At 67.7% G+C, this 55,763-nt stretch carries 54 protein-coding genes (2 of these 54 cut by a window edge); 33 read left to right on the top strand and 21 right to left on the bottom strand.

Features of this window, described 5'->3' with window-relative positions; all coding sequences use genetic code 11:
- Window positions 1-2,746, top strand: the 3' portion of a protein-coding gene (locus ABL312_RS07465) for a sarcosine oxidase subunit alpha family protein (protein ID WP_349360757.1). It extends 284 nt beyond the left edge of the window; the window shows 2,746 of its 3,030 coding nt (coding positions 285-3,030); its start codon lies beyond the left edge, outside the window; its stop codon occupies window positions 2,744-2,746.
- A complete protein-coding gene (locus ABL312_RS07460) occupies window positions 2,739-3,341 on the top strand; it encodes a sarcosine oxidase subunit gamma family protein (protein WP_349360756.1) in 603 nt (200 codons plus the stop codon). Before ABL312_RS07465 ends, ABL312_RS07460 begins: the two co-directional genes overlap by 8 nt.
- A gap of 23 nt (window positions 3,342-3,364) precedes the next feature.
- Here ABL312_RS07460 and ABL312_RS07455 read toward each other — a convergent pair whose 3' ends face one another.
- From ABL312_RS07455 to ABL312_RS07445, 3 genes are all read right to left on the bottom strand, one after another.
- On the bottom strand, window positions 3,365-5,590 hold the full coding sequence (locus ABL312_RS07455) for an EAL domain-containing protein (protein ID WP_349360755.1): 2,226 nt from the start codon (window positions 5,588-5,590) through the stop codon (window positions 3,365-3,367).
- A 315-nt stretch (window positions 5,591-5,905) separates the two neighbouring features.
- A complete protein-coding gene (locus tag ABL312_RS07450; RefSeq protein ID WP_374730185.1) occupies window positions 5,906-7,984 on the bottom strand; it encodes a M3 family metallopeptidase in 2,079 nt (692 codons plus the stop codon).
- Window positions 7,985-8,090: 106 nt separating this feature from the next.
- Window positions 8,091-9,020 (bottom strand): AEC family transporter, encoded by a 930-nt coding sequence (locus ABL312_RS07445; protein ID WP_349360754.1) that lies wholly within the window; start codon window positions 9,018-9,020, stop codon window positions 8,091-8,093.
- A 148-nt stretch (window positions 9,021-9,168) separates the two neighbouring features.
- Between ABL312_RS07445 and ABL312_RS07440 the strand changes: the two genes are divergently transcribed.
- Window positions 9,169-9,492 carry a hypothetical protein gene (locus ABL312_RS07440; RefSeq protein WP_349360753.1) on the top strand — a complete coding sequence of 108 codons (324 nt, stop codon included), beginning with the start codon at window positions 9,169-9,171 and terminating at the stop codon, window positions 9,490-9,492.
- Window positions 9,493-10,050: 558 nt separating this feature from the next.
- On the opposite strand, the gene ABL312_RS07435 is transcribed toward ABL312_RS07440, so the two are convergent.
- From ABL312_RS07435 to uvrA, 3 genes are all read right to left on the bottom strand, one after another.
- Window positions 10,051-10,200, bottom strand: a complete 150-nt coding sequence (locus tag ABL312_RS07435; protein ID WP_349360752.1) for a DUF1127 domain-containing protein — start codon at window positions 10,198-10,200, stop codon at window positions 10,051-10,053.
- A 347-nt stretch (window positions 10,201-10,547) separates the two neighbouring features.
- Window positions 10,548-10,697 (bottom strand): DUF1127 domain-containing protein, encoded by a 150-nt coding sequence (locus ABL312_RS07430; RefSeq protein WP_349360751.1) that lies wholly within the window; start codon window positions 10,695-10,697, stop codon window positions 10,548-10,550.
- 330 nt (window positions 10,698-11,027) lie between these two features.
- Window positions 11,028-13,994, bottom strand: coding sequence for an excinuclease ABC subunit UvrA (gene uvrA, locus ABL312_RS07425; protein WP_349360750.1), 2,967 nt, complete (start codon window positions 13,992-13,994; stop codon window positions 11,028-11,030).
- A gap of 707 nt (window positions 13,995-14,701) precedes the next feature.
- On the opposite strand from uvrA, the gene ssb reads away from it, so the two are divergent.
- The 3 genes from ssb (at window position 14,702) to ABL312_RS07410 (ending at window position 16,367) form a co-directional block, all read left to right on the top strand.
- Window positions 14,702-15,286 (top strand): single-stranded DNA-binding protein, encoded by a 585-nt coding sequence (gene ssb / locus ABL312_RS07420; protein ID WP_349360749.1) that lies wholly within the window; start codon window positions 14,702-14,704, stop codon window positions 15,284-15,286.
- A 131-nt stretch (window positions 15,287-15,417) separates the two neighbouring features.
- Window positions 15,418-15,972 carry a mismatch-specific DNA-glycosylase gene (locus ABL312_RS07415; protein ID WP_349360748.1) on the top strand — a complete coding sequence of 185 codons (555 nt, stop codon included), beginning with the start codon at window positions 15,418-15,420 and terminating at the stop codon, window positions 15,970-15,972.
- The gene (locus tag ABL312_RS07410) at window positions 15,969-16,367 is read left to right on the top strand and encodes a DUF2306 domain-containing protein (RefSeq protein ID WP_349360747.1); all 399 of its coding nucleotides are present in this window, start codon (window positions 15,969-15,971) and stop codon (window positions 16,365-16,367) included. The genes ABL312_RS07415 and ABL312_RS07410 overlap by 4 nt, the downstream gene beginning before the upstream one ends.
- A 50-nt stretch (window positions 16,368-16,417) precedes the next feature.
- Here ABL312_RS07410 and ABL312_RS07405 read toward each other — a convergent pair whose 3' ends face one another.
- Window positions 16,418-17,374 carry a cation diffusion facilitator family transporter gene (locus ABL312_RS07405; RefSeq protein WP_349360746.1) on the bottom strand — a complete coding sequence of 319 codons (957 nt, stop codon included), beginning with the start codon at window positions 17,372-17,374 and terminating at the stop codon, window positions 16,418-16,420.
- Between the two features lie 342 nt (window positions 17,375-17,716).
- Here ABL312_RS07405 and ABL312_RS07400 point away from each other — a divergent pair, with 342 nt between their 5' ends.
- Together ABL312_RS07400 and ABL312_RS07395 are read left to right on the top strand one after the other, a co-directional pair.
- Window positions 17,717-17,875 (top strand): DUF5993 family protein, encoded by a 159-nt coding sequence (locus ABL312_RS07400; protein ID WP_349360745.1) that lies wholly within the window; start codon window positions 17,717-17,719, stop codon window positions 17,873-17,875.
- Between the two features lie 13 nt (window positions 17,876-17,888).
- Window positions 17,889-18,443 (top strand): disulfide bond formation protein B, encoded by a 555-nt coding sequence (locus ABL312_RS07395; protein ID WP_349360744.1) that lies wholly within the window; start codon window positions 17,889-17,891, stop codon window positions 18,441-18,443.
- 32 nt (window positions 18,444-18,475) lie between these two features.
- On the opposite strand, the gene ABL312_RS07390 is transcribed toward ABL312_RS07395, so the two are convergent.
- A complete protein-coding gene (locus ABL312_RS07390) occupies window positions 18,476-19,111 on the bottom strand; it encodes a MarC family protein (RefSeq protein WP_349360743.1) in 636 nt (211 codons plus the stop codon).
- Between the two features lie 296 nt (window positions 19,112-19,407).
- On the opposite strand from ABL312_RS07390, the gene gyrA reads away from it, so the two are divergent.
- Complete coding sequence (gyrA, locus tag ABL312_RS07385) at window positions 19,408-22,104, top strand: DNA gyrase subunit A (protein ID WP_349361361.1); 2,697 nt, start codon at window positions 19,408-19,410, stop codon at window positions 22,102-22,104.
- Window positions 22,105-22,282: 178 nt separating this feature from the next.
- Here the strand turns inward: gyrA and ABL312_RS07380 are convergent, their stop codons facing one another.
- The 3 genes from ABL312_RS07380 to ABL312_RS07370 all read right to left on the bottom strand — a co-directional run bounded on the left by ABL312_RS07380 (window position 22,283) and on the right by ABL312_RS07370 (window position 23,706).
- Complete coding sequence (locus tag ABL312_RS07380) at window positions 22,283-22,639, bottom strand: hypothetical protein (protein ID WP_349360742.1); 357 nt, start codon at window positions 22,637-22,639, stop codon at window positions 22,283-22,285.
- Between the two features lie 75 nt (window positions 22,640-22,714).
- On the bottom strand, window positions 22,715-23,044 hold the full coding sequence (locus ABL312_RS07375; protein WP_349360741.1) for a hypothetical protein: 330 nt from the start codon (window positions 23,042-23,044) through the stop codon (window positions 22,715-22,717).
- Between the two features lie 347 nt (window positions 23,045-23,391).
- A complete protein-coding gene (locus ABL312_RS07370) occupies window positions 23,392-23,706 on the bottom strand; it encodes a hypothetical protein (protein WP_349360740.1) in 315 nt (104 codons plus the stop codon).
- A gap of 169 nt (window positions 23,707-23,875) precedes the next feature.
- Here ABL312_RS07370 and coaD point away from each other — a divergent pair, with 169 nt between their 5' ends.
- From coaD to tgt, 6 genes are all read left to right on the top strand, one after another.
- Window positions 23,876-24,382: a pantetheine-phosphate adenylyltransferase gene (gene coaD, locus ABL312_RS07365; RefSeq protein ID WP_349360739.1), complete on the top strand. Its 507-nt coding sequence runs from the start codon at window positions 23,876-23,878 to the stop codon at window positions 24,380-24,382.
- Window positions 24,383-24,429: 47 nt separating this feature from the next.
- Complete coding sequence (locus ABL312_RS07360; RefSeq protein WP_349361360.1) at window positions 24,430-24,969, top strand: peptidylprolyl isomerase; 540 nt, start codon at window positions 24,430-24,432, stop codon at window positions 24,967-24,969.
- 93 nt (window positions 24,970-25,062) lie between these two features.
- Window positions 25,063-25,497, top strand: a complete 435-nt coding sequence (locus ABL312_RS07355; RefSeq protein WP_374730201.1) for a peptidylprolyl isomerase — start codon at window positions 25,063-25,065, stop codon at window positions 25,495-25,497.
- Window positions 25,494-25,922 (top strand): VOC family protein, encoded by a 429-nt coding sequence (locus tag ABL312_RS07350; RefSeq protein WP_349360737.1) that lies wholly within the window; start codon window positions 25,494-25,496, stop codon window positions 25,920-25,922. The genes ABL312_RS07355 and ABL312_RS07350 overlap by 4 nt, the downstream gene beginning before the upstream one ends.
- A 36-nt stretch (window positions 25,923-25,958) precedes the next feature.
- Window positions 25,959-27,050, top strand: coding sequence for a tRNA preQ1(34) S-adenosylmethionine ribosyltransferase-isomerase QueA (gene queA / locus ABL312_RS07345; RefSeq protein WP_349360736.1), 1,092 nt, complete (start codon window positions 25,959-25,961; stop codon window positions 27,048-27,050).
- On the top strand, window positions 27,047-28,198 hold the full coding sequence (tgt, locus tag ABL312_RS07340) for a tRNA guanosine(34) transglycosylase Tgt (protein WP_349360735.1): 1,152 nt from the start codon (window positions 27,047-27,049) through the stop codon (window positions 28,196-28,198). The genes queA and tgt overlap by 4 nt, the downstream gene beginning before the upstream one ends.
- Before the next feature lie 19 nt (window positions 28,199-28,217).
- Here the strand turns inward: tgt and ABL312_RS07335 are convergent, their stop codons facing one another.
- Entirely contained in the window at window positions 28,218-28,646 is a 429-nt protein-coding gene (locus ABL312_RS07335; protein ID WP_349360734.1) for a DUF4864 domain-containing protein, read from the bottom strand.
- 196 nt (window positions 28,647-28,842) lie between these two features.
- On the opposite strand from ABL312_RS07335, the gene ABL312_RS07330 reads away from it, so the two are divergent.
- Window positions 28,843-29,154, top strand: coding sequence for a PilZ domain-containing protein (locus ABL312_RS07330; protein WP_349360733.1), 312 nt, complete (start codon window positions 28,843-28,845; stop codon window positions 29,152-29,154).
- A 76-nt stretch (window positions 29,155-29,230) separates the two neighbouring features.
- On the opposite strand, the gene ABL312_RS07325 is transcribed toward ABL312_RS07330, so the two are convergent.
- The 3 genes from ABL312_RS07325 to ABL312_RS07315 form a co-directional block, all read right to left on the bottom strand.
- Window positions 29,231-30,481 (bottom strand): lytic murein transglycosylase, encoded by a 1,251-nt coding sequence (locus tag ABL312_RS07325; RefSeq protein WP_349360732.1) that lies wholly within the window; start codon window positions 30,479-30,481, stop codon window positions 29,231-29,233.
- A 118-nt stretch (window positions 30,482-30,599) separates the two neighbouring features.
- A complete protein-coding gene (locus ABL312_RS07320; protein WP_349360731.1) occupies window positions 30,600-32,756 on the bottom strand; it encodes an EAL domain-containing protein in 2,157 nt (718 codons plus the stop codon).
- The gene (locus ABL312_RS07315; RefSeq protein WP_349360730.1) at window positions 32,743-33,300 is read right to left on the bottom strand and encodes a hypothetical protein; all 558 of its coding nucleotides are present in this window, start codon (window positions 33,298-33,300) and stop codon (window positions 32,743-32,745) included. The genes ABL312_RS07320 and ABL312_RS07315 overlap by 14 nt, the downstream gene beginning before the upstream one ends.
- A gap of 286 nt (window positions 33,301-33,586) precedes the next feature.
- Between ABL312_RS07315 and ABL312_RS07310 the strand changes: the two genes are divergently transcribed.
- The 3 genes from ABL312_RS07310 to ABL312_RS07300 all read left to right on the top strand — a co-directional run bounded on the left by ABL312_RS07310 (window position 33,587) and on the right by ABL312_RS07300 (window position 36,145).
- A complete protein-coding gene (locus tag ABL312_RS07310) occupies window positions 33,587-34,723 on the top strand; it encodes a fatty acid desaturase (protein ID WP_349360729.1) in 1,137 nt (378 codons plus the stop codon).
- 115 nt (window positions 34,724-34,838) lie between these two features.
- The gene (locus ABL312_RS07305; RefSeq protein ID WP_349360728.1) at window positions 34,839-35,492 is read left to right on the top strand and encodes a 3-oxoacid CoA-transferase subunit A; all 654 of its coding nucleotides are present in this window, start codon (window positions 34,839-34,841) and stop codon (window positions 35,490-35,492) included.
- Window positions 35,492-36,145: a 3-oxoacid CoA-transferase subunit B gene (locus tag ABL312_RS07300; RefSeq protein ID WP_349361359.1), complete on the top strand. Its 654-nt coding sequence runs from the start codon at window positions 35,492-35,494 to the stop codon at window positions 36,143-36,145. The genes ABL312_RS07305 and ABL312_RS07300 overlap by 1 nt, the downstream gene beginning before the upstream one ends.
- 16 nt (window positions 36,146-36,161) lie before the next feature.
- Here ABL312_RS07300 and ABL312_RS07295 read toward each other — a convergent pair whose 3' ends face one another.
- Window positions 36,162-36,599: a hypothetical protein gene (locus ABL312_RS07295; RefSeq protein ID WP_349360727.1), complete on the bottom strand. Its 438-nt coding sequence runs from the start codon at window positions 36,597-36,599 to the stop codon at window positions 36,162-36,164.
- 127 nt (window positions 36,600-36,726) lie between these two features.
- On the opposite strand from ABL312_RS07295, the gene ABL312_RS07290 reads away from it, so the two are divergent.
- Window positions 36,727-37,578, top strand: coding sequence for a helix-turn-helix transcriptional regulator (locus ABL312_RS07290; protein ID WP_349360726.1), 852 nt, complete (start codon window positions 36,727-36,729; stop codon window positions 37,576-37,578).
- A 166-nt stretch (window positions 37,579-37,744) separates the two neighbouring features.
- The gene (locus tag ABL312_RS07285) at window positions 37,745-40,516 is read left to right on the top strand and encodes an HAD-IC family P-type ATPase (protein WP_349360725.1); all 2,772 of its coding nucleotides are present in this window, start codon (window positions 37,745-37,747) and stop codon (window positions 40,514-40,516) included.
- A gap of 398 nt (window positions 40,517-40,914) precedes the next feature.
- Here ABL312_RS07285 and ABL312_RS07280 read toward each other — a convergent pair whose 3' ends face one another.
- The 4 genes from ABL312_RS07280 to ABL312_RS07265 form a co-directional block, all read right to left on the bottom strand.
- Entirely contained in the window at window positions 40,915-41,136 is a 222-nt protein-coding gene (locus ABL312_RS07280; RefSeq protein ID WP_349360724.1) for a hypothetical protein, read from the bottom strand.
- Window position 41,137: 1 nt separating this feature from the next.
- Window positions 41,138-41,800, bottom strand: a complete 663-nt coding sequence (locus ABL312_RS07275) for a CDP-alcohol phosphatidyltransferase family protein (protein ID WP_349360723.1) — start codon at window positions 41,798-41,800, stop codon at window positions 41,138-41,140.
- An 83-nt stretch (window positions 41,801-41,883) separates the two neighbouring features.
- Window positions 41,884-42,501 (bottom strand): LysE family transporter, encoded by a 618-nt coding sequence (locus ABL312_RS07270; RefSeq protein ID WP_349360722.1) that lies wholly within the window; start codon window positions 42,499-42,501, stop codon window positions 41,884-41,886.
- The gene (locus ABL312_RS07265; protein WP_349360721.1) at window positions 42,482-43,237 is read right to left on the bottom strand and encodes a phytanoyl-CoA dioxygenase family protein; all 756 of its coding nucleotides are present in this window, start codon (window positions 43,235-43,237) and stop codon (window positions 42,482-42,484) included. The genes ABL312_RS07270 and ABL312_RS07265 overlap by 20 nt, the downstream gene beginning before the upstream one ends.
- A gap of 175 nt (window positions 43,238-43,412) precedes the next feature.
- Here ABL312_RS07265 and ABL312_RS07260 point away from each other — a divergent pair, with 175 nt between their 5' ends.
- The 10 genes from ABL312_RS07260 to ABL312_RS07215 all read left to right on the top strand — a co-directional run bounded on the left by ABL312_RS07260 (window position 43,413) and on the right by ABL312_RS07215 (window position 54,149).
- Window positions 43,413-44,012 carry a CDP-alcohol phosphatidyltransferase family protein gene (locus tag ABL312_RS07260; protein WP_349360720.1) on the top strand — a complete coding sequence of 200 codons (600 nt, stop codon included), beginning with the start codon at window positions 43,413-43,415 and terminating at the stop codon, window positions 44,010-44,012.
- A complete protein-coding gene (locus ABL312_RS07255) occupies window positions 44,012-45,628 on the top strand; it encodes a B12-binding domain-containing radical SAM protein (RefSeq protein WP_349360719.1) in 1,617 nt (538 codons plus the stop codon). The genes ABL312_RS07260 and ABL312_RS07255 overlap by 1 nt, the downstream gene beginning before the upstream one ends.
- A gap of 60 nt (window positions 45,629-45,688) precedes the next feature.
- Entirely contained in the window at window positions 45,689-46,990 is a 1,302-nt protein-coding gene (locus ABL312_RS07250) for an isocitrate lyase/phosphoenolpyruvate mutase family protein (protein WP_349360718.1), read from the top strand.
- Entirely contained in the window at window positions 46,990-48,126 is a 1,137-nt protein-coding gene (locus ABL312_RS07245) for an iron-containing alcohol dehydrogenase (RefSeq protein ID WP_349360717.1), read from the top strand. The genes ABL312_RS07250 and ABL312_RS07245 overlap by 1 nt, the downstream gene beginning before the upstream one ends.
- A 152-nt stretch (window positions 48,127-48,278) precedes the next feature.
- Window positions 48,279-49,556, top strand: a complete 1,278-nt coding sequence (locus ABL312_RS07240; protein ID WP_349360716.1) for a hypothetical protein — start codon at window positions 48,279-48,281, stop codon at window positions 49,554-49,556.
- Window positions 49,553-50,584, top strand: a complete 1,032-nt coding sequence (locus ABL312_RS07235; protein WP_349360715.1) for a DegT/DnrJ/EryC1/StrS family aminotransferase — start codon at window positions 49,553-49,555, stop codon at window positions 50,582-50,584. Before ABL312_RS07240 ends, ABL312_RS07235 begins: the two co-directional genes overlap by 4 nt.
- A gap of 107 nt (window positions 50,585-50,691) precedes the next feature.
- A complete protein-coding gene (locus ABL312_RS07230; protein WP_349360714.1) occupies window positions 50,692-51,672 on the top strand; it encodes a radical SAM/SPASM domain-containing protein in 981 nt (326 codons plus the stop codon).
- A gap of 26 nt (window positions 51,673-51,698) precedes the next feature.
- Window positions 51,699-52,826: an anhydro-N-acetylmuramic acid kinase gene (locus ABL312_RS07225; protein WP_349360713.1), complete on the top strand. Its 1,128-nt coding sequence runs from the start codon at window positions 51,699-51,701 to the stop codon at window positions 52,824-52,826.
- A gap of 43 nt (window positions 52,827-52,869) precedes the next feature.
- Entirely contained in the window at window positions 52,870-53,319 is a 450-nt protein-coding gene (locus ABL312_RS07220) for a SufE family protein (protein WP_349360712.1), read from the top strand.
- Window positions 53,316-54,149: a HesA/MoeB/ThiF family protein gene (locus tag ABL312_RS07215; protein WP_349360711.1), complete on the top strand. Its 834-nt coding sequence runs from the start codon at window positions 53,316-53,318 to the stop codon at window positions 54,147-54,149. Before ABL312_RS07220 ends, ABL312_RS07215 begins: the two co-directional genes overlap by 4 nt.
- Here the strand turns inward: ABL312_RS07215 and ABL312_RS07210 are convergent.
- A complete protein-coding gene (locus ABL312_RS07210) occupies window positions 54,125-54,376 on the bottom strand; it encodes a MoaD/ThiS family protein (protein ID WP_349360710.1) in 252 nt (83 codons plus the stop codon). The two genes, ABL312_RS07215 and ABL312_RS07210, sit on opposite strands and share 25 nt — an antisense overlap.
- Window positions 54,377-54,436: 60 nt before the next feature.
- On the opposite strand from ABL312_RS07210, the gene ABL312_RS07205 reads away from it, so the two are divergent.
- Window positions 54,437-55,630 carry a CoA transferase gene (locus tag ABL312_RS07205; RefSeq protein WP_349360709.1) on the top strand — a complete coding sequence of 398 codons (1,194 nt, stop codon included), beginning with the start codon at window positions 54,437-54,439 and terminating at the stop codon, window positions 55,628-55,630.
- Between the two features lie 57 nt (window positions 55,631-55,687).
- Window positions 55,688-55,763: the start of a hypothetical protein gene (locus tag ABL312_RS07200; protein WP_349360708.1), read on the top strand. Its footprint extends 932 nt past the window's final position; the window shows 76 of its 1,008 coding nt (coding positions 1-76); its start codon is at window positions 55,688-55,690; its stop codon lies beyond the right edge, outside the window.

Genomic DNA, 55,763 nt, shown 5'->3' with positions numbered 1-55,763 from the left:
GACCCAGGTCGAGGTCTACGAAGGGCTGAAGGCGGAAAGCCAGAACCGCTGGCCGTCGCTTTCCTTCGACATCGGCGCGATCAACGACAAGCTCGCGCCGCTCTTCGTTGCCGGCTTCTACTACAAGACCTTCATGTGGCCGAAAGGCTTCTGGGATGCGGTCTACGAGCCTGTCATCCGCGCGGCGGCCGGGCTCGGCACCGCGCCGAAGGAGCCCGACACGGACCGCTACGCCAACCGCTACGCCCATTGCGACGTGCTGGTGGCCGGCGCCGGTCCGGCGGGGCTCGCCGCCGCGCTGGCCGCCGCGCGCTCGGGCGCGCGGGTCATTGTGGCCGACGAACAGGCGGAACCGGGCGGCTCGCTGCTGCATGACGGCGCGGCTGCCATCGACGGCACGCCGGGCGCCGAGTGGGTGGCCGCCGTTCTCGCCGAACTGGCGGAGAACGACCGGGTGACGGTGCTGCCGCGCACCACCGTCTTCGGCTATTTCAACCACAATTATCTCGCGCTCGCCGAGCGGGTGACGGATCATCTCGCCACGCCCGACGCCGACAGTCCGCGCGAGCGGATGTGGCAGGTGCGCGCGCGGCAGGTGGTGATCGCCACCGGCGCCATCGAGCGGCCGCTGGTTTTTCCCGACAACGACCGTCCGGGCATCCTGCTGGCCGAGGCCGGGCGCATCTACGCCAACCGCTACGGCGTGCTCCCCGGTCGCGACATCGCCGTCGCCACCGCCTGCGATACCGCCTGGCGCGCCGCGCTGGACTGCGCGGCCGCCGGCGCGCGGATCGTCGTCATCGCCGACATGCGGAGCGATCCGGACCCGGATCTGGTGGCGCAGGCCAAGGCCGCCGGCATTCGCGTGGAAACGAATTGCGTCGTCACCGGCGCGCTCGGCAAGACCCGCGTCAAGGGGATCCTCCTGGGGCGCCCGACCGGCTCGGGCGTGATGGCCGCCGGCGAGGTCGCCTGCGACTGCGTGCTGATGTCGGGCGGCTGGACGCCGAATGTGAGCCTGTATTCGCAGTCGCGCGGCAAGGTCGTGTGGGACGCCGACAAGGGCGCCTTCCTGCCCGGAGCGCCGGTCCAGGCGGAACGTTCGGCCGGGAGCTGTCGCGGTGTCGACGGTCTGGGCGAGGTGCTCGCCGATGGCGCGCGCGCCGGGCTGGAGGCGGCGCAGGCGGCGACCGGCGCGTCGGGCGAGACCTTGAGCTTTTCCGTGCGCGGCGGCGCGGCGGGGGCCGGGGGGACGCTCGGAGCCGTGCCGCACGACCGCGACGCGGCCCGCGTGCGCGCCTTCGTCGATTTCCAGAACGACGTGACGGCCAAGGACGTGAAGCTCGCCGTGCGCGAGGGCATGCATTCCATCGAGCACATCAAGCGCTACACGACCACCGGCATGGCGACCGATCAGGGCCGGCTCTCCAACATGAACGCGCTCGGCATCGCCGCCGACGCGCTGGGGCGCGAGATCCCGCAGGTCGGGCTCACGACCTTCCGTCAGCCCTATACGCCGGTCACCTTCGGCACGCTGGCCACCACCTCGCGCGGCGATGTCTTCGACCCCGTGCGCCGGACGCCGATCCACGAGTGGGCGCATGGCAAGGGCGCGGCCTTCGAGGATGTGGGCCTGTGGAAGCGGGCCTGGTACTTTCCCCAGGCGGGCGAGACCATGCATGACGCGGTCGAGCGCGAATGCCGGACGGTGCGCGAGAGCGTCGGCCTGTTCGATGCCTCGACGCTCGGCAAGATCGAGGTCGTCGGGCCCGATGCGGCGGAGTTCCTGAACCGCATCTACACCAATCCCTGGATAAAGCTCGGGGTGGGGCGTCTGCGCTACGGCCTGATGCTCAACGAGGCCGGCTTCATCATGGACGACGGCGTCGTCGGCCGGCTCGCCGAGGACCGCTTCCATGTCACGACGACAACCGGCGGCGCGCCGCGCGTGCTGGCGCATATGGAAGACTATCTCCAGACGGAGTGGAGCGATCTGAACGTCTGGCTGACCTCCACCACCGAGCAATGGGCGGTGATCGCCGTGCAGGGGCCGAAGGCGCGCGAGGTGATCGCGCCGCTCGTCGACGACATCGACCTGTCGGCCGACGCGATGCCGCATATGTCGGTGCGCGAGGGGCACGTGATGGGCGGGATCCCGACGCGGCTCTTCCGCATGAGCTTCACCGGTGAGGCCGGGTTCGAGATCAACGTGCCGCCGTCCTGCGCGCGCCGGGTGTGGGAGGCCCTTTGGGCGAATGTCGAGGCGGCCGGCGGCTGCGCCTACGGCACGGAGACGATGCACGTGTTGCGGGCCGAAAAGGGCTACATCATCGTCGGTCAGGAAACCGACGGCACCGCGACGCCGGATGACGTCGGCATGTCCTGGGCGATCGGCAAGAAGAAGGCCGATTTCGTCGGCATGCGGTCGCTGGCCCGTCCCGATCTGGTGGCGGAAGGGCGCAAGCAGCTCGTCGGTCTGCTGACACGCGATGCGAAGACCGTTCTGGAGGAGGGCGCGCAGATCACGCGCGCGGCGAAGCCGGCGCTGAAGACCCCGGCGCTCGGCCATGTGACCTCCTCCTATCGCTCGCCGGCCGTGGGCCGCCCCATCGCGCTTGCCATGGTGGCCGACGGTCGCGCCCTGATCGGCGAAACGCTCCATGTGCCCATGCCCGACGGCGCGGTGGCCGTCGAGGTCGTCTCGCCCGTTTTCGTCGATCCCGAAGGAGCCCGGCTGAATGTCTGAGACCCTGCTCCATCGACCGGCGTCGCAGGACGCCGAGGTTCTTTCGTCGCCCGACGTCGCCGTGCATCGCGCGGCTCCGCTCGCCCGGCTCGCCTTTCGCGGAGACGCGGTCGCCGCCGGCAAGGCGGGCGCGGCCTTCGGCGCGTCGCTGCCGATGACACCGCTGGCGTCCAATGCCGTGGGCGAGCGGGCGGCCCTGTGGCTGGGCCCCGACGAATGGCTGCTTCTGGCGGCCGCCGACTGCGCCGGCGATGACGCCGCGACTGTCGACGCGGCTGCCCGTACCCGTGCGGCAAGCCTCGCCGGGGATCTTTCTGCTGCGCTCGACCGCGTGCCGCATGCGCTTGTCGACGTGAGCGAGCGCAATCTGGCGCTCATCGTCGAGGGGCCACGGGCGGCGGATCTGTTGAACACGCAGGTGTTTCTCGACCTCGATCCGGCGGCTTTCCCGGTGGGGCAGGTCACGCGCACGCTCTTCACCAAGGCGGAAATCGTCCTGTGGCGGACGGCGCCCGAGCGTTTCGTGATCGAGGTCTGGCGGTCGTTCGTGCCCTATGTGGACGAGTTGCTGCGCGAAAGCGCGAGAGGGCTGTAGTCCGCGCCCGGTCTCGGCGCGCCTCAGGCGCTTTCGGCGTCGCTGTCGCGCAGGGGCATGGGCTGGGGGCGGCCGAGCAGATAGCCCTGAACCGTGTCGCATCCGATGCTGCGCACGAACTCGAGCTGCTCCGGGGTCTCGACACCTTCGGCCGTGATGGCGATCCCCAGTGCCCGCGCCATGGCGACGATCGCCTTGACGATCGTGTTGCACTCGCGCGACGTAAGACTGTCGCCGATGAAGGTGCGGTCGATCTTCACCGTCGAGATGCGGAAGCGCAGCAGATAAGAGAGCTGCGAATAGCCCGTGCCGAAATCGTCGAGCGCAAGGCGGACGCCCGTCTTGCCAAGTTCGGTGAGTGCCTGAACGATGCTGGGATCGCTGTCGAACAGGCTCGACTCGGTGAGTTCCAGCTGAAGCCTGTGCGGCGGCAATCCCGTGTCCGACAGGATCTTGCGCACCCGCTCGGCAAGGTTGCCCGCAGCTGCCTGTGCCGGCGACAGGTTCACGGAGACAATCGTGTCCTCGTCCCAGCCGGTCGCCGTGCGCGCGGCCCGCGTCAGGATCCAGTCTCCGAGAGCGTCGATCAGCCCGGTTTCCTCCGCCGCCGCGATGATCCTTGGCGGTGGCACCCAGCGCCGCTGCGGATCGTGCCAGCGCAACAGCGTTTCATAGGCCTTGACCCGGTTCGAGGCGAGGGAAACGATCGGCTGAAAGTGCAGCGTGAGTTCGTTGCGCTCGAAGGCCGCGCGCAGGTCGACGGCGAGGCGGTGGCGTTCGCGGGCCACGCGTCCCAGATCGTCGTCGTACACATGGTAGCGATTGCGGCCGAGGTCCTTGGCCCGATAGAGGGCGAGATCCGCATTGCGGACCAGATCGGGCCGTGTGGTGCCGTGATCCGGGGCGAAGGCCACGCCGACGCTGGCGCTGAGCGAATGCACCATGCGCCCGCCCGGACCGAGCTGAAAGGGCGCGTCCAGGCACGACAGGATGCGGGCGACCAGATCGAGCGATCGGGCGCGCTCCTCGCCCCGGAGCGTCCAGTAGATGGAAAACTCGTCGCCGCCCGTGCGCGCGATCAGCACGCGGGGGTCACCGGCGAAGGCCTCGCGGAAGCGGGTCGCGAGCTGGCGGAGCAACTCGTCACCGGTGGGATGACCGTGCAGATCGTTGATCTGCTTGAAGTTGTCCAGATCGACCAGCGCCATGCACAGGCCGTCGTAGTCCGATGACGGCAAGGCAAGGAGAAGGCTCTCGACGTTTTCGTGAAAGGCGGCGCGGCTCAGAACACCGGTCAGATAGTCCTCGTTGGCGACCCGGCGCAATTGGTCCTGCGCATGCTTGAGGTGCGTGATGTCCGATCCCACCCCCTGAAGACCGAGAATGACGCCGGTCTCGCTCACGGCGGGGCGGGCCCGCAGCGACAGCCAGCGCCGGTCCGCTCCGTCCGGCACGCGCAAAGGCACCGTCAGGTCGCGGAAGGCGGTTCGCTGGCGTATCGCCCCGGCGAGGGTCTCGACGTCGCGCGGAGCCGCGTCCTGGTCGAACAGCGAGACGAAATCCTGGCCGCGCAGGCGGGCGGCGGTCTGTCCGAAGACCTCCGCCATGCGCGGCGGCACGGAGACGAGCACACCGTCGGCGTCGATCTCCCAAAGGAAGTCGCTCGCGTTCTCCTCATAGTCCTTGAGCAGCAGGTGAATGACGCCATTGGTGCGCGACAGGCTGGCGACGGTCTGGAAATGCTCCCGAAACCAGTCGGAGGCCTTCAAGATTACGAAGATCTGGATCGCGCAGAAAATCGCCAGCGCAATCGTGCCATAGAGGACCAGGGGCCAGCCGGCGATCGCCAGAGCGAGCGCTGCGCCCGTTCCAAGGGTCGCGACGTAGCAGATGGCCGCGCGCGGCATCGGCGCCAGAACGAAGGCGCCACCGCTGATCATGCCGACGCAGATCGCGGCGATCAGCACCTGCATCGCACCGTCGACGGCGTTGAAGGCAAGGAGCGGCAGCACGCCCCAGCCGATGCCGAGCAGGGCGCTGTGGATCACCAGGGCCGCCTCCACGCGGCCGTGAGCGGTGAGCGGATAGCGTTTGCCGCGCCGCCGCAGCGCGGCGACGAGACCGTAGAGCGCGACGCCGCCGAGAGCGGTGGCCCAGAGCGCAAGAGATGTCAGGTCCAGACGCGACGATCCCGCGCTCCGCGAAAGCGCGGTGACGACAATGGCCAGACAGGCAAGGTTGGCGCCCATGGCGAGCGCCGACACGCGCTGGATGGCCGAAAGTTGTGCCGCACGCAGACGTTTCCCGGCGTCGTCGCAGAGGCGCCCGGGCGCGGTCTCGGCCAAGTCATCTGATGTCTGCGGACCGACCACCTGGCCTCCGGCTTTGAAAGTTCCCTAGCGGTGCCTTGTCATCATCTTATTTCGATTCCCGAAAAAGGATAGTTAAAACGTAAATGTTTCGAATGATTAGGAATCCTGTCAATTTTTACATGGCATACTCTCGGTTTTACTGATGAGTCAATTTCGCCTTCAGGTCGAGTTCCGCGCGCGGCGGCGGCGGTGTCAGGCGGCGAAGCCGCGTTTTTTCAGCAGCGGCCCGGTGTCCGGCAGGGCGCCACGAAAGGCGATATAGGCGGCTTCCGGATCCTGGCGGCCGCCGCTCGCATAGATGTGGCGATGCAGCTTTGCGGCCGTTTCGGGATGGAAGACGTCGCCCGTTTCCTCGAAAGCGGTGAAGGCGTCGGCGTCCATCACCTCCGACCACATGTAGCTGTAGTAGCCCGCGGCATATCCGTCGCCGGAAAAGACATGCGCGAAGTGGGTGGGGCGATGGCGCATCACGATCTCCTGCGGCATGCCGAGCCGGCTCAACACGCCGCGCTCGAGCTCCCGCGCGTCGCGCGTGGCGGCCTGCGGGTCATGGTGGATGTCCAGATCGAACAGCGCGGAGGCCAGATACTCCACGGTCTCGAAGCCCTGGTTGAATGTGCGCGCCGCCAGCAGGCGCTTGGTGAGATCGTCGGGCAGCGGCGCGCCGGTTGTCGCATGAACGGCGAAGGTCGACAGCAGGTCCGGTTGTTCCAGCCAGTGCTCGAAGAGTTGCGAGGGCAGTTCGACGAAGTCGCGGGCGACGGAGGTGCCGGAAATCAGCGGATAGGTCACATCCGACAGGAGCCCGTGCAGGGCATGGCCGAACTCGTGGAAGAGCGTGCGTGCGTCGTCGAAGGTGAGCAGCGTCGGCTCGCCGGCCGGTGCCTTGGCGAAGTTCATGACGTTGACGATGATCGGCCGGATATCGCCTGCCAGCCGTTGCTGCTTGCGGAATGCGCTCATCCAGGCGCCGCTGCGTTTCGAGGCGCGGGCGAAATAGTCGCCGAGGAACAGGCCGATCTCGGAGCCGTCATTGTCGGTGACCGCGAAGGCGCGCACATCCGGATGATAGAGGTCGAGCCCCTTGACCTCCTTGAAGCGCAGGCCGAACAGACGGGACGCGGTGTGGAAGGCCGCCTCGATGATGCGGTCGAGCTGGAAGTAGGGCTTGATCTCGGCATCGTCGAGCGCATGATCGCGCTGGCGCAGCTTCTCCGCATAATAACGCCAGTCCCAGGCCGCGAGCGTGACATTGTCGCCGAGCTCGGCTGCGAGCCCCTGCAACGCCTCGGCCTCCTGCCTTGCGGTCGCGACCGCCGGCTGCCACACGGCCTCGAGCAGGTCGCGCACCCGTTCGGGCGTCTTGGCCATGCTGTCCTCGAGCTTGTAGGCGGCAAAGCTGTCGTAGCCCAGAAGGGCCGCACGCTCCGCCCGCAGCGCCAGCGTTTCGGCAATCAGCGCCCGATTGTCCGTCGGCCCGCCGTTCTCGCCGCGCCGGGTCCAGGCGGTGAACGCCTGTTCGCGCAGGTCGCGACGGGTGGAAAACTGCAGGAACGGCTCGATCAGCGAGCGCGACAGGGTGATGACGTGCTTGCCGGGAAGGCCGCGTTCGCTCGCGGCTTCCGCCGCCGCATGGCGCAGGAACCCCGGCAGGCCGGCGAGATCCGCTTCGGTCTCGAGAACGAGCTGATAGGACGCCTCGTCCGCCAGCATGTTCTGCGCGAATTGCGTGCCCACGACCGCAAGCCGCTCGCCGATCTCGCCGATGCGTTCGCGTCCCGCGTCGTCGAGGGCGGCCCCCGCGCGGCGGAACATCGTGTGATAGCGCTCCAGCACCCGCGCCTGCTCGGCGTCGAGACCGAGCGCGTCGCGCCGCGCCCACAGAGATTCGATGCGCGCGAAGAGGGCCTGATCGAGCAGGATCTCGCTCGACCGGCGGGCGAGCTTCGGCGCGATGTCGCGTTCGATGGCCTGCAACTCCGGCGAGGTATGCGCGCCCGTGAGGTTGAAGAACACGGAGGCGACGCGGGTCAGCGTCTCGCCGGCCCGCTCCAGCGCCACGATGGTATTGGCGAAGTCGGGCTCTTGCCGATTGTCGGCGATTGCCGCGATCTCGCGGCGCTGCTCGGCGAGCGCCTCGTCGAAGGCGGGGGCGAAATGCTCCGGCGCGATCCGCGAGAACGGCGGCAGGCCGAAGGGCGTCGACCAGGATTCGAGAAGCGGATTGGCGGCGGTGGAGTCGGATCCGGTGCCGGTCTGGGACATGGACATGGAAGAAGCCTCGTTCGCGGGTGTCTGCGGGAGAATATGGGGCCGCGCGGGCCGCCTGTCAGCCGTTGGCGCCGTGTCTGTCGCCGTGACCGTCGCCGTCTCCGTCTCAGGCCCCGGCCAGCAGGACGGCCAGCGACACGGTGATCAGTGCGGCGGCGGTGGAGAGAAGGATCGCCGTCGACAGGCGCTGCACCAGAATGCCATAGCGCTCCGCGATCACGAAGACGTTGCCGGCAATGGGCATGGCGGCGATCACGACCAGAAGCGCCGTTTGCGCCGCGTCGAGGCCGAAGGCCGCGCTCGCTGCGATCACCAGCAGCGGATGCAGGATCAGCTTGAAGCCGCACAGCAGCGCGATGGCCTTTCTGTCGCCGCCGGTGCGCCGCTCCGACAGCGAAACGCCGAGCGCGAAAAGCGCCGTCGCGCCGGCGGCATTGCCGAGGAACGCCAGCAGGCGCTCGCCGGCCTGCGGCAGGTCGAGGCCCGACAGCGCCAGGGCGGCGCCGGCGGCAATGGCGAGGATGAAGGGATTGACGAGCATGCCGCGGGCGATGCCGGCGAGCATGCGGGTCGTCTCGCCCGAGCCGCGCCCCCATTCGATCAGCCCGATGGACAGCGGGATGAGCACCGTGAGGTCGACGATCAGCGCCACCGCGATCAGTGGTGCCGCCGCATCGCCGAAGGTCGCGAGCATCAGGGGAAGCGCGAGAAACCCGATGTTGCCGACGGAGGCGGCCTGGCCGGCCAGCGCCAGTTCGCCGATCGGCGCGGCGAACAGCAGGCGCATCGCCGCCATGGCGAGCGCGAAGGCGGCCAGACCCGCGCTCAGCCACACCAGCACCGCCGCGCCGCCGAGCGCGGCCGCGATATCCTGCCCGGACAGCGCCTGGATGATCAGCGCCGGCATGGCGAAATAGAAGACGAAGACGTTGAGGCTGCGCACGGCGCCGTCCGGCATCCAGCCGCGCCGACCGGCGAGATAGCCGAGCGCCACGACCGCGAAGAAGGGCCCCGTGATGCCGAGGACCGTCACCATGTCCTGCCCGGCAAGATCGGGGCGGCGGGGCCAAGGGCGCGGAAGGGCGGGAGATCGGAAGCGTGGGAGCTGCGCATGAGCCCCGTTATGCGCAATTTGCGCCGGTGCGCTCAAGTCCTGTTAACGGGCGTTCGGGCATTCTCGAGGCATGAACGCGCTTTCGATCACCCTCGGCGGTCTCTCGGCCGCCCAGTCGCGCTTCGAAACCTCGGCCCGGCGGATCGTTGCCGGCGGGGCGGAGGCGGGCAATCGCCTTGTCGAGCAGACGACCGGCGACGGGGCGGGCGCGCCGGAGGCCGGGCCGCGGGCCTCGGGCGCCTCGGCCGGAGCGCTGTCGCCCGACACCACCCGCGCGATGATCGACATGATGCAGGCCGAAACGGCCTTCAAGGCCAATGCCAAGGTCGCCGGACGGCTGCAGGACATGCAGCGGGCCTATCTGGACATGATGGCGCCGCGCGACCGCACTTAGGCAGCCCCTCCCGTACGCGCGGCCGCGCACCTGCATCGCTTCCCCGTTGCGTGACGCGCCATGGGCCGGCCCCGCCCGTCATTCGCGGTGACGGGAGAGAAAATCCCTTGAGCGCACGGTCTCGCGGCGCAGTCAGGGACCCTCGAAACAGCCGTATCGGATGAAGGGATGCCGGAAAAACGAACGCCCACCGGCGGGAGGAGGTACCGGTGGGCGTCGTTTTGGAAAAGGCTGGCATTGGGAGGAGGAAGCCAGCCTGTACGGTAGGGCGCTGGGAGGAGGTGCGCCCGTTCCGTTGACCCCGATATGGTCGAGTCGCGCGCCGGTTTCCAGATCAGCCGATGCATAGCAGCCCTGTCTTTTGCGCGGGTCACAAGGCGCCTCCGGACGGCCCGGCTGCAATGGCATCCGGCACCATGATCCCCCGCTCCGCAGATGTCCCGAAAACGCTGCGTCAACCGGTGACGAGCGCGGGCTGACAAAGCAAAAGGGCACCGCCGGATGATCCGGCGATGCCCTTTTGAAACACTGTATCGCGCCTGGCTGCGGCCGAATGCCTCAGCGCATGCTTTTGCGCGCGATGAAGTCGATGTCGCCGCGGCCGATGCCCAGGTCGTTCAGTTCGCGGTTCGAAAGGCGGGACAGTTCGTCGTAGGTGCGACGGTACATCTGCCAGGAATGATATTTGCGCACGAGCGTGTCGAGCATGGGAGTCTCCATCGTCATCTTGCCGGCGTCATGCGAATGGCGACGCACGGGCGGGAATGTTGCGCCGCAGCATTTCGGCCGGGGCGTGTCTGTCTCGGATATGGGGTCGCTCGGTCCGTTCGTGACCGGCCGAAACGGCAGATCGCCCATGCGGCTTTTGCAGATCGCATCGAGGCGGGGCCGGCGCGGGTCGTCGAGCGGAGCGGGGCCTTTGAAAATGCGATCGCCCGCCGGAGGGAGGAGGACCGGCGGGCGACGCATTGTCCGGACGGGATTGGGAGGAGGAGGTCCCGTCCGAGCACGCCAAAGAGATAGGGGAGGAGGTCTATCTCTTTGATCGTGGTTGGTTATCGGCTTGCGCGACGGGCGACGAAAGAGATGTCGCCGCGCGAGATGCCGAGATCGTCGAGCTCGCGGGAGGACAGACGCGACAGTTCCGAAACCGTCGTCTGGTAGGTCCGCCAGGAGCGATACTTGCGAGCAAGCGTGTCAAACATGATGCCCTCGAGGGTCCGCTGCGGTGTCGTCCGGGGTGGTCAACGCCGCGTCAATTCGATGACCGGTAGATAGATTTTTCAGGCCATGAGAAAAAGTGCATTCTGCGCATGGCTGGCGTGCGGATTGTGCAATGCAATAAAAGCGGCTCATCAAGGGTTTGGGTGTGTTTCACGGGCGATGCAGCCGCAGGGCGTGTTGCGCTGCCGCATGACCCGCGCGTGGACGCGGCGCGCAAGGGCCGCACCCGCGTCCACGCCGGGATATCGGGGGAAGGGGGAAGCTGGGACTGGAGGCCAGGCCGGTTTCGGTGCGCCGACCCGGCGTCGGATCTACTCGGCGGCGCTCATGTGGGACGGCGGGCGACGCTCCAGCACCTCGCGCAGGAAGTGGCCGGTGTAGCTGCCCTTGGCCTCGATCACATCCTCCGGCGTGCCGCTGGCGACGATGGTGCCGCCGCCGTCGCCGCCTTCCGGACCGAGGTCGACGATCCAGTCGGCCGTCTTGATGACCTCCAGATTGTGCTCGATCACCAGCACCGTGTTGCCCTGGTCGACCAGCTCGTGCAGCACCTCCAGCAGCTTGGCGACATCGTGGAAGTGCAGGCCGGTGGTCGGTTCGTCGAGAATGTAGAGCGTGCGGCCGGTGGCGCGCTTCGACAGTTCCTTGGCGAGCTTCACCCGTTGCGCCTCGCCGCCCGACAGGGTCGTCGCCTGCTGGCCGACCTTGATGTAGCCGAGGCCCACCCGGTCGAGCGTTTCCAGCTTGTCGCGCACCGCCGGCACGGCGGAGAAGAAGCGCGCGCCTTCCTCCACCGTCATGTCGAGCACGTCGGCGATGGACTTGCCCTTGAACTCCACTTCGAGCGTTTCGCGGTTGTAGCGCTTGCCCTTGCAGACGTCGCAGGTGACGTAGACGTCGGGCAGGAAGTGCATCTCGATCTTGATGACGCCGTCGCCCTGGCAGGCCTCGCAGCGCCCGCCCTTGACGTTGAACGAGAAGCGTCCCGGCGCGTAGCCGCGCGCCTTGGCTTCCGGCAGGCCGGCGAACCAGTCGCGGATCGGCGTGAAGGCGCCGGTGTAGGTCGCCGGGTTGGAGCGCGGCGTGCGCCCGATGGGCGACTGGTCGATGTCGATCACCTTGTCGAGCAGCTCCAGCCCCTCGATGTGGTCGTGCGGGGCCGGCGTGTCGCGCGCGCCGTTGAGGCGGCGTGCGGCCGCCTTGTACAGCGTGTCGATGAGGAAGGTCGACTTCCCGCCGCCGGACACGCCGGTGATGCAGGTGAAGGTGCCGAGCGGAATTTCCGCCGACACGTTCTGCAGGTTGTTGCCGCGCGCCCCGACGACCTTGAGCTTGCGGCTCTTCTTCGGCTTGCGCCGCTCGGCGGGCATGGGGATCGCCATCTTGCCGGACAGATACTGTCCGGTGAGCGAGGCGGAATGGGCCAGGATGTCGTCCGGCGTGCCCTGCGCGATGATCTCGCCGCCGTGGATGCCGGCGCCGGGGCCGATGTCGACCACGTGGTCGGCGGCGAGGATCGCGTCCTCGTCGTGTTCCACGACAATCACCGTGTTGCCGAGATCTCGCAGGTGCTTGAGCGTGCCGAGCAGGCGGGCGTTGTCGCGCTGGTGCAGGCCGATGGAGGGCTCGTCGAGCACGTAAAGCACGCCGGTGAGGCCGGACCCGATCTGCGAGGCGAGGCGGATGCGCTGGCTTTCGCCGCCCGACAATGTGCCGGAATTGCGCGACAGCGACAGATAGTCGAGGCCGACCTCGTTGAGGAAGGTCAGCCGCTCGCGGATTTCCTTGAGGATGCGCGTCGCGATCTCCGACTGCTTGTCGGTGAGCGCGTCGGGCAGCGTCTCGAACCAGGCGCTCGCGTCGCGGATCGACAGCCTTGCGATGTCGCCGATGTGACGGCCGGAGATCTTCACCGCCAGCGCCTCGGGTTTCAGACGGTTGCCGCCGCAGGACGGGCAGGGCCGGTCGGACTGGTAGCGCGACAGTTCGTCCCGCACCCAGTCGGAATCGGTCTCGCGCCAGCGCCGCTCGATGTTGCCGACGACGCCCTCGAAGGTCTTGACGGTTCGGTAGCTGCGCACGCCGTCGTCATAGACGAACTCGATCTTGTCGCCGCCCGAGCCGAACAGGATCGTGTTGCGCACTTCCTCGGGCAGATCCGCCCAGGGCGTTGTCATCGAGGCCTTGAAGTGGCGGCAGATCGCTTCCAGCGTCTGGGTGTAATAGGGCGAGGTGGAGCCGGTCTTGGCCCAGGGCAGCACCGCGCCCTTGCGCAGGCTGAGCGTCTGGTCGGGAACCACCAGATCCGGCTCGAAGGCGAGCGTCGTGCCGAGGCCGTCGCAGGTCGGGCAGGCGCCGAAGGGGTTGTTAAAGGAAAACAGCCGCGGCTCGATCTCCGAGATCGTGAAGCCGGAGACCGGGCAGGCGAATTTCTCGGAAAAGACGATCCGCTCGTGGGTTTCGTTGCGGTTCTGCAGGACGGCGCCGTCTTCCGGCTCGGGCAGCGGCTTGTCCGCGAGTTCCGCGACCGCGATGCCGTCGGCGAGCGCCAGCGCCGTCTCGAAGGAATCGGCCAGCCGCCCGGCGATGTCGTCGCGCACCACGATGCGGTCGACCACCACGTCGATGTCGTGCTTGAGTTTCTTGTCGAGCGCCGGCGCGTCGGCGATTTCGTGGAAGGCGCCGTCGATCTTGACGCGCTGGAAGCCCTTCTTCATCAGCTCGGCGAGATCCTTGCGGTATTCGCCCTTGCGGCCGCGCACGACCGGCGCCAGCAGATAGAGCCGCGTGCCTTCCTCCAGCGCCATCACCCGGTCGACCATCTGGCTCACCGTCTGGCTCTCGATGGGCAGGCCGGTCGCCGGGGAATAGGGCACGCCGATGCGCGCGAACAGCAGACGCAGGTAGTCGTAGATCTCCGTCACCGTGCCGACGGTCGAGCGCGGGTTCTTCGACGTGGTCTTCTGTTCGATGGAGATCGCCGGCGACAGGCCGTCGATCTGGTCGACGTCCGGCTTCTGCATCATCTCCAGGAACTGGCGCGCATAGGCCGACAGGCTCTCGACGTAGCGGCGCTGGCCCTCGGCATAGATCGTGTCGAAGGCGAGCGACGACTTGCCGGACCCCGACAGGCCCGTCATCACGATCAGCTTGTCGCGCGGCAGGTCGAGGTCGACGTTCTTCAGATTGTGCTCCCGTGCGCCGCGCACGCTGAGCAGACGCTCGTCGCCCGGCTGGGGCAGGGCGGTGGCGGAGGACGGGGTGCGGGTCTTGGCCATGGGGCGGTCCCTGAATAAAGGTGCCAGAAAGAGGTGGCAGAAGGGCAGTGTGACTGCCCGCAGATGCGGTGCGAGTGAACGTGCAGGACGGGGCGGTGTGCGGGCCCTTCTACGACATGCGGCCCGTGGCGTCGATTGGCGCCGTGGCGCCGGTCGGCGAGGAGGGGCGCCGTGCCCGGGCCGATACCAGCGTGTACGTAGCCGCGCCTGAGTCCGATCTCATGAACGTAAGCAGAACATTCGCGGTTCGGCAAGCGCCAGTCGCGCGTGCGCACGGACAGCGCCGACCTGCGCGGGCCGCGCAGGGCGGCGCGGCGGCGGATTTCCGCTTGTCTTGCCCGGCGGAGTATGGAACGAATAAGGAACATCCTGACTCGTGCGGTGGGCGATTGTGGAAAAGCGCCGGTTTCGCATGCATCCCCCGCGCGGCGGGCCTCTGGAGGGCCTAAGGTGCGCGGAGTGTCCGGCATGTGCCCCACGGTCTGCGATCCGGCATCGGGACGCGGGCAATGCCGACAACGAGATACAACGCTGAAATCCTCGCCGGGGTTTCGGCCATCACCCCCGGCCTCGATGCAGCCAGCGCGCGGGTCCGTCGACCCCGGCCGCGGCACGGGGCCACGGCATGAGACCGGGGCTCGGGACCGGGGCACGGGACTGCGGCATGGCGACGGGGCCCCGGGGGATCAACGAACGAGGAGACAAGCATGTCGGGAAGCGTCAACAAGGTGATCCTGGTCGGCAATCTGGGCGCCGATCCGGAAGTCCGCCGCATGCAGGACGGGCGGCCGGTGGTGAACCTGCGCGTCGCGACGTCCGAGAACTGGCGGGACCGCAACACCGGCGAGCGGCGTGAGCGCACGGAGTGGCATCGGGTCGTGATCTTCAACGAGGGTCTGGCCAAGGTCGCGGAGAACTATCTGCGCAAGGGCTCCAAGATCTATGTCGAGGGCCAGTTGCAGACCCGCAAGTGGCAGGACCAGTCGGGTCAGGATCGCTATTCGACCGAGGTCGTGCTGCAGGGGTTCAACTCCTCGCTGACCATGCTGGACGGACGCGGCGAGGGTGGCGGCCAAGGCGGTGGCGGCGGCTTCGGCGGCGGTCAGGGCCGCTCGGGCGGCGGCTACATCGACCAGGGGCCTGGCGGTTACGATCAGGGCGGCTACGACCAGGGCGGCTATGGCGGCGGCCAGGGTGGTGGCCAGGGCGGCGGTCAGGGCGGCGGTCAGGGGGGCGGCCAGAAGGGCGGCTTCGGCGGCGGCGGCGACATGGACGACGAGATCCCGTTCTGAAGTCCGGGCTCGCCGACGTTCGCGCCTCGTCTTGTTTGCGCTGTGCCTTGAATGAGGCCGCGCGGGCTGTCCGTCCGCGCGGCGTGACCGGGCGATGAAACGCTCGCGGCCATGAAGCAGGCGGAGGCGATGTGGCTGACGCGAAGGCGGTGACAGGGTCCCATATTCTTCCCGACGTCCTTCCCGACGTCCTTCCCGACGTTTTGGCGCCGGGTCTTCGCGTCGTGTTCTGCGGCACCGGGGCGGGGACGAAGTCGGCCAGGGTGCGCGCCTATTACGCCGGGCCCGGCAACCGCTTCTGGCCCATGCTCGCCGAGACCGGGCTGACCCCGCATCGGATCGCGCCGTCGGACTATCGCGCCATTCTCCGCCACGGGCTCGGGCTCACCGACATCGCCAAGGCGCATGTCGGCAGCGACGCGGTGCTGGATCGCTCCCATGTCGACGCGGAGGGCTTGCGCGACCGGATTTCCGCCGTCGCCCCCCGGTTTCTGGCCTTCACCAGCAAGCGGGCCGCAGGTCTGTATCTCCGGCGGCCCACCGGGCGGATCGATTATGGTCTGCAGGCGGAACGCATCGGCGAGACAATTCTTTTCGTTCTGCCGTCGCCCTCCGGCGCGGCGCGCGGGGTCTGGACGCCGGTGCCCTGGCATGAGCTGGCGGAGCTTGCGGGGAGAGCCGGATGACGCTGGAACCGCTGCTCGCCGCCGGTCCGGCGATCCAGATCCATACGGCGGCGGCGCTGCTGGCGGTTGTCCTGACACCGGTTCAGCTTCTGGCGGGCAAGGGCACGGCTGTGCATCGCACGAGCGGTTACCTCTGGGCGCTGGCGATGCTGGTCGTCGCGCTCTCGTCCTTCTGGATCCACACGATCCGCGTCGTCGGCCCCTGGAGCCCGATCCATCTGCTGTCGGTCTGGGTGGTCGCGATGCTGCCGCTTGCGTTGCTGGCCGCCCGGCGCGGCCGGGTGCGGACGCACCGCAACGCCATGATCGCCTTCGTCGTCGGCGCCCTGCTCATCGCGGGCGGCTTCACGCTGATGCCGGGGCGCATCATGCACGGCGTTCTGTTCGGCGGGTGACGCGGCGATCCGGGCCGCGCCCGCCCCGCGCGTCTCATGGGGCGCGCCGCTCAGGCGTCGGGATCGAGCGCGGCGCGCTCGGCCGCCAGCATTTCCCGGTGATGACGCGTGGCCTGCACCTCGATGAAGACACGCCGGACGATGGGGAACTGGCGCTTGATCGCCACTTCCAGCGCATAGATCGCTTCCTCCACGGCGCCGGCCGTGAGGCGGTCCTCGAAATCGACGGACAGGGCCAGCAACACATCCTGCGGCCCACGGTGCAGGGTGCGGATCTCGTTCATGCGGCTGACCGTGGGCGTCGCCTCGACGAGGTTGCGGATCGTGTCCACGACCTCCGGCGCCGCCGATTCTCCGACCAGAAGCCCCTTTGTCTCATAGGCGAGGAAGGCGGCCGTCGCCGCGAGGATCAACCCGATCGTCACCGAGGCCGCGCCGTCGAGCCAGGGCAGGCCGAGGATCTGGACGGCGAGAAGGCCGACGAGCGCCACGATCAGGCCGAGCATGGCGGCGGTGTCCTCGAACAGCACGGTGAAGACCGCCGGGTCCTTGCTGTCGCGCACCGCCTTGAGGATGCTGCGCTTGCCGCGCACCTTGTTGAATTCCTTGTAGGCGACCCACCAGGCACCGGCCTCGAACACGATCGCAAGCCCCAGAACCACATAGGCCACGATCGGCGAGGTGATCGGATGCGGGTCGATGATCTTCTGGATGCCTTCGTAGATCGAGATGCCCGCGCCGACGGCGAAGATCAGGATCGCGACCACGAACGCCCAGAAATACAGCTCGACGCCATACCCGAAAGGGTGTTTTTCGTCAGCCGGTTGCTTGGCTTTCTTCAAGCCGTATAGCAAGAGCCCCTGGTTGCCCGTGTCGACCAGCGAGTGAATGCCCTCCGACAGCATGGCCGACGAGCCGGTGTAGGCGGCGGCGAAGAACTTGGTGATGGCGATCAGTCCGTTGCCGATCAGCGCGGCGTAGATGACCTTTTTCGAGCCGGCAGCCATGGGCGGTCCTTTTCGGTGTCTTGCATGAGGGCCCGAGCCGGGCGACGTCACATGTGTCCGTCGGGAGTATCTTTCGGCCGGCATCTGCGCACAGTCCATGCCATGGCCACAAGACAGGGACGCGACTCGGCGCGCGTTCGTCAAGGGGCGGGCGGCGCGGTTTCCGTGTGACGGGTCCTGCGGGCACGGGTCCGCGGGGAGGGATATCCGCCATTAACGCCAAGGTGACGCAAAGGTGCGAGGACGACCCCAATCGGTCGAGGCGCTCTCGTGACCCACTCGCGACGGGGCGCCCCGTATCGTCCGGCCCGGATCTTCAACGCCCTGCGGAGGTGCAAAGACGTGTTCCTGACCCTGTTGTTCGCGACCATCACGGCGGCCCTCGTCGGCGCCGCGATCGGCTCCCCGAGGCTTGCCACCGGCCTGACGGGCGCGGCGATGATCCTGGCGCTTGGCGTCTATGCCTATCACGCGTCCGATTCCCTGCCGTTGTCCTTCTGAAGGGGGATCCGACATGCTGAGCCATCGCACCGAACGCTTTCTCAATGTCCTCGCGCTGTTCGCGATTTCCGCCGTCCTGATCGTCGCCTTCGCCGATCAGATCCTGCTCGGCGAGCTTCCCTGTCCGCTCTGCCTGCTGCAGCGGGCGGGTTTCCTGCTGCTGGCCATCGGTCCGGTGCTGACCGTGATGCGCGGGCCGCAGGCGGCGCACTACGGGGTGACGATCCTGGCCGCGCTGCTCGGGGCGGGCTTCGCGGGGCGCCAGGTGCTGCTGCATATCCTCCCCGGAGATCCGGGCTACGGAAGCCCCTTCCTCGGCCTGCATTTCTACACCTGGGCCTTCGTCGTCTTCGTGGCGGCGCTTCTTGCGTGCGCGGTCATGCTGCTTCTGCGCGATCCCGCCCCGGTGGCTGACGAGGACAAGGAACGCGCGGGCCGGCCGGTCCTCGGCGGTGTCGCGGTGGCGTTGATCGTTGTGCTCGCGGGCCTGAACACGGGCAGCACGCTGCTGGAATGCGGCTTCGATGTGTGTCCCGGCGATCCGACGGAGTATCGGCTCTTGCGGTGACGGAGCCGCATGACCGGACCGCGAGCGCCCGATCAGGCGTTCGCGGCGATGAAGGCGCGCACGCCGTCGGCGATGAATTGCACGGACAGCGCGGCGAGCAGAACGCCGAGCAGGCGGGTCACCACCATGGCGGCGGTGTCGCCCATCAGCCGTTCGATCTTGTCCGCGAGCAGGAAGGACAGGAAGCACAGCGCCACCAGCAGCGCGATCACCGCCGCGAGCCCGAACAGCGACAGCGTGTCGGGGGCCTGCGAGGCGAGCAGGATCACCGCGCTGATGGCGGCCGGTCCGGCGATCAGCGGGATGGCGAGCGGGAACACGGCGACGTCGCTCGGATCCTCCTGATGCGAGGCCGCCTTTTCCGCCGATTCCGATTTCCGGCGGTTGCGCTTCTCGAACACCATCTCGATGGCGATCATGAGCAGCAGCAGCCCGCCGGCGATCTGGAAGGCGGGAACGGAGATGCCGAGCGCCGACAGAAGGTTCTTTCCCGCGACCAGGAACAGGAACAGGATCGCGCCGCCGATCAGGATCGCGCGCACCGCCACACGCCGGCGCGCGACCGCCGTGGCGCCCGAGGTGACCGCCAGAAACATGGGCGCAAGCCCCACCGGATCGATGGTCACGAAGAGCGTCGCGAAGGCGTTGACGAGATAGTCTGCGAGCATCCGCTGGTCCCTGGGGCGAGTCGCTTTCCGACCCTTATATCAGCCAAAACGGCGCCTGTGGGGGCAGGGGCGCGCAGTGCTCTGCACAATTTCCTTTCCGGCACCTGCAAGGTCTTGAAAACGCAAGGCTAATCCGCGAGCTCAAACGTGTCGCGGATTTGTCGCACAGGGCGGAATCGGCTATAAGTTTCAAAGACATTCAACAGATGTGAGTCACCCCCTTGGCAGATCGGGATACGAGTGCACCGTCGGGCGGCCTGCCGTCCGACATCCGCCCTGTTTCCATTACCGACGAAATGAAGCGCAGCTATCTCGATTACGCGATGAGCGTGATCGTGAGCCGTGCGCTTCCCGACGTGCGCGACGGCCTGAAGCCCGTGCATCGGCGCATCCTCTATTCGATGCACGAGAACGGCTACGAGTGGAACAAGCCCTATCGCAAGTCCGCCCGCGTGGTCGGCGACGTCATGGGTAAGTATCACCCGCATGGCGACAGCGCGATCTACGACGCGCTGGTGCGCATGGCGCAGAATTTCTCCCTGCGCCTGCCGCTGATCGACGGGCAGGGCAACTTCGGCTCCGTCGACGGCGATCCGGCCGCGGCCATGCGCTACACCGAGTGCCGTCTGCAGAAGGTGACCCAGAGCCTGCTCGACGACATCGACAAGGACACGGTCAACTTCCAGGACAACTACGACAATTCGGAGAGCGAACCGGTCGTTTTGCCGGCCAAGTTTCCGAATCTGCTGGTCAACGGCGCCGGCGGCATCGCGGTCGGCATGGCGACCAACATCCCGCCGCACAACCTCGGAGAGGTCATCGACGGCGCCATCGCGCTGATGGACGATCCGGGGCTGACCTCGGCCGATCTGATGGAGATCATTCCGGGTCCGGACTTCCCCACCGGGGGCATCATCCTCGGGCGTTCGGGCATCCGCTCCGCCTATGAAGCCGCGCGCGGTTCCATCGTGATGCGCGGGCGCGCCGAGGTGGAGGAACTGCGCAAGGACCGCTACGCCATCGTCGTCACCGAAATTCCCTATCAGGTGAACAAGTCGGCGATGATCGAGAAGATCGCCGAGCATGTGCGCGAGAAGCGGATCGAGGGCATCTCCGACATTCGCGACGAATCCGACCGCTCGGGCATGCGCGTCGTCATCGAGCTGAAGCGCGACGCGGTGGCCGATGTGGTGCTGAACCAGCTCTACCGGTTCTCGGCCCTGCAGACGACCTTCGGCGCCAACATGGTGGCGCTGAACGGTGGCCGGCCGGAGCAGCTCGGCCTGCGCGACATGCTGGACGCCTTCATCGGCTTCCGCGAGGAGGTGATCGGCCGGCGGACCCGCTTCCTGCTCAACAAGGCGCGCGACCGCGCCCATGTCCTCGTCGGTCTGGCGATCGCGGTCGCCAACATCGACGAGGTGATCGCGCTGATCCGCAGCGCGCCGGATCCGGCGACGGCACGCGCCCAGTTGATGGAGCGCCACTGGCCGGCGCGCGACGTCGAGCCGCTCATCATGCTCATCGACGATCCGCGCCACATGGTGCAGGAGGACGGCACCTATCGCCTGTCGGAAGAGCAGGCGCGCGCCATTCTCGACCTGCGCCTGCAGCGGCTGACGGCGCTCGGGCGCGACGAGATCGGCGACGAGCTGAACAAGATCGGCGAGGAAATCCGCGACTATCTGGAAATCCTGCGCTCGCGCGCCCGCATCCTCGGGATCATTCGCGAGGAGCTGACGGCGATCAAGGAAGAGTTCGCCACGCCCCGGCGCACCGAGATCGTCGAGGGCGGCGCGGATCTGGAGGACGAGGACCTCATCCAGCGCGAGGACATGGTCGTTACGGTGAGCCATGCCGGCTACATCAAGCGCGTGCCGCTCGACACCTATCGGGCCCAGCGCCGCGGCGGCAAGGGCCGCTCGGGAATGGCGACCAAGGACGAGGATTTCGTCACCCGGCTCTTCGTGGCCAATACCCACACGCCGGTGCTGTTCTTCTCCTCGCGCGGCATCGCCTACAAGATGAAGGTGTGGCGCCTGCCGGTCGGTGGCCCGACGTCGCGCGGCAAGGCGCTCGTCAACATGCTGCCGCTGGAGCAGGGCGAGCAGATCACCTCGATCCTGCCGTTGCCGGAGGATGAGGACAGCTGGGCGGATCTCGACGTGATGTTCGCCACGCGGCGCGGCACGGTGCGGCGCAACAAGCTGTCCGACTTCGCGCAGATCAACAAGAACGGCAAGATCGCGATGAAGCTGGAGGAGGGCGACGGCATCGTCGGCGTCTTCACCTGCACCGACTATGACGACGTGCATCTGACGACCGCGCTCGGACAGTGCATCCGCTTCGCCGTCACGGACGTGCGCGTCTTCGCGGGCCGCAACTCGGTCGGCGTGCGCGGCATCAATCTGGCCGACGGCGATCACGTCATCTCCATGTCGATCCTGCGCCACTTCGAGTGCACGGCGGACGAGCGCAGCGCCTATCTGCGTCTGCGCCGGCTGATGCGCGGCGAGGGCGACGACACCGCCGAGGCCAACGGGGAGGAGGAGACGGCGGTGGCCGGCGAGCTGTCGCAGGAGCGCTACGCGGCGATGAGTGCGGCCGAGCAGGTGATCCTGACCCTGTCCGAGAACGGCTACGGCAAGCGCTCGTCGTCCTTCGAGTACCGGGTGACCGGGCGCGGCGGCAAGGGCATCACGGCGATGGCGGTCACGAGCCGCAACGGTCCGCTGGTTGCCTCCTTCCCCGTGGAGGACAGCGACCAGATCATGCTGGTGACCAACGGCGGCCAGTTGATCCGCTGTCCGGTCGACGGCATCCGGATCGCCGGCCGCGCGACCCAGGGCGTGATCGTCTTCAACACGTCGGAGGGCGAGAAGGTCGTCTCCGTGTCGCGGATCTCGGAGGCCGATGCCGACGAGAACGGCGAGGCGGAGGAGGCCGGTCCGGAGAGCCCGGGTCCCGAGGACGCCCCCGACACGGGCGCGTAAGCCGCACGCATTGGCATGAACCTGGAAAAAGGCGCCTTTCGGGGCGCCTTTTTTGCGACAGGCGGCAGGGAGGGGATCGAAGGCGGGGGCAGGAACGGCAAAGGCGACGCCCGATCTCTCGGCGCGTCGCCTTTTGCAGTGCGATTCGGGTGGCGCGTCACCGGACGGGGAGCGCCGGTCAGGAGCGGGTCGGGACGCGCTCCAGGATCGACACATTGTCGGCGGCCGGGCGGGTCTCGAAGGTCTCGAAGCGGACCTGACGCAGCGTGTCCTGACCGCTCAGCGCGGCGGCGCAGTCCGGCGACCAGTTGCCCCAGGTCTCGCCCTGGCAGGAGGCGGGCAGGGCGGAGCTCATGCGGTCGCTCTTCTGGGTGGTTGCCGGCGGTGTCGTGCCGTCGGCGGCCGCGACGCGGATCGTCTGGCCGATGGCCAGGATGGCGGCGAAGACGAGGGCGGCGGCCACGATGGCATAGATCGTCTCGCGGGCGGCCAGCCCGGGTTGGCGGCGATGGGCAAATTCCTTCTCGAACGTCATGTCCGTCACTCCCTGCTTTGCGTTCTTCGATGGCACCACCGTGCCGGATCCGCAGCAAGGAAACCGTGACGGGCATCACGATCCGGCGGCTTTGCCCTCCGTCTCGTCGCCGGCCGGGGCGGCGACCCGGGGCAGCGCGCGCGTTTCCGGGTGCGGCACCGCGCGGGACCCGAAGCAGGCCGGATCCTCTTCCCGGAAGATCACGCCGGTGCACCTGGCGCCGCCCGGACCGGCAAAGGTCTGGGCGGGCGCGGGCGGAGACACCTCGACCGTCGTGTGGCGCGCGTTTGCGGCACTTCCGTAGAAGGGGACGCCAAGGGCCAGAAGCCCGGCGAGCGCCAGCATGCCGGACACCCAGAGAGCGATCGGCAGCGACGTCTGATATTTTTCGTAAACCGTCATCATGGTGTCACATATGGCCCGTGACCGCGCAAACGCAAGGTGTGCACCCGATAAAAGCGGTGAACAGTGTGGTCACCTCACCGTGACCAGTATCCGGGAGGTGACCAGTATCCGGGAGGGAGAGGGCGGAACCGTTTGACGCAGGATGCGGTCGCGGCGTGCGGCAGGCGCCCGTGATGCCGTCGCTGCGCCGGGGCGACATGCGGGACAAAGCGGAGCGGCGCGACGGCCGGGGTGCGAAAACGTGTGGCGGCGGGGCGGGGGAGCCCGCCGCCACACGATCGAGAGGCCCGAGGTCAGGACATTCGGAGCGCTCTGGAAACCTGGGCACCCGTCACGCGGGTGCGGGATCACTCGGCGACAGGCCGGCGGATCAAGATGGTGCTTTGCCCCTGGGTCACGGCGACCGTTTCGAAGGTCGGGACGGCCGCGGGCGCTACGCTGCGCGCCAGATCGGCGCAGCCGGGCAGGCTGTCGCTGAGGGTGGTGTCGTCGCAGGCGACCTGCACCACGCGCGGGAGCCGGTCGCCCTTGGTGGCCGAAGCGGTTGCCGGGGCAAAGGGACCGATGGACTGCGACTGCACAATGAAGCCCGCGCCCGCCAGGGCAATGACGGCCGCCGCTGTGGCCAGCCCCCAGGGCTTGCGGTTCAGGACGCTACGCATGTTCGCCTCCTTATGTTTATGTGCAACAGTCTAGCACAAAGTCACCCTGCGTAAAAATAATTCTTTACTTGTTGCGTTTGCGCAACTTTCGATCCGCCACGGCAACGCCATGTCGTTGCCGCTGCATGGCGCGCTTGTCCTGTGCGACGGGCCCGGCTAGACAGAGCCCATGACACGCACCGCGCTTTATCCCGGCTCCTTCGACCCCGTTACCAACGGGCACATCGATATCCTGCGTCATGCGCTCGATCTGGCGGATCGGGTGGTGGTGGCGATCGGAATCCATCCCGGCAAGACGCCGCTCTTCGCCTTCGAGGAGCGCGTCGCGATGATCCGCTCCGTGGCCATCGACGCCTTTGGCGCGGCGGATGCCGGGCGGCTGGAGGTCATCGCCTTCGACAATCTGGTCGTGGAAGCGGCGCGCGACAACGGCGCGACCTTTCTGGTGCGCGGGCTGCGCGACGGCACGGATCTCGATTTCGAGATGCAGATGGCGGGCATGAACCGCTCGCTGGCGCCGCAGGTTCAGACGGTGTTCCTGCCGGCCTCGCCGGAGGTGCGCCACATCACCGCCACGCTGGTGCGCCAGATCGCGAAGATGGGCGGCGATGTCTCCCACTTCGTCCCGGCGCATGTCGTGGAGCGTCTGGCCGAGCGCCTCTCGCAGGCGCGTTGATCCGTTTCGCAGGCACGCTGCGTGCCGGCACCTGAGGAGGTTTCATGATGTCTCGCATTCTGGCGGTGGTGTCCGCCTTCGTCGTCGCGCTCGGCCTGACCGTGTCCGCCGGCGCGTCCGATCTCGATCCGGAGAACACGCTCTTTCTCGACCTGAAGGACGGGCGCGTCGTGATCCGCCTGCGACCGGACCTTGCGCCGAACCATGTCGAGCGCATCAAGACGCTGACGCGGCAGGGCTTCTACGACGGGATCGTGTTTCACCGCGTGATCGACGGCTTCATGGCCCAGACCGGCGATCCGACCGGCACCGGCCGGGGCGGCTCGGATCTGCCCGATCTCGGCGCGGAGTTTTCCAACGCCCCCTTCAAGCGCGGCACGCTCGGCATGGCCCGCGCGCAGTCCCCCGATAGCGCCAATTCGCAGTTCTTCATCATGTTCGCCGATGGCGACTGGCTGAACGGCCAGTACACGGTCTTCGGCGAGGTGGTCGAGGGCATGGAACATGTGGACGCGATCAAGCGCGGCGAGCCGGTCCAGAACCCGGACAAGATCCTCAAGCTTCAGGTCGCGGCCGACGCGTCCTGATCTCTCGACACCAGAACGTCACCCAACAGCTTTCGCGAACGAACAAGGAGACAGCACGTGGCCGATTACAAGGACCCGGAAAACACCCTCTTGATGGAAACGACGAAGGGCCCGGTGGTCATCGAAATGAAGCCGGACCTGGCGCCGACGCATGTCGCGCGCATCAAGGAGCTCGTGCGCGAGGGCTTCTACGACGGGATCGTGTTCCACCGCGTGATCGACGGCTTCATGGCCCAGACCGGCTGCCCCAAGGGCACCGGCACCGGCGGCTCGGGCAAGAAGCTCAAGGCCGAGTTCAACGATCACAAGCACACCCGCGGCACCTGCTCGATGGCGCGGGCCATGGACCCGAACTCCGGCGACAGCCAGTTCTTCATCTGCTTCGCCGACGCGCCCTGGCTCGACGGCCAGTACACCGCCTGGGGCGCGGTGATCGAGGGCATGGAGAATGTGGACCAGATCAAGCGCGGCGAGCCGGTCGCCGATCCGGACAAGATCGTGTCGGTGAAGGTGGCCGCGGACGCGTGAGCGGGCCGCAGACCGAAAGGCGCGATCCGCCGGCCGCCGCTCCGACCCTGAGGGTCGCGCGGCCGGCGAACGATCTGGCGGCGCTCGAGCGGTTCTATGTCGACGGCGCCGGATTGCGGCGTCTGACGTCCTTCGAGGATCACGCTGGGTTTTCCGGCGTGATCCTCGGGCATCCCGGGGCGTCCTGGCATCTGGAACTGGTCCGCGAGGCCGGAACGGTCGCGCCGCGCGCGCCAAGCCCGGAATGCCTGCTGGTGCTCTATCTGCCCGAGGCGCGGGACTGGGCGGTCGCGGTTGACCGCATGACGGCGCACGGGTATGAGCCGGTGCCCTCGCACAACCCGTATTGGGACGCCGCGGGGCGCACGTTCGAGGATCCCGATGGTTACCGGCTCGTCTTCCAGAACCGACCCTGGACATTGTGATCCGCAGTCCCCGGCAGTGATGGATCGCGACACCGCATGCGCGTTGACGACTTCGATTTCGACCTTCCCAACGAGTTGATCGCTCTGCGGCCCGCGCGTCCGCGCGACGCGGCGCGCCTGCTGGTCGTGCGCCCCGGCGCCAGCCCCGAGCTGGACGATCGCGGTGTTCTCGATCTTCCGCGTCTGCTGGAGCCGGGCGACGCGCTCGTCTTCAACGACACCAGGGTGATCCCGGCGCAACTTGAAGGCACGCGCACGCGCGGCGCGGCCACCGCGCGGATCGGCGCCACCTTGCACCTTCGCGCCGGGGCTGACCGGTGGTGGGCCTTCGTGCGCCCGGCCAAGAAGCTCGTGGTCGGCGACCGGGTCCGCTTCGGAGAGGGTGCGGCCGACACCGCCTGCCTGCTCGGCCATCTCGACGCCACGGTCGCGGAGAAACGCGACAGCGGCGAGGTGCTCCTGGTGTTCGATCTCGCGGGCCCGGATCTCGACGCGGCGATCGCCGGCGTCGGCCACATCCCGCTGCCGCCCTATATCGCGGCCAAGCGCGGCGAGGACGCACAGGACCGGGAAGACTACCAGACGATCTTCGCCGCGAAGGACGGCGCGGTGGCCGCGCCCACGGCCGGGCTGCATTTCACCCCGCGCCTGCTCGAGGCGCTGGACGCGCGGGGGATCGAGCGTCATCTGGTGACGCTGCATGTGGGCGCCGGCACCTTCCTGCCCGTGAAGGCGCAGGACACGCAAGACCACAAGATGCACGCCGAATGGGGCGAGGTGAGCGCCGAGACGGCGACCGCCCTTCAGGCGGTGCGCGCGCGGGGCAACAAGGTCGTGTCCGTCGGCACCACGTCGCTGCGCATTCTGGAAAGCGCCGCGCAGGGGGCGAAGGGCCTTGCACCGTTTCGCGGCGAGACCTCGATCTTCATCACGCCGGGCTACCGCTTCCGCGCCATCGACGCGCTGATGACCAATTTCCATCTGCCGCGCTCCACGCTCTTCATGCTGGTCAGCGCGCTGTCGGGGCTCGGGACCATGCGTCGGGCCTACGACCATGCGGTTTCGGAGAAGTACCGCTTCTATTCCTATGGCGATGCGTCGCTGCTGTTTCCCGAGAGCCCGTCATGAGCGATGCCAAGCCGTTTTCCTTTCGCCTGATCGCCACCGACGGCGCGGCCCGGCGCGGCGAGATCACGACGCCGCACGGGCAGGTGCGCACGCCGGCCTTCATGCCGGTGGGCACCCAGGCGACGGTGAAGGCCATGTATCCCGATCAGGTGCGCGCGCTCGGCGCCGATGTTGTGCTCGGCAACACCTATCACCTGATGCTGCGTCCCGGGGCGGAACGCGTCGCCCGGCTCGGCGGGTTGCACACCTTCATGAACTGGCCGCACACGATCCTGACCGATTCCGGCGGCTTTCAGGTCATGTCGCTGGCGCAATTGCGCAAGCTCACCGAGGACGGCGTGACCTTCCAGAGCCATGTCGACGGCAGCCGGCATTTCATGACGCCGGAGCGCTCGGTGGAAATCCAGCAACTGCTCGGCTCCGACATCCAGATGCAGCTCGACGAATGCATCGCGTTGCCCGCGCCGCGCGAGGATGTGGAGCGCGCCATGCAGCTCTCCCTTCGCTGGGCGGCGCGTTCGCGCCGCAAGTTCGAGGAAATGGGCGGCCCCGCACGCGGTCAGGCGCTCTACGGGATCGTGCAGGGCGGCGATGTGCCGGACCTGCGCGTGACGTCCGCGACCCGGCTCGCCGAGATGCCCTTCGAGGGCTATTCGGTCGGCGGGCTGGCGGTGGGCGAGCCGCAGGACGTCATGCTGAAGATGCTGGAAGAGACGACGCCCGCGATGCCGGTGGACAAGCCGCGCTATCTGATGGGGGTCGGCACGCCAGAGGACATTCTGGAAAGCGTCGCGCGCGGCATCGACCAGTTCGATTGCGTGCTGCCGACGCGGGCCGGGCGGCACGGGCTTGCCTACACACGGTTCGGCAAGGTCAATCTCAAGAACGCCCGCCATGCGGAGGATCCGCGTCCGCTCGACGAAACCTCGGACTGTCCGGCGGCGCGCGACTATTCGCGCGCCTATCTGCATCATCTGGTCAAGGCGGGCGAGGGGCTCGCCGCGATGCTGCTGACCTGGGCCAATCTCGCCTATTACCAGCAGCTCATGCAGGGCATGCGCGACGCCATCGAGGCGGGGCGCTTCGAGGACTTCCGGCAGGAAACCCGGGCCGCCTGGGCGAAGGGCGATCTCGCCCCGCTCGACTGACGCGCGGCGGCGTCCCGCGTCAGGCGGAGGCGCCCGGGCTCGCCGTCAGCACGCAGCCGGAGATTTTCCAGCTTCCGTCGGCTGCTTGCGTGAAGCTGTAGAGCGCCAGCCACTCGCGGCCCTTCGCATCCGTCACGAAGACCTCCTGCACCGGACCGCCGTCCGTCTGCCGCATCTGTCCGAAGGAGACCGAGGAGGGATTGTAGACCGGCTGATAGCCGCGCCGGACCATCGCCATGAACTGGTCGGGGTTCGGGAACATGCGCTTGATCACGGGGGCGGCGAAGCCATAGGCGGCGGCGCCGTCGCCGGCCCGGAAGGCCGCGATCTGCCCCTCGATGACGGATCTGAAGGTCGCGGTGTCCCCGGCAATGGCGGAAGACGGCAGCAGGGTCGCCAGCGTGAGCGCGCAGGCACTCACCAGCGACAGGATGGGTCGGCGAAACATCGGGTCCTCCCTCCGGGCTTACGTGCATCTCGCTTTTCCTTACGTCAGGACGCCGCAAACGGATGCCCGCGCGTTGACGTCGACGTCTTGCGTTCGAGGGGGCGGATTTACCCGTTGTTGAGGCGGGGCGATCTAGGATCGACCGGTCGCCGTAGGCAAACCGGCCCATCGCTCAAATCAATCAGGAGCCTACCCGATGATCAGAAAGCCGACGGTGCGGGGGGAAATCCGCTCGACGCCCCGCGTCGACTGCACGGTGCCGGGTGTGATCCACGACAACGGCGTGTCCATCGCCTGCGTGGTGGAGGATCTGAGCATCACCGGGTGCCGGGTGCGGCTCGGCAGCCACACGGCCTTGAGCGAGACCTTTCTCTTCGAGTTTCCCAAACGGGGGATCTCGGTGCCGGCCGAGCTCGTCTGGCTCAACGGCGACGAGGCCGGCTTGCGCTTCCTGCATGCTCAGGCCGCCGCCGCCGCGACAAAACCCAGGGAGCCGACGGACGCCTAAGCGCCGCAAGACAGCGCCGCGCTCTCCAGACATCCTTCCCGCCCCCGCGTCTCGGCGGGTGATCGCATGCCGGTTATCAGAGGCGGCGCAGCAGATCGGGCGTCGGCCATCCATCGGCCGGAAGCCCCAGACGCAGTTGCTCCGCGCGCACGGCGGCGCGCGTTCCCGCGCCCCAGATGCCGTCGATCTTGCCGACATCGTGCCCGCGCGCCTGCAGCCGCGCTTGCAGGTCCTTCATCTGTGCGTCCGACAGGGCGGGATCGGGATTGCCCGCGTCATACCGGCTGGCGCCGGCGAGCCGCGTCGCGAAATAGGCGGCGGATGTCGTGTAGATGAAGGACTGGTTCCACTCCAGATAGACACGGAAATTCGGATAGGCGAGGAAGGCGGGGCCCTTGCGTCCCTGCGGCAGAAGCAGGGCGGCCGGCAGGTTTGCGGCAAGCGCGCCCTCGCGCGGGCGTACACCAAGACGTTCCCACTCGCCGGCCGTCATGTCGAAGGACAGGCCGGTCTTCTCGAAGGGCAGCGACGCGGGCAGGCGCACCTCCTGCAGCCAGGGCTCGCCCGGCCGCCAGCCGAGATGCCGGATGAAGCGCGCCGCCGTCAGGATGGTGTCGGGCGCGCTGCCCTTGAGGTCGACGTGGCGGTCGCCGTCGCCGTCGACGCCGAAGCGGATGATGTCGTCGGGCAGCATCTGCACCTGGCCGATCTCGCCGGCCCAGGCGCCGGTGGTGCGCGCCGGATCGAGATCGCCGTGCTCGACCATCTCGATGGCCGCCAGCAGCTGCGGCCGGAAGAGATGCGGCCTTCGGCAGTCATGCGCCAGCGTGGCGAGCGCGTTCACCGTGTTGAAATCGCCCTGAACGGCGCCGTAATCCGTTTCCAGCCCCCAGAAGGCGGCGATCACGGGGCCGGGGACGCCGTGGTCGCGCTCGGCTTTCGCGAAGACATTGGCGTATTTGCGCAGGTTGCCCGCGCCGTGCTTCAGCCGATAACCGTTCACCGAGCGCTGCGAGAAGGTAAGGAAGGTCTGCTTGAAGACGCCTTGCGCCCGGTCGCGCGACAGGACTTTTCGGTCGATGCGTGCGGAGGCCAGCGTGCGCCGGATCGCGTCTTCGGAGCGCCCGAGGCCGCGGGCCTCCTGCGCCACGCCGTCGAGAAAGGCGCGGAAATCGCCGCCGCAGGGCGTGGCGGCGGCGCTGCCCGTCCAGCCGCCGCTCACGACGAGCGCAAGCAGCGTCGCAGCGGTCGGAAGCAGGCGTGGCGGGGTCGCGCGGGAGCGAGACAGGCGCGAGCGAGAGAGGCGGGAGCGGGACAGGAAAAGCATGGGCCGACCTCGTGCAGCGAATCGTCGCGATCATGATGCCGGATGGGCGGGGGGCCGAACAAGACGGGAAAAGCCGCAAGCTTGCCTCTTCGGCCGCCCATGCGGGCGAAGTCTGCGCTCAGCTCGCCTCCTCGTGGGCGGATGCCGCCGTCAGGTGATCGAGCATGGCGTCGAAGGGCAGGGCGGGACCGTAGCGGTAGCCCTGGCCGGTGCGGCAACCGCGCATTTGCAGGTAGCGTTCCTGCGCCTCCGTCTCGATCCCTTCCGCGATGACATCCGCGCCGAGCCCGGTGGCGATGGCCAGGAAGCCCTCGATGATGACCTCCGTGGACCGGTCCTGACCGATGGGGCCGATGAAGCTCTTGTCGATCTTGATTTCCTGAAAGGGAAATTTTCGAAAGTTGCGGATCGAGGCATGGCCCGCGCCGACGCGGTCGATGCAGATGCGCAGCCCGTGCCGGTGCAGCGTGTGCACATGCGTGCGGATGCGCTCCGAGGCGCGCGTCAGCAAGGTGTCCTCCGGGATCTCGATGGTGACCCGGCTGGCATGCCTGAGGTTGACCATCACGAGGTCGCACAGCGCGTCCACGTCGCGGTCGGAGGCCAGCACCGCCTCGTCGAGATCGAAGGACAGGTCGACGATCGGAAGATCCGTCGCGGCAAGACGGGCGGCGTCGGCGAAGATCTGTTGCGCCACCATGAGGCTGAACTGCGTCTTCAGGCCGTGGCGTTCGAGCAGCGGCATGAAGGCGCTCGGCAACAGCAGCCCGTCCTCGGGGTGCTGCCAGCGCGGCAGGGCCTCGTAGCCCGTCGGGCGGCCGGTCCAGAGATCGATCTTCGGCTGGTAGTGGAGCACGAATTCGCCCGTCTCCAGCGCGCGCTCGATCTGCGCGCGTTCGCGCTGGACGACCGTCGGCTGGTCCGTGCGGGCCCGGTGGATGCGGTAGGCGGTGTCGGGATCCTGCTTGGCGGCGTACATCGCCTGGTCCGCGGCGGCGAGAAAGGCGGACATGTCGCCTTCCACGTCCTGGCGGCGGACCAGTCCGATGCTCGCCCCCACGCTCAGGGTTCGCCCGTTGTGCGAGATGGGCGACTCGATGGCCGCGAGCAGGCGCTGCGCGAGCGTCTCGGCGTCCGGCGCCCCGTCGCTGGTATCCACCAGAATACCGAACTCATCGCCGCCGATGCGGGCGACGATATCGTTGCGGCGCACGAGCTTCTGGAGCCGTCGGGCGATGGTGCGCAGGGCCACGTCGCCGGCTTCGTGGCCGTGGGAATCGTTGATCGGCTTGAATCCGTCGAGATCGATCAGCAGATAGAGCAGGGCGTCGGCGTTCGGGCTGCCTTCCATCGCTTCCAGATAGCCGTCGAAGCCCTTGCGGTTGGCGATGCCCGTCAGCGCATCATGCGTTGCGTGATATTCCAGCTCCGCCCGGCGTTGCTCCTGGGCGTCCGCCAGTTCGCGATTGCGCAGCAGAAGCCGCTGCAACTCCTGAACCGATTGCGCGATGCGGCCGAATTCGTCGCGCCGCTCCACGAAGGGCACGGTTACCGAGAGGTCGCCCTGAAGCAGCAGCCGGATGACGCGCACGAGCCCGCGCACCGGACGGACCAGCCGGCGTGCGGTGGCGAAGCTGATGGCGATGGCGGCAATGCCGGCGAGCACCGAAATGAGAATGAACTCGAAGGCCATCCGGTCCGCAGCCGCAATGGTTCGCGCCGTGCGTTCGGAAAACTCGGCGGATGCGCGCGCGGCGATGTCCTGCGCGATCGCCTCGGCTTCGGCGTAGATGGCCTGGCTGCCTCTTGTGGCGACGGCTCCCAACGTGGGGTTGCGGCTGATGAGTTCCATCGCCTGATCGGCGGCCTTGCGGTAGAGATCGTAGGCCGCGCGCAGTTCGTCTACCCCGTCGAGCCCGCTGCCCGACAGTGCGGCGATTCCCTGATCCGCTTCCTTGAGATTGAGGCGGATCGAGCGAAGGGTGCGCTCCAGCTCCGCACCGCGCACATCGATCTGGCTCCAGATCGACAGCTTGTAGAGATCCGCCTCGACCCGGGCGAGGGAGTGCGGGATCTCGAAGGCGTTCTCCAGGATCGGCTCGATGCGTTGATAACCTTCGGCGATCATCTGACGCTGCAGACTGAGCGCCTGCCAGGCGAAAAACGAAAGCGCGGCGAGTGCGATCAGCACGACCAGCGGCGCGGCCATGACCTTGGCCAGGATCGGCCAGTTCGAGGTTCGGGACCCCGCTCTCCCGGCCCTATCGCTCTTCATCGACAAATCCGCCCGCGCACAGGATCCGCTCGCCGTCCGGCAACAGGAAACAGGTGTGAAGGCCCTGCGCGGAGCGGTTCGTTTCCGGATGCGGGAACACGAGACCGAACACCTCTTCACCCGTGCCATCCGCGGACGCGCGGGCAAGGCGCGCCCAGTGTCGTCCCTCGATGTCGGTGATGTTGCTGACGTCGATCCCGACCAGATCGGGATGGCCGACATCATACCAGCTGATGCCGCCGGTGGTGACGCCCCAGATGTGCAGGCCGTTGGCCTTCCGCTTCCAGGGCGCGGCCTCGAAGGCGTCCAGCGCCGGCACCAGGCCGGCGTGCTTTATATGCGCCTCGGCCAGATCCGCGAGCGCAAGCACATCCTCCCTCAACCGATCCAGATCGGCGCCGGCGGAGCGCGCGTTGATCTCCTCGATGCTCGGCGTGGAGGTCGACGTTTCGGGGCGCGGCGGGACAGACTCTGCACGTACTCCCAAACTGCCGGCGACGACAGCGAGCCCGGTTGCAGCCAGGAGGTGCAGGATATTTTTCATGCCGATCTCCAGTATATGTTATTATTATACATTCGAGTCGTAAAATATCATTTAAACGTCGAATTTGTTTTCACGATGTCAGAGAAATCAATTCACGTTTCTTTCAACGAAAAACGAAAGATATCCTTCTGGTAATTTCTACTACTCGTCTTTTTCACGAGGTCGTCGCCTGGACGTCTCGCGGCGGTGCCGAACGAAGGGGACGGCGCCATCGCGATCCGGTCGATATCGGATTTGACACACGCGCGCGGCTGTGGCTTGAAACGCGCAGTCAGCGGGGCGTCAAATGGACAAGATCGACAGGGTCGGCGAAACGGCGATACGGGACCGGATTGACGAGGGCGCGGAACGGACCGCGCCGCAGGCGAGCATCTCGCCGCAATCGCGGCGCCACCTGCAGATGCGCAAGGACGCGCTCGCCGCGCATCCCGACCTTCGCGCGCTCGCGGGGCCCGACCGGCGCACGGCGCTGGCCGTCCCGGTCCTGCTCGCGGCCCATTGGGGGATGGCCTGGGCGGTCTCCGACGGCGGGCTTCTGGTCGTGTTCCTCGCCGCCTTCTTCGTCGGGCAATTCCTGATCCACGCCACCGGGGCGCTGGTGCATGAAACCGCGCACCGGCTGATCTTTCGCGGCGAAAAGGCGAAGCTCGCCTTCGACCTGGGGCTCGAGACGATCCTCGGCTCCTTCGGCAAGCAGCTGACCTACCAGCACGAACACCTGTCGAGCCACCATCCCTTCGTCGGCGACTACGAGCGCGACTACGAGCATGAGGACCTGTGCGCCTTCAAGGCGCGCGAGATGCTGGTGCACGATCGGCCGCGCCTGCAGCGCGTGCTCACCGTCGCGACGCTCTTCGTGCATCTGCTGCCCTTCGGCTTCATCATCAGCGACGAGATCTTCCCGCGGCTTTACGAGAAGCTGACCGGTCGCGTCGCCAGGGACCGGCGGCGCGACATCGGCGCAAGCTCGGCGCCCGTCTGGCAGAAGCGCCTCTTCATCGGCTGGTCGGTGGCCGTGAACCTGCTGCTTCTCGTGCTGTTCGGCCCCTGGGGCTGGCTTTATCACAATTGGGCGCTGTCGCTGTTTCTCGGCAAGTTCGGCATCTCCAATCTGGGGCAGTCGCTGAGCGAACACGCCGGTGACGACGTCGAGACGCCGACGCGCTCGACCTACGGCTGGATCAACCGGTTCCTGTTCAACACCGGCTATCACAACGAGCATCACACCTTCCCGAATGTCGCCTGGACGCGCCTGCCGGCGCTGACGAAAGGCGCGCCGGAGGTCTTCACCGCGCGCGCCGACAAGTCCTATCTCGGATACTGGTGGGAGCATGTGCGCGGCGACTTCAAGACCTCGCGGCGCAATCCGCTGCAGGGCCAGGACCAGTCCGAGCGCTGTCCGCGGGTCACGCCGGCCGAGTGACGGCGACGAAAGTCGGGGCTCGCATCTGTCGCAGAATCTGCACACACCCTGGTGTAGATCTGCAGGAAGTCCGGCGCGTTTCGTCTGTGCCGGACGGCAGACGACGCGAGGCGACATGAAACACGCAATCAAGGTTGAGGAGGCGGCGGCTCTCGTGCCCGATGGTGCGACCGTCCTGATCGGCGGCTTCATGGGGGTCGGCTCCCCCCATCGCATGATCGACGCGCTGGTGGCGCGGGGCGCGCGCGATCTGACGATCGTGGCCAACGACACGGCGGCGCCCGGCAACGGCATCGGCAAGCTGATCACCGCCGGCGCGGTGCGCAAGGCGATCGTGTCGCATATCGGCCTCAACCCCGAGACCCAGCAGAAGATGATGTCGGGCGAGCTGGAGGTCGAGCTCGTGCCGCAGGGCACGCTGGTGGAGCGTATCCGCGCCGCCGGCGTGGGGCTCGGCGGGGTGCTGACCGCGACCGGGATCGGGACGCTGGTGGAAGAGGGCAAGCGGATCGTCGAGATCGACGGCGCCCGCTATCTTCTGGAAACGCCGATCCATGGCGATGTGGCGCTGATCGCCGCGCGCCAGGCGGACTACGTCGGCAATCTCGAGTATTCGCTGACCGCGCATAACTTCAACCCGATCATGGCGATGGCGGCGACGACGGTGATCGCCGAGCCGCATCTGATCGTGCCCGTCGGCGTGATCTCTCCCGATGCGGTGAAGACGCCGGGCATCCTGGTCGACCATCTTCTGGAAAGGGCCGCGTGATGGAGGCGAAACAGATCATCGCGCGCCGGGTGGCGCAGGAAGTCCAGCCGGAAACGCTGGTGAACCTCGGCATCGGTCTGCCGAGCCTTGTCGCCAATTACCTGTCGCCGGACGTGCATGTGTTTTTCCAGGCGGAAAACGGCGTGATCGGGCTCGGCGCGCGGCCCGAGGAGGGCATGGAAGACCCCGACCTCACCGATGCCGGCGGCGGCTTCGTGACGGCCGTGCCGGGGGCCGCGTCCATCGACAGCGCGATGAGCTTCGGCCTCATTCGCGGCGGGCATCTCGACATGACGGTGCTCGGCGGCCTTCAGGTCGATGCGCGCGGTTATCTCGCCAACTGGATGGTGCCGGGCAAGATGGTGCCCGGCATGGGCGGGGCGATGGACCTCGTCTCCGGCGCGCGCCGGGTCGTCGTGGCGATGGTCCACACCGCCAAGGGCGCGCCGAAGATCGTGCCCGAATGCACGCTGCCGCTGACCGCCGCCCGGCGCGTCAGTCTGATCGTGACGGAAATGGCCGTCATCGAACCGACCGACGACGGTCTCGTGCTGCGTGAGCGCGGCCCCGGCGTTTCGGTCGAGGATATCGTCGCCGCCACCGCGGCCGAGCTGATCGTGCCGGCCGAGGTGCCGGAGATGCGCCTCGCCTGAGGCGCGGCTTGCGCGGTCAGGCGCCGGCCGGGGCGGGCGTCTCGCCCCGGCGCAGGCGGCGGAGCAACAGCAGCGCCAGCGTTTCGGGCACCAGCGCCAGGATCGCGGTGGTCGCAAGCTCCACGCCTTGCGCCGCGTCATAGGCGGGCGAGGCGGCGGCGAGGCCGGCCGAGAGCACGTCGCCGAGCTCGATCGCGATGCATCCGAGGATCAGGATCACAAGCCTGCGGTCCAGCCAGCCAAGCGCGAGCGTGGCGACGACGAGCCCGGCGATGACGATGTCGCGGATCGCCCAGACGCGGACCATGTAGGCCATGTTCGGATTGGCGGCGGGGTCGATGCCGAAGGAGCCCATGACCCATTCCGGCGCGATGTAGCCGGCCAGTCCGAGGCCGGCGCGCACGGTGCACATCAGTCCCAGCAGGAGGATGATCCAGAGTTTCAAGGAAGCCATTGTGTCGCCTCATGGTTGACGTTGTCGGGTCGATGGGCATCATCGCGTCTGGGGACCGCCGGTCGGCAACGATCAGCGGCTCATAATCGACGCGATCTGCAAGCCCCCGAGACCGGAGACGCGCGCCATGGGACGCCCGACATTCGCAGGTGTGCTCGCCGCCTTGCGACGCGAGCGGAGGCTGTCGCAGCTCGCGCTGGCGCTGCGCGCCGGCGTCAGCCAGCGGCAGATCAGTCTGCTCGAATGCCGCCGCGCCACGCCGCGCCGGGCGACGGTGGCGCGGCTGGCGGGCGGCCTTGCGCTTGACGCCGTCGAAACCCGCGCGCTGTTCGAGGCGGCCGGCTTTGCGGTGCCGCGCGAGGGCGCGGCGGCGTCCGCCCGATCCGCTACGCATGAGCCCTTCGGGCACACGTCCCGTCCTCCTCACGCCGCCGCGCTCGCCATCGTGCGTCAGGACCTCTCCCCCTGGCCGCATTGCGTCACCGACGGGGCGGGGGAGATCCTGCATGCCAGTCCGGCCTTCGAGGCCCTTATCGCCCTTGCCTTCGACGGCGGGGACGTCTGGTCGCGGGTGACGCCGGGCGGCGGGCGCAATTTCTTCGATCTGTCGGTGCATCCGGACGGCTTGCGCCGGTGCCTCGCCAACCCGGAGGAGATCCTGCCGGGCGTCAGCCGGCGCTTGCGGCTGGCCGCACTTCGCTCCGACGCGGCCCGCGCGGTGCTGGAGCGCAACCGCCCGCATCTCGACCCCGGGGCGGCGCGGGGCGAAACGGGCGCCGACCGGGGGTCGAGCGAGGGCATCGCCGAGCGGTACCGCGTGGCCGGGCGCGATCTCGCCTTTCGCCCGCTCGAGGCCGTTCTTGCGACGCCCGAGGCGGGAGAGGCGACCGACCTGCGTCTCGACGTCTTCCTGCCGGCGGACGGCGAGAGCCGGTCCTGTGTCCTCGGGCTATCGACTGCCGGGCATGACCCTGCGTGAGCGCGCGCGGACACGCTGCGGTGGTTTGGCGCATCTCTTCGCGTTGACAGACACATGACCAGGTCGGAAAACCGACAGGTGCGTTGACAGCCTTTCACACTCTTCTGAGACGGTGCGGTGCACGGGGGGAGCCGACAACCGTCACTGATCGGGATCACGTCGTTTCATGAAATCGTCTCATGCAGACCGGCCGACGCCGGCCCCTTCGAAACCGCAACAGGGCGAGACGCCTCCGCAGAGCGAAGCGGCGCGCTGGCACGACCGATCCGTCGAGGATGTGCTGGATCGCCTGTCCGCGACGCGCGACGGTCTTTCGGCGGTCGAGGCAGGCACGCGATTGCGCGCCACGGGGCCGAACCGTCTGCCCGAGCCGCCGCGCGCCGGGCCGCTCGCCCGGTTTCTGCGTCAGTTTCACAACCTCCTGATCTATGTCCTGCTGGCGGCCGCGTTCGTGACGGCGGTGCTCGGGCATCTGGTGGACACCGGGGTGATTCTCGCCGTCGTGCTGGTCAACGCGGTCATCGGCTTCGTGCAGGAGGGGCGGGCCGAACAGGCGCTTGCGGCGATCAAGGACATGCTGGCCCCCGATGCCCGGGTTGTGCGGGACGGACGAAGGACGCTGGTGCCGGCGGAGGACCTGGTGCCGGGCGACGTGGTGCTGCTCGAACCCGGCGACCGGGTGCCCGCGGATCTGCGGGTGATGACGGCCCATGGGCTGCGCATCCAGGAAGCGGTCCTGACGGGCGAATCCGTGCCGGTGGAGAAATCGAGCGACCCGGTCGCGGCGGAGGCGCCGCTCGGCGACCGGCGCGGCATGGCCTTCAGCGGCGCGCTCGTCGCGGCCGGCACCGGCCGTGGCGTCGTGGTCGCCACCGGTGCTGCGACCGAGATCGGCCGCATCAGCGGCATGCTCGACACGGTGGAGACGACCACCACGCCGCTGCTCAGGCAGATGGAAGGCTTCGCCCGCACGATCACCTTCGCGATCCTGGTGATCGCGGCGGCGATCCTCGGCTTCGGCTATTTCGCCAGCGGTCTCTCCTTCGCCGAGATCTTCATGGCCGTCGTCGGCCTGTCGGTGGCCGCGATCCCGGAAGGGCTGCCGGCGATCCTCACCGTGACGCTCGCCATCGGCGTGCAGGGCATGGCGGCGCGGCGCGCCATCGTGCGCCGCCTGCCGGCCATCGAGGCGCTCGGCTCGGTCTCCGTGATCTGCTCGGACAAGACCGGCACGCTGACCAAGAACGAGATGACGGTCGCCTCCGTCGCCACCGCGCGGCGCATCTTCCGGGTGACCGGCACCGGCTACGCGCCGCATGGCGGCTTCTCGCTTGAGGGCCGCGAGGCCGATGTGGCGGACTATCCCTTGCTGGGCGATCTGGCGCGCGGCGCGATCCTGTGCAACGACGCGGAGATCGCCGAGAGCGACGGACAGTGGACCGTCACCGGCGATCCGATGGAGGGCGCGCTGGTGTCCTTCGGCTGGAAGGCCGGGATGGAGCCCGACGCGCTGAGGAAGGCCAATCCGCAGACCGACGCCATTCCCTTCGACGCGCAGCATCGCTTCATGGCGACCCTGCACCACGATCACGCGGGGCGTGCCGCCATTCACGTCAAGGGCGCGCCGGAACGCATCCTCGCCATGTGCGCCTTTCAGCACGGCGAGGAGAACGGCACGCAACCTCTCGACACGGACTACTGGACCGCGCGGGTGCAGGAGATCGCGGCCGAGGGCCATCGCGTGCTGGCCATCGCCACCAAGGCGGCCGATGCGTCCAGGCAGACGCTGACCTTCGCCGATGTCGACGGCGGTCTGACGCTTCTGGGCCTTGTCGGTCTGATCGACCCGCCGCGGGACGAGGCGGTGGCGGCGGTGGCCGACTGCCGTGCCGCCGGCATCCGCGTGAAGATGATCACCGGCGATCATGCGGGCACCGCATCCGCCATTGCCCGCGCGCTTGGCCTGGAGAATGCCGAGGAGGTCCTGACCGGCGCGGAGATCGACACGCTGGATGCGCCGTCCCTGCAACGCGCCGCGCAACGCATCGACGTCTTCGCCCGCACCAGCCCGGAGCACAAGCTGCGGCTGGTCGAGGCGCTTCAGGCCGGCGGGGCGGCGGTTGCCATGACCGGCGACGGCGTAAACGACGCGCCGGCGCTCAAGCGCGCCGATATCGGCGTCGCGATGGGGCGCAGCGGCACCGAGGCCGCCAAGGAGGCCGCCGAGATCGTTCTGGCGGACGACAATTTCGCGACCATCGCCGAGGCGGTGCGGGCGGGGCGCACGGTCTACGACAACCTCAAGAAGGCCATCGTCTTCCTGCTGCCGGTCAACGGCGGCGAGGCGCTGGCGCTCATTCTGGCCCTGCTGCTCGGACTGACGCTGCCGATCACGCCGGTGCAGATCCTCTGGGTCAACATGGTGAGTTCCGTGGTGCTCGCCATGGCGCTCGCCTTCGAGGGCGCGGAGGCCGACATCATGCGCCGCCCGCCGCGCCGTCCGGACGAGCCGATCCTGTCGCGCTTCGTGCTGTGGCGGGTGGCCTTCGTCTCGCTTCTCTTCTGCGCGGGCATCTTCGGGATGTTCACGCTTGCGCAGGCGCAAGGCGCGAGCCTGGCGGAAGCCCGCACCATCGCCGTCAACACGCTGGTGGTGATGGAGATCTTCTATCTCTTCTCGGTGCGCTTCCTGAACACGACATCGCTGACGCTGAAGGGCGTGCTCGGCACGCGCCCCGTCCTGATCGCGATCACGGCGGTCACCGGCCTGCAGTTCGCCTTCACCTATGCGCCCTTCATGGAGACGTTCTTCGACACCCGTCCGCTGAGCCTTGCCCAAGGTCTGACGGTGGTGGCGGTCGGACCGCTGCTGCTGCTGATCCTGGAGATCGAAAAGCGCGTCCTGCGGCGTCGGTCTGCGGCGGGGCAGGGGGCCTGAGCCTTGCGCGGCGGCGGCCGCAAGAGGGACTCGGACCAGCGTTTCGGGGCCGTCGGTCGCGCGGACCTGACGGCGAGGCTTCGGGGTCCGCGTGAGGAGCGCAATTTCGCGCGGGCGGGCGGGCACGCTGAACGCCGCGTCAGTCTCGGCCGCATCCGCCATTGCCACGCGGCCTGACATGCAAAGCGGCTTGTGACACCGCATTCCTACGTCCGGCACTTTACGTCCGGCACTTTACGTTCGGTGCTCTACGTCCGGCACCCACGTCCGGCACACGGATCAGGCAGACGTGACGGATCCCTCGCACGCCGGGTGTACGCGGGAATGAGCCGCCAAGCGGTGCATCGGCGCCGGCCGGACCGGCACCGATGACCCTGCGTTTCGATCGCGGTCTCGTGTCAGCGCTTGGCCTTGGCCATCACCGCGGCGAGAGAGGCGGCGAGCGAGGCCTGGCTGGCGAGCTTGCGGAGATTGTCGCTGAGGCTCGCAAGGACCTTCGGGTCCAGGCTCTTGCCGGAACTCGCCTGCTTCAGCGCATCCATCGGCCCTTCGGAAATCTTGAGCATTACTCCGCTCATCGACGCAATGACCCGATCCTGAAATTCGTTGAACTCTGCCATGTCACTCCTCCCTGGGAGAATGCTCATCTTCAACGCGGCGATCATAGCCCTTCTCCCATAGGTAGTAAATAGACGACACGCATATGAAGGTTGCGGCGGCGAACAGCGTGTAGGCGATCAGGCCATAGTGGGGAAGGCCGAGGAGGCCCGATATCCAGAAGACGTTGGAATTGATCGGCATGAGGGGCAGGAGCGTGCCCGTCATGCGGTGCAGCATGCCGTAGTGGCGTTCCGGATGCATGGCGCCGTTGATGATGAAGAAGACCTGATGAAACATCTGGTCGGCGACGAGGGGGATGGCCGTCAGCAGGACCGGGCTCACCTCGGGAAAGACCTGCGCGCCATAGCCCTGGACGATGCCGACGATCAGGCTCGCCTGGCTGATCCAGTGAAGCACCTGCTCCAGAAAGGCGCCCGAGACGCTCGGGCGTTCGCGGGCCCGTGCGAGATCGCCGTCGAGACAATCGAAGAAACCGGCGAGCAGGATCAGCCCGGCGCCGAGCCGCGCCGACGCCGGCGTGCCTTCCGCGAAGGCGAAGGCAGCGCCGAGGTAGCTTGCGAACCAGCAGGCCGTGAACACGTCCGGGGCGACGGGCAGGGGGACGAGACGCCGCGCGAGCGCGCGGGAGAGCGGGCGCATCGGCCGGTAGATATATCCGTCCATGAACTGCTCCCCGTTTCACCTGTCGCCTGTTGGCTGTCGTATGTGGTGCGTCGGTGGCCGTCGGCCGCGGGACGGGCTCCGCCTCAGATCGTCCCGGTCAGGAGATCGCCCGCGACCTTGACGAGCGTCAGGGCGAGGAAGGCGAAGAGCACCGCATTGGTGAGCGTCTGCATGCGCGGGCTCATCAGGACGCTCGACAGCGCCCCGCACAGCCGCGCGATCAGCCCGTAGTAGAGGAAGGTGTTGAGGGTGAGGATGGCAAGGACGCTCAGGGCAACTGCGCCGTTGAACTGCAATCCGGTGGAAAAGATGAGCACGGAAAAGAAGATGATGGATTGCGGATTGGCGATATAGAGCACGAAGAGTTGCGGCGGGCCGATGGTTTCGGTTCCAATGCCCGGGGCGGTCGGTCTGAGCAGCTTGCGGGCGATCTTCCAGCAGAAGAAGCACAGGATCGCGATGGACACGACCGCCATGACCCGGCGCGTGGCCGGCTCCATCAGGACCGAGGAAAACGCGAGGACGCTGAGGCTCGACAGCGCGAAGGCGCCGACCGCCAGCGCGCCGGCGGTGCGATAGCCCGCCGCGACGCCGCCGGCCACCGTGTTGGTGATCACCGCGCTCGTGTTCAGCCCCGGGGTCAGCATCGACGACAGATGGAGCGCCGCGAGGAGCGCCAGATCATTCAAATTCGAAAACACGAAACTTGAACTCATTCTTCCCCCGGTCGCCCTGAAATTCCGACGCCTTCTTCTCGTAGTAGGCCGTGCGCAGATCGATCTTCGGATCGGCCGCGAAGGTGACGAGAAGGTGAAGACTGTCGTGGCTCGACGTGTTGTCGTAGGTGCGATGCGGCGCCTCGCTGTCGAGCAGGATGATGTCGCCGGCATCGGCCTCGATGCCGTAGGGCCGGAAGCTGTTGAACAGCTCCATCGACATCTTGCCCTTATCGTTGTCGAGGCGCCCAAGCCGATGGGCCTTGTCGACCACCTCGAAGCCGCCGCGCTCCGGCGTCGAGGGATTGAGGAACAGGCCGATCGACAGGAAGCGTTGCGCGAAGGCATCCCATCCGGCGGCCGAATCCTGGTGCGGCGCATAGCCCTTGCTGCCCGCGTGGCGGACGTTGACCTTGTCCTTGAAGATCCGCGCCTCGGTGCCGAAATAGGACCGCGCGATGTCGAAAAGCGCTTTTCCGACAGGGCCTTGCGAGAGTGTCGGCAAGGCCTCCCAGATCCGTTCCGCGCGGATGAGGCGGCGCGCGCCGTCGGGCGTTTCCTCGAAGAAATACATCGGCTCGCCGTCGGTCGTCCGTCGTGCGATCAGCCGCTCCACCTCGTCGCGAAATGCCGCCTGCTGATTCGCGTCGAGAAACTGGCGTTCAAGCGCGTGGCCGACGGTCTTGCAGGTTTCCACGCAGTCGGTCTTCGGAGCGACCATCAGACACCTCCCTCGCGTGCATATTGAAATAATACTAGCAAAGATCGTATCGCTATGTCATATGACTGACATAAACGCAATGGGTGTTGTAAAGTGAATTACCCGTCATAAGCGTAATCATGTCGACTGTGCGACAGGTCGGCCAGGCTTCATGCCCGCGATTGAGGGGGGCTGAATGGCAATCTGGCTATCGCGGTACATGGATGCCGCAAACGTCATCACGCTTTCAAACGTCGCAGGCGGCGTCGGCGCCATTCTGGCGGCGGCCTCGGGACACATCGCGCTGGCCAGTGCCCTGATCGTGCTCTGCGGGGCGGTCGACCACATGGACGGCCATGTGGCGCGGGCGCGCAATCCCGACGACAGGCAGGCGCGGGCCTTCGGCGGGTCGCTGGACATGGTGGCCGATCTGATCGGCTTTTCCGTCGCGCCGGCCGTGCTTCTCGCCTGGCTCGGCGGTTTCGCGGCGCCCGCGGTCGCGGCGGCGCTCTTCTATGCCCTGTGCGGCGCGCTGCGGCTCGTGCGCTTCGAGCTCGAGGCGACCGCCGGATCGCGGCTCTACGCCGGCCTGCCGACCACCTATGCCGCCTACCTTTTCGTCATCGCGGTCATCGGCGCCTCGCTAGTCGAGACCGGCCTCGCGCTTCTGATCGGCGCGGCGGTCGGGCTCGGCCTGCTTCAGGTGTCGTCGATCCGCATCAGGAAACCATCGATCGCCGTGACGGCGGGCGTCATGCCGCTCGTCGGTCTGGGGCTCGTTATCTGGAGAATGTGATGAGCGATACCGGAAACGCACCGTCCACATCCTCGGTCAAGACGACGGCCAGGGTCGACTCTCTCAAGAACCTCTTCATCGATCCCGACAAGCAGAGCCCGGTCCGCTATGTGAACACGCTCACGGCGGCGAGCCGGCCGGAGACGCGCAAGGTTCAGCGCGTCATGCTGATCTCGCCGCCGTCGACCCTCTACAAGGGGGACCTGCCGCGCTGCACCTATCCGCTCGGCCTCGGCTACATCGCGGCCGTGCTGCTGGAAAGCGGCTACGAGGTGGAGATCCTCGACTGTCTGGTCGAGGGCTATTACGACACCACGCCGATCAAGGACGACGAGAATTTCCTCACCTACGGCCTGAACCGGGCCGAGATCGCGAAGCGGATCGCGGCCTTCGGGCCGGACATCGTCGGCGTGTCGAGCATCTTCTCCAACCAGTCGGATTCGGTCGCGGAGGTGTTCCGGGCGATCCGCATGGCGGCGCCGGATGCCTATGTCGCCACCGGCGGCGCGCATGCGCGCTACTTCCCGCACAATTACATCGAGGAGTTCGACGTCGACGCGGTGTTCCTGAGCGAGTCCGAGGCGACGTTCCTGCACTACCTCGAGGCGCTCAACGGCCATGGCGAGATCGAGGACGTGGAATCGCTCATCGCGCAGAAAGACGGCGCGCTGATCGCCAACGACATGATGGCGCTGGTGCGCAAGAAGGAACGCAACGCCAACGGCTTCTGGGCGGAGATCGACCACATCCCGTTCCCCGCCTGGCACCTCTACAACATGGAAAAATACTTCGAGATCGGCGCCTATCAGTCGCCCTACACGATCGGCGACCGGGTCGGCCAGATCTACACCAGCCGCGGCTGCACGGCGAAATGCACCTTCTGCACCACGACCAACTTCTGGGGCGGCAAGCTGCGCCGGCGCAGCCCCGAGAATGTCGTCGAGGAGCTGATCGCCCTGCGCGACGGATACGGGATCAACGAGTTCCACATCCAGGACGACAACATCACCAACGACAAGGCGCATGCAAAGCACCTGTTCAAGTATCTGACGGAGCTGAACATGCCCTGGTGCACGCCGCAGGGCACGGCGCTATGGCGGATGGACGAGGAACTGCTGGAGCTGATGGCGGCGTCGGGCTGCTACCAGATCACCTTCGCCATCGAGAGCGGCGTGCAGCGCGTGCTCGACGACCTGATCCGCAAGCCGCTCGATCTCGACCGCACGCGCCATCTCATCGCCTACGCGCGCAGCCTCGGCATGTCGGTGCACGGCTTCTTCATCATCGGCATGCCGCCGATGTTCGGAAAGCCGGGCGAGACCGTCGACGAGATGCGCATGACCTACGACTTCGCGGCCGACGCCGGGTTCGACAGCGCCTCCTTCTTCGCCGCGACCCCCATCGTCGGCTCGGTGCTCCTGTCGGAGGCCATGCGACAGGGCTTCATCGCCAAGGACACGCCGCTCTACCGCATGTCCTACAAGCAAGGATTGTTGAACGTGCCGGGCCTGTGGCGGGGCGAGGAGATCGCCGAGCTGGCGGCGCAGTTCAACACGTCCTTCAACGCCGGAAAGACGCGCAACGCGCGGCGCGAGTGGTCGCAGGGGCAGTACTGACGCCCTGCGCGCGCCGCGGGGTCGGACGTCGGGGAAGGGCGGTCGAGGGAGGACGGTCGAATGACGAAAACGGTTTATGTCGGCATGGTCGGGGACATGCTCCACGCCGGGCATATCAACATCATCAACACCGCGTCGCGGCTCGGCAAGGTGACCGTCGGAGTGCTCACCGACGGCGCCGTCGTCGGCTACAAGCGGCTGCCCTTCCTGCCCTTCGAGGAACGCGCGCGCGTCGTTCAGAACATCGTGGGCGTCGCGTCCGTGGTGCCGCAGGAAAGCCTCAGCTACGCGGAGAACCTGCGCCGCTATCGGCCCGATTGCGTGGTCCACGGCGACGACTGGAAATACGGCGAGCAGATGTTCGCGCGCCAGGAGGTGATCGACATTCTCGCCGAATGGGGCGGCGAACTCGTCGAGGTTCCCTACACCAAGGGCATTTCCTCCACCTTGCTGCATCAGGCGAACGAGGAAGAGGGGATCACCGCGCGTGCCCGTCAGGGGCGGCTGAAGCGGCTCCTGTCCGCCAAGACCACTCTGCGCGTCGTCGAGGCGCACAGCGGCCTGTCGGCGCGGATCGTCTCGGAAGCACGCTCCAGCACCGGAAATGCGGCGTTCGACGCCTTCTGGCATTCCAGCCTCACCGACGCGGCGAGCCGGGGCAAGCCGGATTGCGAGATCGTCGACCGCAGCCACCGCATTCGCACGATCGAGGAAATCTTCGACTGCACGCAACTGCCGATGATCTACGACGGCGACTCCGGCGGCGGGGCGGATCAGGTCTTCGAACTGACCCGGGCGCTCGACAAGATCGGCGTCTCCGCCCTGTGCCTGGAGGACAAGACGGGCGCCAAGCGCAATTCGCTCTACGGCACCAGCAAGGCGCAGGTTCAGGCGCCGATCCCGCTGTTCGTCGACAAGATCAAGGCGTTTCGCAGTGCCGCGCGGTCCGGCGAGATCATGCTGATCGCCCGGATCGAGAGCCTGATCCTCGACCACGGAATGCCCGACGCGATGAAGCGTGCCGAGGCCTACGTGGAGGCCGGCGTCGACGCGCTGCTCATTCACAGCATTTCGCCCGTCGCCGACGAGGTCTTCGAGTTCACCCGCAACATCCGGCGTGCCGGGATCGACGTGCCGGTCTTCGCCGTGCCGACCACCTATTGGCGCACGCCCTTCGCCGCCTTCGAGGACAATGGCATCGACGCGGTCATCTACGCCAACCAGATGCTGCGCGCCATCGTGAAGCCGATCGAGGCGATGGCGCAGGCCATTCTGGACGACGGGCTGTGCAACGAGGAGGCGCACGCGGAGCGTATCGTCAGCACCTCGCGGCTTCTCCAGTACATTCCGGAATATCTGTGATGACGACCGCAAGGGCGGCTCCGCTCGCGCGCGATACGACCGGGAGCCACACGGTTCTCAGGGTCGAGGACGGTGCGGCGGCGACCGGGGCGCTGCTCACGGCGCTCGCCAGCGCGCCGGCCACGCTCGTCGTGGGCGAGACCTGCGCGCGCGCGCCCGCCGTCGCGGCGATCCTCGCCGGCGTGACCTCGGCCGTGCCGGGCTCGCGGGTGGTCGCGGTGGCCGCCCCGCTTCCCGGCGTGGAGTCCGTTCCAGACCTCGCGCCCGACCATCCGGTGGTGGCGATCGGCGGCGGCAAGGTCATGGATGTCGCCAAGCTGACGGCGCTCGGCCTGCCGCCGGCCGAGCTCGCCGCGCGCATCGATGCGGGCGAGACCGCCTTGCCCCGCCGGCGGCACTTGATCTGCCTGCCGACGACGGCCGGGTCGGGCAGCGAGGCGACGCATTTCGCGGTCTGCTATCGCAAGGGGCGCAAGGTGTCCGTCGCGCATCCGTCGCTGCAGCCCGATGTCGCGCTGCTGTGTCCAGAGCTTCTGCGTTCCGCCTCGCACAGACAAAAGACGATTTCCGCGCTCGATGCGGTGGCGCAAGGGATCGAGAGCCAGTTTTCCCGCGCCGCGACGGCGGAGAGCCGCGCGTTCTCGCGCGAGGCGCTGACCGTCGGGTTGCCGGCGCTGCGCGCACTGGCGCGCGATCCGGCCGCCGATGGGCTCGCCGATCTCCAGAACGCCGCCTATTGCGCGGGGCGGGCGATCAACATCGCCAAGACCAATCTCCCGCACGCCTTGTCCTACCATCTGACGCTCGTTCACGCGGTGCCGCACGGGTTGGCGGTGGCCCTCTTCTTCGAACGCTATCTTCGCGCGCTCGACGCGGGACGCACGCGGATGACGGCCCCCTATCGCGACGCCTTTCGCGACGTCTGCCGGACCTTGTGCGGCGCCGACTCCTATCGCGCCGGGACCTGGACGGCCCTCATCAGGGACTGCGGCCTGCCGGCCCGGATCGCGGAACTTGAAACCCAGGTCGACGGCGCGGCCCTGGCGCGCTCGGTCGATCCCGAAAGGCTCGGCAACTTCGCGGACCTGTTTCCGGTCGCGGACTTCACGGCGACGGCGGCGACCGACGCGGCGTGAGCCTGCGGCGGTTGCGAGTGCCAGCGGGCGGACGACAGGTCAGGGGGGCAGATCGGGCGGGCGCAGGTGAGGGAGCAATGCGTTGCAGGATCCGCGCCGTGGGGGCCGCCCGCGCGGGCGGGGTTGAAGATGTCACGCGACTATAACAAAGCGTGCTCTTGCAAATTTCACCACCTCCAATAGACTACCAGTCTAGCACCACCAATCGGGAGATTGTCGTGTCGCTGCCCGTGTCCATATCGCAAGCCGCTTCCGGCGCGGCGTCGGACGGGACGGCCGACGCGCTGCTCGCCGCCGCACGCGCGATGCGGGCCGACCTCTCCGCCCGGGCGGAGGAGGGGGAGGCGACCTGCCGGTTGAGCCCGGAGACGGTGGACGCGTTTCGCCGCGCGGGGCTTTTCCGCATTTTGCAGCCGCGATCCTTCGGCGGTCTTGAAGACACGCCGCTCACGCTGCTTCGCGTCCAGGCGACGGTGTCGGAGATCGACATGTCCGCCGGCTGGGTGCTCGCCAACATGGGGGCCGTCGCCTTTCATCTGGCGCTGTTCGACGGCCGCGCCCAGGACGACGTGTGGGGCACCGACCCCGACACGATCCTGTCGTCGAGCAACATGCCGGGCGGGCGCCTTCATGCCGAGGCGGACGGGACGCTGTCCCTGTCCGGGCAGTGGCGTTTTTCCAGCGGGGTCGATCATGCCGACTGGGTGATGCTCGGCGCGCTTCTGACGGGCGATGGCGAACCGCTCGCCGGCGCCTGCGTCGTGCCGCGCCGCGATATCGAGATCGTGGAAGACTGGGACGTGGCGGGCCTGCGCGGCACGGGCAGCCATGCCGTGCGCGTGGCGGAAGCGCGGGTGCCCGCGTATCGCTTCCTGGCGCACGCGCACCGGTTCCACGGCACCGCGCCCGGCTTGCGCGTCCACGCCGGCCCGCTTTACCGGCAGCCGTTGCCGCAGATCCTGTTCCGTACGATCTCGACGTCGTCGCTCGGCGGATTGCGCGGCATGCTCGCCGGCTTTCTCGAGGCGAACCGCGAGCGCACCTCGATGATGGCGCAGCGCATCGCCGAGGATCCGCATGTGCAGGATCTGTGCGCGCGCATCGAGGCGGATCTCGCCGCGCAGTGGCAAATCCTGGAGGCCGATCAGGAGGACCTCGCGCGAGCGGCCCGGCACGGCAGGGACGTGCCGCTGGCGCGTCGGCGGGTATTTCGACTGAACGCGACACGGGTCGCGGACCTTTGCTTTTCGCATGCCGCCGATCTTCTGCGCGCCGCGGGGGCCGCCGCGCTCTACCGCGGATCGCCCTTGTTGCGCGCCTTCAACGACATGCTCGCCGCGCGTCAGCACGCGGCCAATCAATATGAACTCCACGCCCGAAACGACGGCGCGGCGCTTTTCGGGCGCGCGCAGGAGGATATGCTGCTGTGAACACACCGGCCGCACACCCCCGTGACCCCGCCGGCGCGCGCCCCGCGCCGCTGCCGTTCTCGGTCGCCTTCGACGCCCGCGACGAGGCGGAACTGCTCGGTCTGTGGCGCGATATCCTGCGCTCCAACCGCTGGAGCGACGGCGAGCACACGCGGGCTTTCGAGGCGGCCTGGGCGTCGGAGACGGGGCTCGAGGCGGTCGCCTTCAACAATTGGGCCGGCGGCGCGCTGGCGGCGCTCGACTTCGTCGGCGTGGCCGGCGAGACGGTGCTCTCGCCGTCCAACACCTTCCTGGCGACGCCGCGCTCGGCCCAGAAATCCGGCGCCTCGGTGGTCTTCTACGACTGCAATCGGGAGGATCTGTGCGGGTCGTTCGCCGACTTCGTGGAGAGGGCCGAGCGCCATCGGCCCAAGGCCGCCTGGATCGTGCACGTCGGCGGCCATATCGCCTTCGACATCGAGCGGATCGCCGCCTACTGCAGGGACAAGGGCATCTGGCTGATCGAGGATTGCGCCCATGCCCATGGCGCGCGCTGGAAGGGGCGGGCGGCGGGGAGCTTCGGCGATGCCGGGATCTATTCCTTCTATCCGACCAAGACGATCTCCACCGGCGAGGGCGGCATGCTGGTGACCGCCAATCCGGACCTTGCCCGCCACGCGCGCTCCTATCGCGATTACGGCCGGGGCTCCGGCTACACCGTTCAGGGCATGAACCACCGGATCGACGAGTTCACCGCCGCGATGGGCGTGGTGCAGACCCGCCGCCTCGCCGACATCGTTGCGTGGAAACGCGCCTATGCGCGCGACGTTCTGGACCCCGCCTATCCGCACCGGCTGCGGCTGCCCGAGGGGATGGAGAGCGGCTTTTACAAATACATCGTCTTCGAGCCGATCGAGCGCGGCGCCGGCAAGGTCTACGAGCTGCCCTGCCACCGGATCGTGAAGGACCCGGCCGAGCTGCCGAACACCGACTGGGTGGCGGCCAACCACTGGTGCGTGCCGATCCATTATCCGAGACGGCTGGATTGATCTGGATATCGAGTGGTATTTAACAGGTATTGTAAGACGCGGATTTGTGTGATGAACTGAAATCAGCCGCGCGGGGACACCCGGCGGCCGGCGACCAGGGAGCTTGCATGACCGACCTCGCAAAGCACACCGAGAGTTCAGCCCTCACCGGATCGCCCGTCTGGCTCTGGCTCGATCCGACCACGCGGTGCAACCTGGCCTGCCGCCTGTGCTACACGAAGCTCAGCCACGGCACCGACGACATGACGCCGGAGGACCTGCGGCGCATGTTGACCGACCTGCGCGACAGCGTCTCGGTCGACGTGCAGACGATCCATCTCAACTGGCGCGGAGAGCCGTTGATGAACCCCCGCTTCGCGGAGCTTCTGGCGACCGTGGGCGAGGTGATGCCGACCATTCCGCTGCAATGGCACACCAACGGCACGATGCTGACCGACAAGCGGGTGGCGGAAATCGTGTCGGTCGACTTCGATCACAAGATCTTCGTCTCGCTGGACGGCGGCAACCGCTATTCCCACGACCTCAACCGGGGCGAGGGCAATTTCGAGAAATCGCTGCTGGGGCTGGAACGGCTGCTGGAGGCGGCGCAGCACCGGCCGGGCCTGCGCGTCGGGGTCTATCAGATCGATCTCGACGAGCCGATCGAGGAGTACGATCCGCGTTTCCTCAAGCTGCTGGAGCGGGTCGACCAGTACGAGAAGGTCAAGCCGCTGCTGCCCGGCGGCGCGGAACAGGCGATCGACAAGGTGGAGAACCTGGAGAGCGACGGCACGCTCGACCGCATGCTGTCGGAGGAGGTTCTGCCGCATCTGCCCGTCCCGCAATTGCCCTGCTTCTGGGCGGGGCATGTGTTCTGCGTCGCGCCGAACGGGGATGTCTCGATCTGCGTGATCAGCCACGGCAAGGCGGGCATCGTCGGCAACCTCCTGCACGACGGTGTCGACCGGGTGCTGGCCGGAGCGCTCGCCTTCCGCTGCCGCCTGGCCGATCACGGCCGCAGCGCCGTCGGCCATTGCAAGGACTGCCGCAAGCCGGCCGGGCGCATCTTCCCGCAACACATTCAGGAAAAACGCGCCGCCGCGGCCTGAGGCGGCGCACAAGGGAGCGACACGACATGAAGCCTGCCTGGGCAATCGGACTGATGACCGGAACCGTGCTCGACGGATACATCGACATCGCCATGATCAAGACCGACGGCGAGACGATCGACGCGTTCGGGCCCTGGGAGCTCGCGCCCTATCCGGTCGACATCCGCGACCTTCTCGGGCGTACCTTCGAGGCGGCGTTGAAATGGCAGTTCACCGGGCCGGAGCCGGAGATCTTCCGCGAGGCGGAAGCCGCGCTGACCGAGGCGCAGGCACTCGCCGTCAATGCCTTCCTCGCGCGGCACGGCTATTCGGCGTCCGACATCTCGGCCGTCGGCTTCCACGGGCAGACCGTGTTGCACCGCGCGCCGGAGAACGGCCGGCGCGGCCACACCCGTCAGCTCGGCGACGGTGCGATGATGGCGGAGATCGTCGGCACGGATGTGGTCTACGATTTCCGCTCCCGCGACATGGAGGCGGGCGGCCACGGCGCGCCGCTCTCCGCGATCTATCACAAGGCGGCGCTTCGCAAGATCAACGCCGGCGGCGATACCGCCGTGCTGAACCTCGGCGGCGTCGCGAACCTCACCTGGTGCGACGGCGACCAGATGATCGCCTTCGACACCGGGCCGGCCAATGCGCCGGTGAACGACTGGATCTTCCAGCACACCGGTGGCGACATGGACGAGGGCGGCACGCTGGCCGCCAGCGGCACGGTCGACGAGGATCGGCTGGCGCGCCTGCTGGAGCATCCCTTCCTCGCCGCGCCCTACCCGAAGTCGCTGGACCGGTTCGACTTCTCCGCCTCCATGGCGGACGGATCAAGTCTTGAGGACGGGGCGGCGCTCCTGACCGCCTTTACCGCCGGCTCGGTCGGCAAGGCGCTGGATCTGCTGCCGATCCGTCCGCGCCGCATCGTGGTCTGTGGCGGCGGGCGCAAGAACCCCGTCATGATGCAAGAGATCGCCAAGCGCACCGGCGCGGAGGTGGTGCCGGCCGAAAGCGTCGGCCTGCGCGGCGACGCGGTGGAGGCGGAGTGTTTCGCCTTTCTGGCGATGCGCTCCAAACGCGGCCTGCCGCTCAGCTTCCCGCTGACCACGGGCGTGGCCGAGCCGCTCGGCGGCGGCGTTCTCGCCAGCGCGCGCGCGGCCGCCTGACGCCTGATCGCCCGGCCACGCGAGGGCCGACGGTCCGACATGGATGGACACGCAGACGATGTCGATCGACGCCTATATCGCCCGTCTTTCCGACCGGCTTGCGCCAAGGGCGGACGGCGGCGGGCCGGTGGTCGTGTTGCTGGAAATGGCGGCGGAACTGCCGCCCATGGAGTCCGCCTTGAAGACCGAGGAGGCCCGGTTCCACGGATGCCAGTCGCGGGTCTGGCTCGATCTGCGCCACGACCCGGACACGCGGATCGTGCGGGTGGCGGCCGATTCCGACGCCCGCATCATGCGCGGGCTGCTGGCCATCGCGGTGGGTCTCTACGACGGGCGCAGTGCCGACGAGATCGCCGCGGCCCCGCCGGACCGGCTGCGCGAGGCGGGGCTGATCGATCTGCTCGCCCCGAGCCGGGCCAACGGCTTTCATCGGCTGCTGAAGCATGTGCACGGCTACGGCGCGGCGCTCGCCGGGGAAAGGGCGGAGCCATGACGCTTTCGGACAGGACGGGCGCGGAGCTGAGCGCGGACGAACGGGTCTACTACCAGCGCCAGATGGTGCTGCCGGAGTGGGGCGAGGACGGGCAGCGTCGCCTGAAGGCCGCGCGCGTTCTGGTCGTCGGCGCGGGCGGGCTCGGCGCCCCGGTCCTGCAGTATCTGGGCGCCGCCGGTGTCGGTCGGATCGGCATCGCGGATGGCGATTTCGTCGAGGTCTCGAACCTCCATCGTCAGGTCATCCACACGATGGAGGATCTCGACAGTCCGAAAACGACCAGCGCGGCGGCGCGGCTCAGGCGGAGCAATCCGCATGTCGAGGTCGTGGAGCATATGCTTCCGGTCAGTGCCGCCAATGCCGACGATCTGGTCGCCCGCTATGACATCGTCGCCGATTGCACCGACAATTTCGCCACCCGCGACGTGCTGCACGCGGCCTGTTTCGCCCATGGCCGCACGCTGGTCAGCGGCGCGGCGCAAATGACGGAAGGCACGGTGACGACCTTCGCCGCCTTTCGCGGCGGCGACCATCCCTGCTTCCGCTGCCTCTATCCCGCACCGCTGCCGCCGGACGTCACCCCGACGTGTTCGCAGGTCGGCGTGGCCGGGCCGGTGCTGACGGTGATCGGCGGTCTTCAGGCGATGGAGGTCGTGAAGGAAATCCTGGGCGTCGGCGAGGGGCTGTCCGGGCGGATCGTCCTCTACGACGGCCTGTCGGCCGGTTTCAGCGAGATTCCGCTCGCCCGCCGCCCGCAGTGCCCCTGCTGCGGGACGGCGCCGGCGGCGGATGGACGGACGCTGGCTCACCCGCCGGTGACCGGCGGGTAGATCTCCACCACGGGCGAGGAGGAAATGTCATGGTCGGTATCGACGTAGCGCCGGTCAATCACATAGCGCAGCGCCTGCGGCATCGCGAAGAGCGGTGCGGCCTCCGCGTGGCGTTCGGCCAGAAAGGCGGTCAGATCCGAGATGGTGCGGACGTGGTCGGGCAGGTCGATCTCTTCCTCGCCGCAGCCCGTCTTCGTCTTGAGCCAGGTATGAAACTTAACCTTCATGTCAAAACCTCCTTAAACAGATCTCATGATACGAACTATTTTTCGGAAAGAAAACAGTAAATGCAGAATAAATCATTGAACAACATAAAGGTTCTTGATCTTTCCAGGTATATAGCCGGGCCGTTCTGTGGTCAGGTTCTGGGAGATCTTGGTGCGGACGTGGTGAAGGTCGAACGCATCGAGGGGGGCGAGGAGGGGCGGCGCGTCGGCGAAATGGTCGACGGCGAGACCCTGTTCTTCATGGGCGCGAACCGCAACAAGCGCAGCCTGACCCTCGACTTCCGTCATCCCGAGGGGCAGGCCCTGCTGCGCCGGCTGGCGGCGCAGGCCGATATCGTCATCGAGAACTTTCGCCCCGGCACGCTGGAGAAGATGGGGTGCGGTTACGACGTTCTGTCGGCGGCCAATCCCGGGCTTATTCTCGTGCGCGTCTCCGGTTTCGGTCAGGAGGGGCCGATGGCCTCCCATCCGTGCTTCGACGGTGCGGCTCAGGCGCACAGCGGGGTCATGGCCCTGACGGGCCCGGCTGGCGGCGCGCCGACCATGTCGGGGGTCTTCGTGGCCGATTATTCCAGCGCGCTCTATGCGACGATCGCGGCGCTTGCCGCGCTGCAGTCGCGCCACGACACGGGCAAGGGCCAGGTGGTGGAGGCGACCCTGATGGACAGCGCCCTGTCGATGCTGACAACCGCCATCGCGGAATCGAAACTCTTCGGCACGGAGCCGGCGCGCCTCGGCAATCGCGACCGCTATCTCTCGCCCTCCCATTGCTTCAAGAGCCGCGATGACAAATGGATCTATGTGGTGGCCGGCAACGACCATCACTTCGTGAAACTCAGCGAGGCGATGGGCATGCCCGAGCTGCCGGCCGACGACCGGTTCGCGACCTTCTTCGCCCGCAATGCCCATGTCGACGCGCTGGAAGCGATCATCGACGCCTGGGGTCGGGAGCGGGACGCGGCAGATATCCTTCAGACGTTGCATGCCGTCGGCGTGCCCTGCGAGCCGGTCGCCAGCATCGCCGACGTGGTCGACAACCCGCATCTCGCCCATCGCGGCCAGATCGTCGAGGTGCCGCATCCGGCCGGCGGAAGCGTGCCGGTGCCCGCCAGCGCGATCAAGATGTCGGCGACCCCGCCGGCCGTGCATCGCGGGCCGCCCGCGCTTGGCGCCGACACGCGCGCCGTGCTGGCAGAGTGGCTCGGGATCGACGACGCCGAGTTTCGGGAAATCGAAGCGACCGGCTGCCTGTAGATCGGGTCTCGATGGGGTAGGCTGTCGCCGTCGCCCACGTCGGAGGTGTTTTCGTTCATGCCGGGATATGCCCTGAAGGCCGCCGCGATGGAGGCGGCGCAGCTCACGGATCGGGCCGAGGCGCTTGCGGGGA

Origin of the sequence: Stappia sp. (assembly GCF_040110915.1) — a bacterium.
In the GTDB taxonomy this organism is placed as follows: domain Bacteria; phylum Pseudomonadota; class Alphaproteobacteria; order Rhizobiales; family Stappiaceae; genus Stappia.
The sequence above is the reverse complement of the archived record's forward strand: the minus strand, read 5'-3'. Positions and strand labels throughout refer to the sequence as shown.

Bases quoted from the DNA above. Each gene is read 5' to 3' on its own strand.
- ABL312_RS07360 (WP_349361360.1), top strand. From the start codon at position 24,430: ATGTCTCGCATTCTGGCGGTGGTGTCCGCCTTCGTCGTCGCGCTCGGC.
- ABL312_RS07370 (WP_349360740.1), bottom strand. From the start codon at position 23,706: ATGCGTAGCGTCCTGAACCGCAAGCCCTGGGGGCTGGCCACAGCGGCG.
- ABL312_RS07355 (WP_374730201.1), top strand. From the start codon at position 25,063: ATGGAAACGACGAAGGGCCCGGTGGTCATCGAAATGAAGCCGGACCTG.
- ABL312_RS07210 (WP_349360710.1), bottom strand. From the start codon at position 54,376: ATGAAGGTTAAGTTTCATACCTGGCTCAAGACGAAGACGGGCTGCGGC.
- gyrA (WP_349361361.1), top strand. From the start codon at position 19,408: ATGAAGCGCAGCTATCTCGATTACGCGATGAGCGTGATCGTGAGCCGT.
- ABL312_RS07405 (WP_349360746.1), bottom strand. From the start codon at position 17,374: ATGGCTGCCGGCTCGAAAAAGGTCATCTACGCCGCGCTGATCGGCAAC.
- uvrA (WP_349360750.1), bottom strand. From the start codon at position 13,994: ATGGCCAAGACCCGCACCCCGTCCTCCGCCACCGCCCTGCCCCAGCCG.
- ABL312_RS07260 (WP_349360720.1), top strand. From the start codon at position 43,413: ATGGCAATCTGGCTATCGCGGTACATGGATGCCGCAAACGTCATCACG.
- ABL312_RS07245 (WP_349360717.1), top strand. From the start codon at position 46,990: ATGACGACCGCAAGGGCGGCTCCGCTCGCGCGCGATACGACCGGGAGC.
- ABL312_RS07315 (WP_349360730.1), bottom strand. From the start codon at position 33,300: ATGAAAAATATCCTGCACCTCCTGGCTGCAACCGGGCTCGCTGTCGTC.
- ABL312_RS07390 (WP_349360743.1), bottom strand. From the start codon at position 19,111: ATGCTCGCAGACTATCTCGTCAACGCCTTCGCGACGCTCTTCGTGACC.
- ABL312_RS07265 (WP_349360721.1), bottom strand. From the start codon at position 43,237: ATGGTCGCTCCGAAGACCGACTGCGTGGAAACCTGCAAGACCGTCGGC.
- tgt (WP_349360735.1), top strand. From the start codon at position 27,047: ATGAGCGATGCCAAGCCGTTTTCCTTTCGCCTGATCGCCACCGACGGC.
- ABL312_RS07230 (WP_349360714.1), top strand. From the start codon at position 50,692: ATGACCGACCTCGCAAAGCACACCGAGAGTTCAGCCCTCACCGGATCG.
- ABL312_RS07285 (WP_349360725.1), top strand. From the start codon at position 37,745: ATGAAATCGTCTCATGCAGACCGGCCGACGCCGGCCCCTTCGAAACCG.
- ABL312_RS07375 (WP_349360741.1), bottom strand. From the start codon at position 23,044: ATGATGACGGTTTACGAAAAATATCAGACGTCGCTGCCGATCGCTCTC.
- ABL312_RS07460 (WP_349360756.1), top strand. From the start codon at position 2,739: ATGTCTGAGACCCTGCTCCATCGACCGGCGTCGCAGGACGCCGAGGTT.
- ABL312_RS07450 (WP_374730185.1), bottom strand. From the start codon at position 7,984: ATGTCCATGTCCCAGACCGGCACCGGATCCGACTCCACCGCCGCCAAT.
- ABL312_RS07335 (WP_349360734.1), bottom strand. From the start codon at position 28,646: ATGTTTCGCCGACCCATCCTGTCGCTGGTGAGTGCCTGCGCGCTCACG.
- ABL312_RS07395 (WP_349360744.1), top strand. From the start codon at position 17,889: ATGCTGAGCCATCGCACCGAACGCTTTCTCAATGTCCTCGCGCTGTTC.
- ABL312_RS07305 (WP_349360728.1), top strand. From the start codon at position 34,839: ATGAAACACGCAATCAAGGTTGAGGAGGCGGCGGCTCTCGTGCCCGAT.
- ABL312_RS07215 (WP_349360711.1), top strand. From the start codon at position 53,316: ATGACGCTTTCGGACAGGACGGGCGCGGAGCTGAGCGCGGACGAACGG.
- ABL312_RS07220 (WP_349360712.1), top strand. From the start codon at position 52,870: ATGGACACGCAGACGATGTCGATCGACGCCTATATCGCCCGTCTTTCC.
- ABL312_RS07410 (WP_349360747.1), top strand. From the start codon at position 15,969: ATGACGCTGGAACCGCTGCTCGCCGCCGGTCCGGCGATCCAGATCCAT.
- coaD (WP_349360739.1), top strand. From the start codon at position 23,876: ATGACACGCACCGCGCTTTATCCCGGCTCCTTCGACCCCGTTACCAAC.
- ABL312_RS07300 (WP_349361359.1), top strand. From the start codon at position 35,492: ATGGAGGCGAAACAGATCATCGCGCGCCGGGTGGCGCAGGAAGTCCAG.
- ABL312_RS07225 (WP_349360713.1), top strand. From the start codon at position 51,699: ATGAAGCCTGCCTGGGCAATCGGACTGATGACCGGAACCGTGCTCGAC.
- ABL312_RS07380 (WP_349360742.1), bottom strand. From the start codon at position 22,639: ATGACGTTCGAGAAGGAATTTGCCCATCGCCGCCAACCCGGGCTGGCC.
- ABL312_RS07290 (WP_349360726.1), top strand. From the start codon at position 36,727: ATGGGACGCCCGACATTCGCAGGTGTGCTCGCCGCCTTGCGACGCGAG.
- ABL312_RS07440 (WP_349360753.1), top strand. From the start codon at position 9,169: ATGAACGCGCTTTCGATCACCCTCGGCGGTCTCTCGGCCGCCCAGTCG.
- ABL312_RS07250 (WP_349360718.1), top strand. From the start codon at position 45,689: ATGACGAAAACGGTTTATGTCGGCATGGTCGGGGACATGCTCCACGCC.
- ABL312_RS07445 (WP_349360754.1), bottom strand. From the start codon at position 9,020: ATGGTGACGGTCCTCGGCATCACGGGGCCCTTCTTCGCGGTCGTGGCG.
- ABL312_RS07275 (WP_349360723.1), bottom strand. From the start codon at position 41,800: ATGGACGGATATATCTACCGGCCGATGCGCCCGCTCTCCCGCGCGCTC.
- ABL312_RS07255 (WP_349360719.1), top strand. From the start codon at position 44,012: ATGAGCGATACCGGAAACGCACCGTCCACATCCTCGGTCAAGACGACG.
- ABL312_RS07295 (WP_349360727.1), bottom strand. From the start codon at position 36,599: ATGGCTTCCTTGAAACTCTGGATCATCCTCCTGCTGGGACTGATGTGC.
- ABL312_RS07205 (WP_349360709.1), top strand. From the start codon at position 54,437: ATGCAGAATAAATCATTGAACAACATAAAGGTTCTTGATCTTTCCAGG.
- ssb (WP_349360749.1), top strand. From the start codon at position 14,702: ATGTCGGGAAGCGTCAACAAGGTGATCCTGGTCGGCAATCTGGGCGCC.
- ABL312_RS07330 (WP_349360733.1), top strand. From the start codon at position 28,843: ATGATCAGAAAGCCGACGGTGCGGGGGGAAATCCGCTCGACGCCCCGC.
- ABL312_RS07455 (WP_349360755.1), bottom strand. From the start codon at position 5,590: ATGGGCGCCAACCTTGCCTGTCTGGCCATTGTCGTCACCGCGCTTTCG.
- ABL312_RS07310 (WP_349360729.1), top strand. From the start codon at position 33,587: ATGGACAAGATCGACAGGGTCGGCGAAACGGCGATACGGGACCGGATT.
- ABL312_RS07320 (WP_349360731.1), bottom strand. From the start codon at position 32,756: ATGAAGAGCGATAGGGCCGGGAGAGCGGGGTCCCGAACCTCGAACTGG.
- ABL312_RS07430 (WP_349360751.1), bottom strand. From the start codon at position 10,697: ATGTTTGACACGCTTGCTCGCAAGTATCGCTCCTGGCGGACCTACCAG.
- ABL312_RS07325 (WP_349360732.1), bottom strand. From the start codon at position 30,481: ATGCTTTTCCTGTCCCGCTCCCGCCTCTCTCGCTCGCGCCTGTCTCGC.
- queA (WP_349360736.1), top strand. From the start codon at position 25,959: ATGCGCGTTGACGACTTCGATTTCGACCTTCCCAACGAGTTGATCGCT.
- ABL312_RS07280 (WP_349360724.1), bottom strand. From the start codon at position 41,136: ATGGCAGAGTTCAACGAATTTCAGGATCGGGTCATTGCGTCGATGAGC.
- ABL312_RS07435 (WP_349360752.1), bottom strand. From the start codon at position 10,200: ATGCTCGACACGCTCGTGCGCAAATATCATTCCTGGCAGATGTACCGT.